Below are 57,671 nucleotides of genomic sequence, written 5' to 3' on the forward strand. Positions count from 1 at the left end.
AGTAAACCGGAGGCAGGAATAATAAATAATAAAGTAAACAGCTGCCAGGGTTAGTAATATTTCTAGTCAACACATAGCAGCTATTAGAGATAAACAAGTCAACCATTATTAGGGAAGTACATAGAGCTGGATAGTTTCTGGGGCTTGGAACCAGAGTTTCACCAGCTTGAAACTAAAGTTTCTTCAGTTTGAAACTAAAGTTTCCTCTGCTTGAAACTAGAGTTTCATCCGCTTGGAACCGTTGGTTCCGGCATATGGAAACGAATGGACCTACGCATGACCTGTCGGCAAAGTCCGGTAGATATAGCAGCACTGTGACAGCAAAAATTGCCATCACAGTGCTGTCACTAGTTGCTGTCACTGCTTTACTTCTTCATTATAAGCGAGTTATGCTCTGCTTTGTGACGGTGACAGCAAAACACATATTTATTTTTCTATAGAGGGTTATTGGAGTTTCTTCCCCCAATATGTCTTTTGATTACCCTGGCCCGCATACACAATCGTATGTGTCCGCGGACTGGCTTCCCAGTCGACTTCACGTTGCAGATAGAGTACTACTCCGGCGCTTGTCGTGATGGTTTGAGTCGCTGCATCAAATGTCCATGTAGCATTTTTCCAGCTGCCGGAAGTTATCTTATGCGTACCGAGATCATAAGTCATCGTTTCGGACGTTCGTTGGGTGCCCGTACTGGTGGTCAATGCCAGATGTTCCCAGTCTCCGGCTATTTCATTTTCCGTGATAGGCGCTTGCGGAACGGCTCCGTAACGTTCGGGCATAACGAGAGGCCAGCCGTTGGCATCCCAGCGGATGCTGCGTACATGTCCCATCATGATGGCGTTGGAGTATTCATTGCCGCCTACGTTCACAGGGAAACGTCCTTGTGAAGTATAGAACCAGTTGCCGGCTCCGTCATCGAAGATGCCGCAATGGGAAATTCCTACCCAGCCGTAGCTGTTGTCGAACCGGTAAGGAGCAGTCAGTATCGGATATAGTTGCGCGCTTCCCATAGCGGAATTTCCGTGTATGTCTACATAAGGGCCGTCGATGTTTTTAGAACGGCAGACACGTGTATTATATTCTACCGACAGTGAACCGTAAGCCAGGAACAGATAGTAATAACCGTCACGATAGATCACTTCGGGACCTTCGGATGCCTGCCAGCGGCTGGTGCCACGTGTGGCGATTATCTTTCCATAACCCGAATTGTCTTCCCCTGTGATGTCCCAGGGATTTCCCAAAGCATTCAGCGGTTTGCCGTCTTCCGGATTTACCTGTAGGGCAGCGATACCGCTGTGCCATGAACCATAGATCAGCCAGTGTTCGCCATTTTCCGTTATTATATAAGTAGGGTCGATCGCATTGATTTTAAAATACCCTTCCCAGTCATTGATGCTGCTGCGCCCATAATCCGTCTTTCCTTTATCGCTGGCAGAGCAGACAACGAATCCTTTGTCTTCCCATATATTACTTGCCGGATCGGAAGTTTCCATCAGTCCGATAAACGCGCGTTCGGTCCATGAACCGTCAAAGTTGCCGTTGTTCTCAATTTCCGGTTTTCCGGTTTGGATGTAGTTCGTGATTACGATGGAATAATACATACGGTATTTTCCGTTCGATACTTTTCGTGCAACAGGTGCCCAGTATCCGTAAGACGGATTGTCAATCGGTTCCAGTCCCATCTCCTGACGGTAGGCATTCAGCTTTTCTTTGATCCATGTCGGGGGCGTTTCACTCATAGTTGCTCCCAGGTACTCCCAGTTTACGAGGTCTTTGGAACGCCGTGCGTGGAAGTGTCCGTTTCCGCTGTGCGCGTTGCCGTAAGAAGCGTCTGTCTGATACATATAGTAATATCCGTCATCGGTTTTCATTACCGTAGGGTCGTGTACGTTGGCAAGGTTCCAGTCATAACGGTTGCTCCAGGCTGAGAAACTTGTGTAGTCGTCTACATACGTGGGTGCTTCGTACGCTGCCAGTTCATCGCTCAGTGTCTCGGCGGGAGTCGTGAAAGAAGTTTCCTCCGAGTATCTGGGCTCTTCGTTGTAAAGGGTGACAAAGGCTCTTACGTAATACGTCGTTTGTGGAGTCAGGCCGGTCAGGGTCGTACTGATTTCCGATCCTCTGACTTCGGAGGTCGTGTCATAAATGTCCGGATGGGATGCCGTGGCGTAGCAGAATCCCCGTTTGACGATATTCACTCCTTCCGTTCCGCTGATATTGGCGGATAAGGTTGCTTTGTTATACCCCACATTCGTATATGCCGGCGTTGTGATGCTTAAAGCTCCTGATGCGGAGTTTTCATCGTCGTCGCTGCACGCTGCCAGAGCGAGCGTGCAACAGAGTAGAAGATAGATGGTCTTTAAGTATTTCATATCTCAGTCTTTCTTTTTTAGATTGTTTTGATGTTTATTCGTTAGAAGCGCTTCCGGTGTCCCATCCCGGATTCTGTCCCAGATTGGGTGCTCGTTTCACTTCGTTGGCAGGTATCGGGAAGTAGTAACTCTTGGGATTGACAAACGTGCGTGAATTGACCGTTTCTGCCAGTCCGAAGGTATAGGAGGGAGTATCTGCGTTGCCGGTGACCTTCACTCCATAAAGATTCAGCAACTGGTTGTAACGGGGCTTTCCGGTTTCTCCCGTAGAGGTTACATTGTCATATAGTTTCCAGCGGCGTACATCGAAGAAACGATGATCTTCGAAAGCCAGTTCGATGCGTCTTTCGTTGCGGATACGTTCGCGGAGTTCACTTTGCGACATATCTGCGTAGGCCGGCATACCGGCACGGGCGCGTACCTCATTGATGTAACTGTATGCCTTGGCAGGACCTTCCGCTTCATTATAGGCTTCGGCGGCATTCAGCAGAATTTCGCCATAACGGAAAATCATCCATGCGTGAGGATAGGTGGCCGGTTCTTTGCAGGATATGTTATTCACGAACTTTTTCAGATAGTATCCGGTGTAGGTGCCTCCCATGGCTGAAGTGTAATCCACTCCTTTGTCCGCATCCGAGTTGTAGCGTACATCGATGGCGCGTCTTTCTTCTTTGTCGGCACGTCCCCACATCATTCCCTGATAGAAGATGGTTTGTGCCAGACGCGGGTCACGGTCTTTATACGGATTGGCGGCATCGTAGGTACTGCCGTTCTCATCGATCCGTTTGCCGTTGCTCATTTCGTAAGCGTCCACCAGATTCTGTGTCGGGTTGGTACGTCCGTTTCCGGAGAAGGAACCGGTAAAGCCTACCGGCAGGAATACTTTTTCTACCTGATTGGTATTCCATACGGAGCGTGCAAGGATAATTTCATTGTTGTATACCGGATTGGTCGTGAAACATTCGTAATAGTCATTCTCCGGATTTCCCGTATTGTACAGTCGGTAAGGGGAACTTTGCTTGTTATTCTGAGTGATGAAATCGGCTGCTGCCTGCGCTGCATTCGCCCAGTATGCGGTGTTGCCGTCCGGATTGTTCAGTTTGGAAGCACGGTAGAGCAGGGCTCTTGCCTTTAAAGCATAAGCGGCGGCTCCGTTGACACGTCCCCAGTTGGATGCTTCATCGCTGTAGCGGAAAGGGAGCTGGTTTTTGATCTGGTCGCATTGGTCGGCTACCCATTCAAGTGCTTCGGCAGCGGGAGTACGGAACATGTTCATTGCCGAAGGATCGGACAAGTCGAAGATGATCGGTTCGCCGGATTCATCTTCCGCAATGACAGGGGCAGCGCCGAACCAGCAGATTAAGTCGAAATGGAAGATAGCGCGAAGCAGTCTGGCTTCTGCGCAGTAACGGTCGTAAAGGCGGTTGTCGTCGCCGTCTTTCTCCGTATTTCCTACTACGGATGCCTTGGCGTTCTTCAGAAACATATTACATTTCCGAATCCCGTATAAGTCGGTGTTCCAGAAGCCCAGCAGGGGATGGTCGCCGGCGGTGTATCCGTCGCTGCCGATCTTTGTATAATAATGAAGTCCCCAGCAGGTCACTGCATTATCCGTCATACAGTCGCGTGAAGCACCTGTGAACTGGTCGTCCGACAGTGGCGCCAGCCCGTCCGGCAGATTCGTGTAGATGTTGGCGAGGAACTCGCGTGTCAGGTTCTGGTTATTGAACACTTTCTTTTCAGACAAGGAGGCGTCGTACTCTTTGTCGAGGTAGTCGCTGCACGAACTGCCTGCGAGTGCGAGGACCAGAGTAGCTATATAAGTTGATATTCTTTTCATAATTCTTTGCTGTTTTATTGAATGATTAGAATCCGATATTCACACCGAACGTAAATGAACGTGTCTTGGGATATGCCCAGATATAGTTGGTCGGGTTTTCCGGATCAAAGCCTTTAGGCAGATGGCTCCAGTTGCACAGGTTGTAGCCGCTGAAGTAAAGACGGCATTTTGTCATATTGACTTTAGAAATCAATCGTGCAGGAAGCGAGTAGCCGACTTCCACATTGCGCAATGAAAGGAAGTCTCCGTTGACTACCCAGATGGTAGACTCATTGTATGGATAGTTCCGGTCGAGGTCACTGAAGGAAGTAGACAAACGCGGATATTTGGCGTTGATATTGCGCGGGTCTGTCGGATCATCGGTATAATATCCCCATGTATTGGTGATTTCGTGAGTGGAAGTACCTCCCCAGCCGAAACCATAGTCCATATTCTCACGGCAGGGTACGGTACGGTTCAGATAGGCAGTCAGTACGGCACGTGCATCGAACCCTTTCCAGCTAAAACCTAAACGGATGGTCGGGATTAATTCCGGAATATTCGTGTATCCGGTCGGTACTTTGTCGTAGCTGTCTATTTTACGGTCGCCGTTCGTATCCTGGAATACGGCATTGCCGAGCTTGTATTTACCGGCAGCGTTCCACGGATATTTCTGAGGATTGGCAACGGCATCTTCATACGACTCCGGAATCAGGTCGGGATTACTGGCCCATTGTTTCCAGATCAGGAGCTGGCTCTGGTCGATCCGGTTGCCGGTTCTTGCCTGATAAGCGTAATCGGGAGTCAGTTCATCCATTTCGGTGATCTTGTTGGTGTTGAAGGTCAGCATACCGTCGATATAGTATTCAAAATCACCGATCCGGTTGCTATGTCCTAAAGTGACTTCAAAACCTTTCGTTTCGGCCTTGCCGTAAGAGTCTTGCGGGGCGTTTACACCGAATAAGCCGGGCACGGTGGAACGGGATACCAGAATATTGGAACGCCATTCCTTAAAGAAGTCTACGGAACCGTAGATTTTCTTGTTCCACAAGTCGAAGTCAACGCCGAAGTTTGCCATGTCCGAGATTTCCCATTTGATATTCTTGTTGCCGGCTGTCGATTCATATACACCCTCCGTGTAAGATTGGGAAGTACCGAAATTATAACCGTTTCCTTCGGTGAATGTACCTTGGTACGGGTAGCGGCTGACGCCTGTTACGGCTTGTCCCGCCCGTCCGTAAGAAGCACGGAGTTTCAGGAGATTCACGAACGAGTTCTTCAGCCATGATTCTTCAGAAAGTACCCATCCCACGGAACCGCCGGGGAATGTTCCGAAGCGTTCGCCGTCGGCATAATTATCACTGCCCATGCGGGAGATATTACCGGAAAGGATATACCGGTTGTTATATACATATGTAGCCTGTGCATTGTAAGAGAGGTAGCGGTTGGATGATTCCTGTCCGCGTACTACATTCTGATAAGTACGGATAAAAGCCTGAGCATTGACGGCATGTTTGCCGAATGTATGTTCGTATGCCAGTCCACCGTTCATATTGAGATTATAGTAATAGTCGCGTGGAGAAGTGGTGGCATTGGGCAATGCTTTGTACGTTCTCATGCGTTGGTATGTATATTCCGACGGGTCGTTGACATCAGCCATATAGTTATAGTAGTAGACATTGACATCGGCTTGCTGCACCTTCTGGAATGTTTCGTAAGAGTCGAAACTGAACGTCATCTTGGCTTTCAGTCCGGGAACGAGGGCATCCAGGTTTCCGGTAGCCGTTACGGTTGTATAGAGGTTACGGCGGCGGTTCTGTTCCACACCACGTCCGGCGATTTGTGCGGCACCGTTTTTACTGTCGCTGCTGGTCGGCATAAAGAATTCACCGTTTGGGCAGAATACGGGATACACCGGAAGATTTTCGCCGGCTCCCCAGGTAAAGAGGTTCCATACGTCAATGCCCGGTTGGGAGATATTGTCGATACGTCCGCCCAAGTCCATCGATACATTCAGAAACTTGTTTACATCGATGTCGATGTTCGAACGCAGGTTGTAACGGTTCAATACTTCCTGTGTGCTGTATCCTTCGTTCCATTCCGTCCATTTGGTGTCGAACAAACCTTCCTGGCGGAGATAAGAGAAGGAGACATAGTAGCGTGCACGTGCATTACCACCGCTGACAGACAGGTTGGTACGGTATTGCGGAGCTGCATCCCGCAGCATGGTGTCGTGCCAGTTCGTATTGAAGTATTTGTATTTGGCCATTCCTTCCAACTGCTCACCGTTGCAGACACGACGGTAGTATTCCAGGTCTTCATCGGAATATTCGGGACTTAATCCGTCCAGGTATCGTGCCTGATTACGGCTCAGCGCATAGTTATAAGAATTCTGGCTTTCGGGAATTCCGGCAATAGTCTGGAAGCCGACTTCTTGTGTGAAGTTGATTTTAGTCTTACCGGTTTCTCCGCGTTTGGTCGTTACGAGTACTGCACCGTTGGCTCCACGCATTCCATAGATAGCGGTAGCGGCGGCATCCTTCAATATCGTAATCGATTCAATAGGGTAGGCATCGAGGAATGAGAGGTCACGTTCCACATTGTCAACGATGATCAGCGGACTGCGTGCGCTGGCATTCATGGTACGGATGCCACGGATATACATAGCCGTTTCACTCCATCCCGGTTCGGATTGCGCCTCATACGTCTCTACACCGGTGACAGTGGAGGTAAACGCATTCTGCAAAACGGTTACCGGATGTTTTTCCAGTTCTTCTCCGGTGACGATGGAGGTGGACTCTGTCACAAACTTCTTGGGTTTGCGGTTGAAAGGAAGCGGAGTTGTATGAGCATATTCATCCAAGTCGGCATCCATGACAATCTTGAAATTCTCTTCGAAGTCGGCAATGGCCGTTGTCGGCAGATAACCTACGCTGCTTACATAAAGCTCGTCGGCAGGTTTTACATTCTTCAAAGTGAAGAAACCGTCCTTGTCCGAGAGTGCGATGCGGCTTGCTTCCGCTACGTTGACCACCGCACCTGCGATAGGTTCACCCTCTGCATTTACGATTCGTCCTTTCAGGACTTTAGCATCTTGCGCCCATCCGTTGCCCAGCATGAAAGCTGTGGCTACGGTGAGCAGGATTCTTTTGAATCCTGTCTGTATGTTATTTAATTTCATCGGTTGCATATTCATTCAGTTAATTGTTCCAACCCGGGTTGTTTTCGATATTCGTTTTCCATACTTCTCCTTCCGGTATCGGGTAGAGATACATTTTCTCCGTAAATACCCGGTTCTGGGCAACTTTACGTGTATAGACAAACTTTCCGTTTTCCTTGGTAACCTCCATTCCGTAGATAGGACGTGCCAATGCTTTTTCCGCTACATTCCAGCGACGTACGTCCCATGCGCGATGATCTTCAAAAGCGAGTTCGACGGTACGTTCCTTGCGGATGAAGTTACGGCGGTCGGCAATGGTCTGAAGATCGCTGCGGTCTGTGAGTTTGGCAGTCATCCCTACACGGTCGCGGAGAGGCTGGATGGCATTCAGTACGTCGGCACGTGACCCGCCGGCTTCATTCAAGGCTTCTGCATAGTTCAATAAGATTTCCGCATAGCGGATGATAATCCAGTTACGGTAGTTGCTGCCGGTATGGTTATTGTTCAGGATCACTTCCGGAATATACTTGCGGGTATAGTATCCGGTCGGCGTTGCATTTGCATTTCCTTGCGGGTTATCCCGTTGTCCTTTAAGTACATTAATTATGCCATTACCCCAGTTCACACCGTTGTAGAGCACGGTTGCCGCCAGACGCGGATCACGATTGCTGTAAGGATCATTGCTCTTGTATCCGCTGGCATTGTTGATGGTCGGAGTGGCTGTTCCATTATAAACAGGGGCGCCGGTTTCATCATAACTGCTGAAAGGAGACTGTCCGTTCGCCATATCGTACATATCCACTAAATTCTGTGACGGGCACAAACCTCCGTTGCCGCCTTCGCCTACCGGCGTATCGTTATAGATCGCTCCCCATCCTACAGCTACATCATTACGCCAGAAGATCGTTTCATTATTTTTCTCGTCATGTGCGTTCTTCAGGATGGCGTTGGTATAGCATGTCTTCGGATCGGTATCAGTCGTGTAGAGTCCGTAGAGTGTTCCGTAATCCGTCATGAAGCTTTGCGCTGCATCGGCGGCTTGCTGCCAGCTGATACCCGATTCACTTCTGAAACGGTCGCTTGCCATGTAGAGCATGACACGTGAATACAGTGCACGTGCCATTGGCTGGCTGATACGTCCGGGGTTGCCCGATTCGGCAGAAGTAGCTTTATCCATCAATCCTTCTTCGCAATCTTTCAGTTCTTTCAGAATGAAGTCAACTACATATTCTTTCAAGGAAGGGCGGGTGGTATAGTTGCTGAGCAAGTCTCCGTCCGGATCGAGTACATCTGTAACCAGAGGGACGGGACCGTAGCGGAGAAACATTTCCCAGTAGAAATAAGCACGGAGGAAATGAGCTTCCGCCTTGTATTGTTTCACATAGGTAGCGTGTGCTTCTTCCGAGTCATCCGTAGCTTTGGGCACGTCGTCGATGTTCTTTAATAGCATATTGCATTTGCGGATACCCCGGTAATAGTGTTCCCATGTGCCGGTGAGTTCAGTGGCGGCACCGCTGGCATAATAGTTGCCGATGTTGAAACTTGTACGCGTGCCGCCGCTGGCGTAGCTGGTTTCGGCTAAGTCGGTAGCTGCATCCATCCATGAGTTGTTGATGCGGCAGGCACCGTGGCGCAGGAAGTTGTAAGTATCGAAATGGAACTCGCGGGTGGTAGTCCATTGGCTGAATACTTCTTCCTCTGTTAGTTCGTTGCTGGGTTGTTTGTCCAGAAAACCACCGAATATATCTTCACAGGAAGTCAGGGCGATTCCGGCGGTTGCCAACCAAAAGGCGGTATATATGATTGTCTTTTTCATGTCTTATATCTGTTAGAATTTAATGTTTACACCAAAGTTCACAGTCTTCATAATCGGGTAACGGTTGGAACCTTCACTTTCCGGATCGCAAAGACCATCCAGCTTATCCCATGTGATGAGATTGTTTGCATTCACGTAGACGCGGCATTCGTTCATGGCTACTTTTCTGATCCATTTAGCCGGAAGCGAGTAGCTTAGTTCGATATTCTTCAGACGGAGGAAGTTACCGTTTTTCAGGAAGAACGAGTTCTTACGCTGATTATGGTCGCCGTAGCTGTCATAATGGAGCAGCGGATAGCTGGCATTGGCAAGGTTGTATGCTTCCGACTGGTTGGGATTCCAGCGATTCAGATGATGTTCTTTTACCTTACCGCCATTCACGAAAGCGTACATTGCTTCCGCATCATAATATCTGGAAACATGATCTACTCCCTGAAACATGATGCTGAATCCGATGCCTTTGTATTCGCATCCCAGAGACAAGGCGTAAGTGTTTTCGGGAACATCGCTATAGCCGATAAATGTTTCATCACGGCTATCGATAAATCCGTCTCCGTTCATATCACGGTATTTCAGGTCGCCTACCTGTACATTGCCGAAAGTAGAAACCGGAAAATCGGGATTGTTCAAGTCGGCTTGGGTTACAAAACCATCGCACACCAGACCGAAGTATTGGTTGATCGGATGACCTTCCTGTTTGCGATAAGCTGTCTTTGTGGCGGGTTCGTCCATGTTCCGGATTTCATTGCGGGCGTGTGAGAAAGTCAGACTTGCATTATAGGTAAAGTCCTTTCCGATATGGTTCGCATGTTTCAGTTCGATTTCGAAACCCTTGTTGTTGGTTTCTCCCAGATTGCCGGCAGCCATATTGACGCCAACCCATTGCGGACGGGTGAGATAAGGAGTCAGGATATCGTTTCTCTTTTCGTAGAATACGTCGATATTACCGTTCAGCAGTCCGTTCCATAAACCAAATTCCAGTCCCAGGTTGTATTTGTGAGCACGTTCCCAAGTCACTGCATAGTTAGGGTACTGGCTTTCATAGATACCGGTATATCCGGTTGTTCCGAAGTGATAGTCGTTGGCTATCTGTGTCCACACTGCCTGATACAGGAAACGTTGTTTTACGCCATTCACTTTGTATACATCGTTACCTACTTCACCATAGGATGCACGGATCTTCAGATTGTTCAGCCACTCCTCCGTTCCTTTCATGAAAGCTTCGTTGCTGATTCTCCATCCTACGGAGAAAGAAGGGAAGAAACCGAAGCGTCTGCCTCGCATGAAGTTTTCCGAACCGTTATAGCCGAAGTTGACTTCTGCCAGGTAACGGTCGTCGTAGCCGTATGTGGCACGCCCTACCAGTCCTTGGTAACGTTCGGCAAGGTCTGCCTGATAACGGTAGTCATTTTGGTTGTACAGTGCCATAGCGGTAATGTCATGTTTGCCGAATTTTCGTGCCCAGTTCAGCTGGAATTCCATGTAAAGTTTATAAGTGGTAGTCTGGTCATTGCCCAGATAAGCAAGTTCCGTGTCCGTATTGAACTGGGTATAGGCGTCTATTGAATTGTAATTAGTACGGTCATTCAGCTCATAAGTGGCAAAGTCGGCATTGAAAGCACGCCTATAGTAAGCGTCGTAGTCGAAAGATAACATTCCTTTTGCTGCCAGCCCTTTGGTGAGCCAGTTCATCTTATAATCCACAATGAAATTTGTTTCATTGATCGTATTGGTGGAGCGGTAGAAACCGGCTTTGGCAAAACGTGCCACGATATTATTCTGGTATTGTGAACTGCCACTGTACAATGTCTTCTGGTCTTCACCTTCACCTACGGTATAGGATACCGGAAACAACCATCCCGGTGTATGATTCATTTCATAAAATGCCTGACTGTAAGTTCCGTCTCTCGATTCATTCGAGTTCGGTCCTCTGCGTTCTTCGAAACGTGTCCCGAAGTTGACGGAAAGAGTCAGGTCTTTGGTCATCAGGAAGTCGAGATTGGCACGGAAAGCGAAACGCTTGAAGCTGGAGTTTGACTTGTTTCCGTATTCGTCCTGACTGAATTCCTTGAACAATCCCTGTTGGTTATAATATTCGGCAGAAGTAAAGTAACGCATACGTTTGGTACCGCCCTGTATATTGACATTGTAGCGTTGTGCCGGTGCACTGTTTCGCAAAACGGTGTCATACCAGTCTACATTCGGGTAGAGGAGGGCATCGATTCCGCTGAGTTGTCCTGCTGAGGCTCTTTTATACATTTCGATGTCGGATGCCGAATATTGAGAAGGCAGTCCGTCGTTAGCCAGCGCTTCTTCCAGCAATACAACCGAATTGTAAGAATCCAGATAAGTATCCTGGCGGGTAGGGGACTGTATTTGCCAGTTGGCGGTCAGGCTGACAGTCGGTTTCTGTTCCTTACCGCGTTTTGTTGTAATCAGCATCACACCGTTTGCACCACGCACACCATATACGGCAGTAGCGGAAGCATCTTTCAACGTAGAGATCGATTCGATATCATCCGGAGCAATCTGTGAGAACTCGCGTTCTACACCGTCTACTAAAATCAACGGCTGGTTGTCTCCTGCGAAAGAAGCACGGCCACGGATATAAATCTTCATATCGTCAGCCCCCGGCGCACCGGAAGTCTGAGAAGTGATTACACCCGAAATCTTACCGGCAATCGCTTGTGAAATATTGGCTGCCGGAGATTTCAACAGTTCTTTGGAAGAAACCTGCGAGATGGCACCTACCACACTTTCTTTCTTCTGCGCACCGTATCCGACCACTACGACTTCATCCAGCACTTCCGTGTCTTCCTCCATAGTGATATTCAGTTTCGTCTTGTTGGCTACTGGTATTTCCTGTGTCTTATAACCGATATAACTGATTTGTAACACGGCTTTCGGTCCGACCGTCAGTTTGAAATTACCGTCAAAGTCGGTAATGGTTCCGTTTGTAGTTCCTTTTTCAAGTATGCTTGCACCAATGGCGGCTTCGCCTTTGGTATCAACTACCCGTCCGGTGATCTGCTTGTTCTGCGCATACACCCATTGGCTGAATGTGGCGAGGCAGAGTATCAGTATAAAATTTTTCATGTATACTAAACTTTAAGGTTTAATTCTTTTTCTTTTTCATAATAGCCTGTATCTCATCGATTGTCAGTGCTTTGTTGTAGATAGCGATGTCGTCGAACATAAATCCGGGATCAGGGTCAGCCCATGTCCATGCCTGGTTTCCGCCCAATGAGATGTATTTCAAGTCTGCACCGTTGGTGAATATTCCGGAGATGGTATTGCCGTCACCGCTGCCCGATACTGTCCATGAGTTGGCGACTTCTCCGTCAATGTAGATTTTACAGGTGGTAGACGTGAGAACGGCTGTGTAAAGATGCCATTCATGATCCTTCAGCCAGTCTTCCTCACAAACGATTCCATCTGCTGCATATTCCGAGCAATAAACGGTGTTGACACCTTTCTCATTTTGTGCGGCGGTGAAGTCTGTCCATCCGTTACAGTTTATTTGGGCAAGTCCGCGGGATTGCAGGACAAACAATGGCCATATATTCTCTGATCCTGCCGACGGCTCGTTTCCGTATGCCGTGAATAGGGGAGAATAGCGATAATCGTCCGATGCTCCTGCATTCTTGGCATTCACCCATACACTAATACTCACTTCCTGAGATTCTACGGAGTGGGAAAGAGCATCCTGAGGCAACATCAGATAATTAGTGCCTTTAGAACCGGCTACATTCTGGAATATTTGTCCGAACCCTTTGTCTTCCACTGAAACTATTTTGCCCGAACCTACGATTTTTGCATCTCCGGTTCCTTCTTCAAAGGTATTGATGTAGACAGGAGTAGGCAGAGCCAAAGTCTTGTCTTCCATAATCTGTTTGATCTGTTCCGGAGACAATTCTTTGTTATAGACTGCGAAGTCGTCAAACATGAATCCCGGATCGGGATCGCCCCAGTCGAACGCCTGATTTCCGCCTAAAGTGATGTATTTGTAGTTGGCACCATAAATGAATGCACCTTCAATTGTATTATTATCTCCGGTACCTGCCACCTGCCATTCGTTCTTCAGTTCGCCATCCATATATACTTTGGCGGAAGTAGCGGTGAGAGTTACTGTATAGTAATGCCACCCGTGATCGGCTAACCAGTCAGTGGCGTCATGATATAGAGCATTGGTACCATTTACATTCTGTGCATCATCAAAGTTGCACCATCCGGCATTATTCAGTTGTAATGTTCCTCTTACATACAATGCAAACATAGGCCAGTTGTCTGTATTGGCAGTACCTGCTATGCCCGGTGCCTGCCCGTGAGCACTGAATAATGGTGACCACATATAAGTGGATGAGATTCCGGCATCCTTCGCATTCACCCACATACCGATAGACATCTCCTTCGTTTCGGCAGAATGTGACATTACATCTTCCGGAAGCAACAAGTAATTCTGACGCATTCCTCCGGGGATATTCTTGAATACGGTTCCGAAGGCGCTATTATCATCTGTAACAAAGCTGCCACCGCCAATGATCTGTAGTCCGGTAGTCGTTTCGAAAGTAGCTTTATAAACAGGATCGGGCACATGTATTCCGCTACCGATATTCGGTCCCTGAGCATCGCTGTCCGAGAAAGTATTTGTCCAGATCTTCAGATCATCATAATAGGCTTCGGCTGTTTCCGTATCCGAACCATAGCCTAAATATATATAGGTCGCAGATGACAATAAATCGATCATATTGGAATAATCGAAGTCACCTACGCTCACAGCCCTTGTCTTTCCGGAACTGATGCTGGCATGGTTGTTGGTATCGTATTTCTTGGTGCCATCGATATAAATGGCGTATCCTTTCTCTGTGAAAGTCAAGGCAACATAATGCCATGTCCCGTAAGGCATTGCGTTCGTTACACTGACTTCCGGATCATTTACGTCCAGATAGCCTCCTGTGCCGGTATAGCTCAAAAAAGCATTTGCAGTGAAATACAGTTTGTTTGTTCCGTCACTGAATGAGATCAGTGCGCCTGTATGGTCTGTTTTAGTAGATTTTACGAAGAAACTAAATGAGACTCCTGTCTGGATATCTGCACCGATAAGAGGGTTGGGAATGCGGAGGTATCCGCCGTTGGCGTGCATAACTCCACTTTCTCTTTCATCATCTTGTACGATTTCCGGAATCTCTTGATCTGCACTGTATGCAAAACCTTCCCCCGATATAGGTGTTTTGCCTTCGGTGGCAGTAGAGTTGAAATCTTCGTCAAATGTAAATTCAGCTATTAATTTAGCGGAGGTATCCGGCTTTGCTGGAAGTTTTTGATTTCCTGCCGGTGGATCGGCTTCTCCCCAATCCTGACAAGAACTCATGCTGAGAACGGTAAGAATTGCCATAAGTAGTAACGGCCATTTCCTTGTCTTCATAGATATTGATATTAATGGTTCAACAATAATTCTACTCGTTGTAGTGTCGCAAAAATACAACCGATGAGTATATTAAAGGTGGACAAATGAATTTTCGAGGTGGATAAACGGTTATATAAGTGTCTTTTTTACACTTTGAGTATAATCTTGGACGGATGTCTCTTAAAATGAGCTCATTTTAAGACGAAGGGCTGCTATCATTGTTTCATAATAGCAACCCTTATATCAGTTATTCTTCGTTATTCAGCAGTGCGCTTGGTGTCACATTGAAATGTTTCGTGAAGCATCTTGTAAAATATTTGGGATCATTGAATCCTACTTCGTAGGCAACTTCCGCTATATTCATATTCTTCGTTTCCCGATTCTTCAGAATCAATTCCCGTGCGATGTTCAGTCTGTAATTCCGGATGAACTGTCCGGCGGACTGACCGATTAAGTTTTGCAGTTTTTTGTTCAGCAGGCTTTTGCTTACTCCGACGGCTTCACAAAAATCGCTGACTTCAAAATAGGAGTTCTTGTAGTTCTCTTTGATAACTTCCATTACTTGATTGAGGAACTTCTTATCACCGGATTCTTCTTCCATATTAAGTACGTCCACGTCCATATCAAGCGTAAATTTACGTTGATATCGTTTCCGGTTCTCCAGAATATTCTGAATACGGGCCAATAATAATGTTTCATCAAAAGGTTTCAGCAGATATTCGTCCACTCCCATACGATAGCTTTCCAGTCGGGCTTCTTGTGAGGTTTTGGCGGTCAGCATCAGGAAAGGAATATGCGAAATGGCAAATGTCTCCTTTACCCTTCGGGACAGCTCGATTCCGTCCATGACGGGCATCATCAAATCACTGATAATAAAGTCTATTGGATTACTATTAAGTATATGTAATGCTTCTTCGCCATTGGCAGCTTCCAGTACATGATACTGTTCACGAAGAATAGACCGGATATATCCCCGCATATCAGCATTATCCTCCACAACCAGTATACTTAAAGCCTCTTTCTCTTTTGGAGAGCCGGAATCCTGAACAGGAGTTGCGGACGAATCGTTGTGATCAATAATGATTGTCTTTTCGTCTTTCCTTTCATTTCGTTGCAAGGGGAGGAGGATGCGGAAAGAGCATCCCGCATGACGGTTATTGAATGCTTTGATCTCTCCGCCGTGCATTTGAACAATCCGTTTGCAGAGGTATAAACCGATGCCTGTTCCTGCTTGTCCGTATACCGGATATTTCACTTGATTCTGCGACTGGTAGAAGCGGTTGAAAATCCGATTGAGGTCTTCCTCAGGGATGCCCGAACCACTGTCCTTGACGCAAATATACAGAGTCTCTTTTTCACTGTCTTTGGCGAAAAGAGCAGATAGGTAGAGAGACACAGTTCCCCCGTTAGGAGTAAACTTGATAGCGTTACTCAACAGATTGGTGACCACCTTACGCATTGCTTCCTCATCGTACAAGATCTCCGGCATTTCCATCCGGTAATAGCGTTTGAGCACAATGTTCCGCTCTTGGGCGAATACTTCAAACGGAGTGATCAGTGAATCGATAAATTTCAGAAAATTTCCCCGAGTCTTCACAATCTCCAGTTTGCCGGACTCTACCTTCCGGAAATCCATCAACTGATTGACGAGAGACAATAGATATTTGGAATTGCGTTCCACGAAGTTCAATTGCTCAATGACTTGCGGATTGTAGCTTAATTTCAACGCACGTTCGATAGGACCGATAATGAGAGTAATCGGAGTGCGGAATTCATGGGTAATATTCGTAAAGAATGAAATCTTGTCAAGCGTCAATTCCTGCACTTTACGGGACATACGAATCAGTTGTGCCTTCTGCCTCGTGATTTTCTCATTCTGCTGAATCAGCATCTGGTTTTGGCGTGACAGCTCATCCGTTTGATTTTCTAACAGATGCTTTTGCTGTTCCAGTTCATGAGTACGTTCTTCTACCGTGCGGTGCAGATATTCTTTCTGCCGTTTCAGATTACGGATGCGCCATTGATAGAATTGCCATACACTGACAGATAACAATACGATGATGAATAGAATAAACCATACAGTCTTATAGAAATAAGGTACAATCGTAATCTTCAGTTCCGTTATGTTTTCTCCCTCGTTCTCACCATCAGGAGTGTATCTGACCTGTAGAGTATATGAACCGGGAGGTAAATTCGTATAACTGGCGAAACGACGGTTGCCCGGAACCTGTACCCATTTATCGTCAAAACCGACCAGACGATAACTGTATATGGCTGTATTGTTTGATTCAAAGTTGAGCGCTGCAAATTCGAGTGAGAAAGATTTCTCTTTTTCATGCAGTTTCAGTTCCGTCGTTATGGCAATATCTTCCGACAAGTATTCGCTGCCCGGCAATATTTCTTCATTACCTATCCGCAGGCGGGTGAAACGTACTTTGGCAGCTGGAAGAGACATCGCCGGACGATTACTTTCGATTGCAACCAATCCGCCTACACTGCCGAAATAGAGTAAGTCATGAGAAGAACCACATGAGGCGTTCCAATAAAACTGTGTGTCAATCAGACCATCCTGTATGGTATAGTTAATGAAACGATTCTCTGCCTGGTGATAACAGGAGAGTCCATTATTGGTACTGATCCATAAGTTACCGTTGTTATCTTCCAGTATTCCCCGAACACTATTGTTCGGTAGTCCTTGCGCTGTGCTATAAGAGATAAACTGTTCTTTTCCTTGAGCATCGATTTTTCGTTGATAAATGCCATATCCGTTACTGCCCAGCCATAAAGTACCGTCCTTACCTTGATAAAAGCAGGTTATTTTCTCAATCAGGCGGGAGGACGGATCGTCCAGTTTGTAGTTCAGGTGCCTGTACTGGAATTCTCCTTTAGAGGAACGGGAATGCAGATCGATGATATAAACCCCTTCCAGACAACCGACCCAAAGTTTACCCTCCTTATCAATAATGGAACCGATACAGCCATGAATATTTTCAGCAGCCTTATCCGGTAACGGAGCAGTTATTTCCTTTTTTACCGGATCATAAAAATAGAGTCCTTGATTGGCGCCTATCCATATACCTTCATTAATAGGGTCATAATTCAATACTCCGATAAAGTTAATCGGAAAGCCTCCGCCGGTCTGTGAGGAAATTACCTCCAGTATCTGTCGGGGAGCTTTCAGATCAAGCAGATTGAGACCTCCTCCCCATGTACCTATCCATAAGTGATTGTCGGTATCGGCAGTCAGGGCACTGACGGAGTTGTGACTCAGCCCTCCGTGTTCACGTGTATAATGGGTGAAATCTTCGCTGTTCCGTTCTTTTCTGTTCAGTCCGCCTTCTACTGTCCCTACCCATAAGGTTCCGTATACATCTTCATAAATTGCATTGACAGGATTATAGGATAAACTTGACGGATTTTCCTTGTCATGCCGGTAGCTCCGTATCGATAGTTGCCGTGGATTCAACAGATTGATACCTCCGGTTTCCGTACCGAACCAGATATGTTCTCCATCAGTCAATATGCAATTAATAAAGTTACTGTTCAGCAGATTGGTGCCGCCATTTGGAAGGTCACAGGCTATACGTTCAAAATTATCCGTCATCGGGTTATAGATATTAATACCACGTAGTGTCGCGACGATTAATTGTTTGTCATCGGTGATAGCTAAATTTGTCAGATAATTTTGCGACAGGGAATAGGGATTGCCGGAATCATGCTCATATCGTTTTATCACATTTCCAGTTTTATTATAGCGGAATAGTCCGCGGTCACTGGAGATCCAGACTTCATTCTCTTTGCTGAGGAAATCCGAAATATAAGTTCCCGCTTCGAACTTCAGGCAGTCGGCTATGGGAGTGGTTACCAGTCTCTTTTGCGGACTTAATGCCACTTTTCGTATTTCTCCATTGTTTCCCATCCATATTTTCCCATCCTCGTCAATGTCTTTCAGAGCAATGTCCGGACCATTCAGATAGACAGGGCTGAGTGTAGACAGGATTTGCACTTCCCCTTTGTCATTGAATTCGATACGGTGAAGGGCGTTGTCGCAATGAAGCCAGATACAGCCTTGCGTATCTTTCATGATACGGGTAGCCGGTAGTTCCAGTATCTTTGGAAGTATCCCTTTCGGGTCATGGGGGATAATCGGTTTTAAAGTAGATAAGTCAATAATATCCGTTCCCCCTTCGGAGACGATCCAAAGGCGTTGGAAGGCGTCTTCACAGACATTGCGTATAAAGTTGCTTTTTAGTTTGCATTGGTGATTATTGGGAGTGTAGTTTACAAACTCATAGCCATCATAACGGGAAAGCCCGCCTCCGGCAGTCGAAATCCACATAAACCCCCGGCTGTCTTTGTACAAATCGTCGATAAAATTATGTGGAAGCCCCTCGTTCATGGTCACATACGTAATATTATAGCGGTCGGCAAACCGTTCCTGTGCCCGAACCTGTCCGGCCAGTGAACAGATACTATATATTATAAGGTATATAAGTAGGTGTTTTTTCATATATGTACGTATTAATAAGGGCAAAGTTAGAAGAATCTCTTCAATCACAAAAATGGGAAGAGCTTCTTTTCAGCAGATTATCGGATTGTCCACCAATCGTGTTCGTATGTCCACCTTTCATAGGGGAAACGGGGCGTATTTTTGTAGCATAATTGATGAACGAATACACAGATATTATGAAAAACTTGTTTTTGCCAGTTCTTTTAATAGCAGGCAGCTTCTTTGTAAGTTGCACTTCTTCCGTGTTTACTCCGACTCCTTCTGCTAATCCTTGGGATGATAATTATTTATCAGTAGCCAAAATGGAAGATTACCGTCAATGGGGAACATACAATGTACACGATCCGTCCTGCCGGAAGCTGGGCGACTATTATTATATGTATTCTACAGATGCGATTTTCGGTGAGAACCGGAAAGAAGCGAGAGAGAAAGGCGTGCCGTTGGGATTTATCCAGATGCGCCGTTCTAAGGATTTGGTACATTGGGAATTTCTGGGATGGGCATTTCCTGAAATACCGGAAGAAGCGGTTCAATGGGTACAGTCTCATGCAGGAGGGCAGGGGGCGACCAATATCTGGGCACCGTATATCATCCCTTATAAAGATAAATACCGCCTCTACTATTGCGTATCCGCATTCGGACGTAAAACATCCTATATAGGACTTGCCGAATCAACTTCTCCCGAAGGGCCATGGACGCAGAAAGGCTGTATCGTTAAAACAGATGATTCTACCGCGATGAATGCTATCGATCCGAGCGTCATAGCAGATGAAAATACTGGTAAATGGTGGATGCATTACGGCTCCTTCTTCGGTGGTCTGTATTGCGTCGAACTGAATCCTGAAACCGGATTAGCCTTAAACGAAGGCGATTTGGGGCACCTTGTAGCACGGCGTGCCAACTATCGGAAGGACAATCTCGAAGCACCGGAAATAATCTATCATCCGGAGCTGAAACAATATTATCTTTTCACTTCCTATGATCCGTTGATGACGACTTATAATGTACGTGTCAGCCGTTCGGATGCTGCCGAAGGTCCGTTTACGGACTACTTTGGCAAGGCTGTGAAAGATACGACCAACAACTTCCCGATACTGACTGCACCATATCGTTTTGAGAACCATACCGGATGGGCGGGTACAGCGCATTGTGCCGTCTTTTCTGACGGTGAAGGAAACTATTTTATGGCACATCAGGGACGTCTGTCACCGCAAAATCAGTTAATGGTGTTACATATACGGCAGTTGTTCTTCACTCCCGAAGGCTGGCCGGTCGCTTCTCCCGAGAGATATGCAGGGACTGCTTCGCGTCAATTCAGCAAAGAAGATCTGGTCGGTGAATGGGAAATCATACGAGTGCAGGAACCGGCATACGAACGTCAGCTGGAAGCCGGACAGATCTTATGGGGAGAGGGAGAACTGAAAGAGAAGGAATGGAACTTGTCCACCCGAGTGACTTTGGTAAAAGACGGCACGTGCAAAGGGCAGATGACCGATAACGAATGGAATATAGTTCAAATGAATGGAAAATGGTCCTTTTTGACCGAAAAACATCTATTAATGGTAGATTTGAACTCGGAGAAGATTGAGAATCTGGTTATCTTTGCAGGACACGATTGGGAGAACGAAACCGAAACAATTCTCTTTACCGGACTCGATAGCCGGGGACGTTCTGTCTGGGGAAAAAGAATCAAATAACTATATATAATTTTTATTGAAAACCATGAGAAGATACACAGAATTACTGGCTGCATTAGCCTTATCTACCGGCATGGCGCTTCATGCGCAAACCAATGAAATGGTGATCCAGACTAAGAAGTTGGGTGCTGAAATCCAGCCGACAATGTACGGACTCTTTTTTGAAGACATCAATTATGCTGCCGATGGCGGACTTTATGCCGAACTGGTAAAGAACCGTTCATTCGAATTCCCTCAGCGTCTGATGGGATGGAAGACTTATGGAAAGGTGACTTTGCAGGATGACGGTCCTTTTGAACGCAATCCGCATTATGTGCGTCTTGATAATCCGGGACATGCCCACAAGCATACCGGACTGGATAATGAAGGTTTCTTCGGCATCGGGGTTAAGCAAGGTGAAGAATACCGCTTTTCCGTATGGGCACGTCTGCCGCACGGAGGTACAGGTGAAAAGATACGTGTGGAACTTGTAGATACCAAATCTATGGGCGAACATCAAGCTTTTGCCTCTCAGACACTGACCATTGATTCCAAAGACTGGAAGAAGTATCAGGTAATCTTAAAAGCGGGTGTTACCAATCCCAAAGCAACGCTTCGTATTTTCCTTGCTTCCCAGGGTACGGTAGACTTGGAGCATATTTCCCTTTTCCCTGTCGATACTTGGAAGGGACATGAGAACGGTCTTCGCAAAGACCTTGCGCAGGCTTTGGCGGATATTCATCCGGGAGTCTTCCGTTTCCCCGGTGGTTGCATCGTTGAAGGTACGGATCTCGAAACCCGTTATGACTGGAAGAAATCCGTGGGGCCGGTAGAAAACCGTCCATTGAACGAAAATCGCTGGCAATATACCTTTACCCATCGTTTCTATCCGGATTATTATCAAAGCTACGGACTGGGATTCTATGAATATTTCCTTCTTTCTGAAGAAATGGGAGCGGCACCGCTTCCGATCCTGAACTGCGGACTTGCCTGTCAGTATCAGAACAATGAAGAAAAAGCTCACGTAGCAGTTTGCGACCTGGACAGCTATATTCAGGATGCACTCGATCTGATCGAATTTGCCAATGGAGATGTGAACACGACTTGGGGGAAAGTACGTGCCGATATGGGACATCCGGCACCTTTCAATTTGAAATATCTAGGCATCGGTAATGAACAGTGGGGAAAAGAGTATCCCGAACGTCTCGAACCGTTTATCAAGGCTCTTCGCAAGGCGTATCCGGAAATCATGATTGTAGGCAGTTCCGGCCCGAACTCCGAAGGAAAAGAATTCGATTACCTGTGGCCTGAGATGAAACGTCTGAAAGCTGATCTGGTAGACGAACACTTCTACCGTCCCGAAAGCTGGTTCCTTAGTCAGGGAGCACGCTATGATAACTATGACCGCAAAGGACCGAAAGTATTTGCCGGCGAATATGCTTGTCACGGAAAAGGAAAGAAATGGAACCACTTCCATGCTGCCTTGCTCGAAGCAGCCTTCATGACCGGATTGGAACGCAATGCCGATATCGTACATATGGCTACTTATGCGCCGCTTTTCGCTCATGTGGAGGGATGGCAATGGCGTCCGGACATGATTTGGTTTGATAATCTTAACTCGGTGCGTACCGTAAGTTATTATGTGCAGCAGCTGTACGCACAGAACAAAGGAACGAATGTACTTCCTCTCACTATGAACAAGAAACCGGTAACAGGGGCGGAAGGACAAAATGGACTTTTTGCCAGTGCAGTCTATGATAAGGATAAGAACGAACTGATTGTCAAAGTAGCTAATACTTCCGATAAGACACAGCCTGTATCCTTGACTTTCGAAGGTCTGAAAAAGCAGGATGTATTGTCCGAAGGACGTTGCATCACTCTTAGCTCACTCGATCAGGACAAAGATAATACGCTTGAACAACCGTTTGCCATCACTCCGCAGGAGACACCGGTAACGATCAATGGTCATGCGTTAACCACCGAACTCGGACCGAACACGTTTGCAGTTTATAAATTCACGAAGAAATAAAATGAATAGCGTTAAACTAGTTATGATTTCATGCGTATTGGCAGCCTTTTCCGGGCTGTCTGCGCAGAATGACACTACTTTTGTAGCCAATGGCAATCCCATCATAAAATATAAATATACAGCCGATCCGGGTGCTATGGTGCATGACGGTAAGGTGTACATTTATGCCGGACATGATGAATGTCCTCCTCCCAGAGAACATTACCAGTTGAATGAATGGTGTGTATTCTCGTCTCCCGATATGAAGACATGGACGGAGCATCCTGTACCTTTGAAAGCCAAAGATTTTAGTTGGGCAAAAGGGGAAGCATGGGCTAGTCAGGTGATAGAACGTGACGGAAAGTTCTATTGGTATGTGACAGTAGAACACGGCACTATTCACGGAAAATCCATCGGCGTAGCCGTATCTGATTCGCCTGTCGGTCCTTTTGTGGATGCCCGTGGTTCCGCACTGATCACCAATGATATGACGACCGAATTTACCAAGATCTCTTGGGAAGATATCGATCCGACTGTTTTTATTGACGACGACGGACAGGCATATCTTTATTGGGGGAATACTCAATGCTACTATGTCAAACTGAAAAAGAATATGATCGAGCTGGATGGTCCTATCGTACCGGTTCATCTGCCCCGATATACGGAAGCTCCGTGGATACATAAGCGTGGAGACTGGTATTACCTTTCATATGCTTCTGAATTTCCGGAAAAGATATGCTACGCCATGAGCCGTAGCATTACCGGACCTTGGGAATACAAAGGCATCCTTAATGAGATAGCCGGCAATTCCAATACCAATCATCAGGCTATTATCGAGTTCAAGGGCGACTGGTATTTCATTTATCATAATGGAAGCATCAATACAGCCGGAGGCAGTTTCCGCCGTTCCGTCTGCATCGACCGTTTGTATTATAACGAAGACGGTACCATGAAACGCATTCAGATGACAACGGAAGGCGTACAATAAACAGATAATTATAGGGTTAGGTTAGATAATAGGTTTTTAGATTTTTGTTAATTGAAAAGTAAGGGCGTCCTTCCATTCCGGAAAGACGCCCTGCTTATTTAATTCTGATGAATAATAACTTATTCTACTCTGCGTGAACCGTCACCGATTACTACATCATATACTTTCGGGCTTCTGCCGAATTTAGCTTTGAAAGCTTCTTTTGTCTTTTCAACGAAGTTGTCATACAGTTCGTTCTTGACAAGGTTGATAGTACAACCACCGAAGCCGCCACCCATTACGCGTGAACCGGTTACACCATATTCTTTAGCGCAATCGTTCAGGAAGTCAAGTTCTTCGCAGCTCACTTCGTACAATTTGCTCATACCGTGGTGAGTTTCGTACATCTTCTGACCTACTGTTTCGTAATCGTCTTTTTCCAGCGCATCGCAAACATCAAGTACGCGTTGGATTTCTTCGATTACATATTCGGCACGCATATAATCTTCAGCGCTGATATCAGCTTTCGCTTCTTCAAGCATATCCATTGTACAGTCACGCAGGAATTCTACATGCGGATGTTTTTTCTGGATAGCAGCAACAGCAGCCTCACAGCTCTGACGACGCTTGTTGTAAGCAGAAGAAGCCAGTTCGTGTTTCACTACTGAATCCATCAATACCAGACGATAACCTTCCGGATGGAATGGGAAATATTGATATTCCAGTGAACGGCAGTCCAGACGGATCAAGCTGCCAGCTTTACCGAATACAGAAGCGAACTGGTCCATGATACCGCAGTTTACACCGCAGTAGTTGTGTTCAGTAGCCTGACCTACTTTAGCCAATTCAAATTTGTCGATTTTACCTTCACCGAACAGTTCATTCAATGCGAAAGCATATGTACTTTCCAGAGCAGCAGAAGAAGACATACCTGCACCCAGAGGCACATCGCCGGAGAAAGCGGTATTGAATCCTTTCACGTCTACGCCACGTTTGATCATTTCACGGCATACACCGAAAATGTATCTTGCCCAGCTTGTACGGGGAGCATCCTCTTCGTTCAGACCAAATTCTACATAATCTTTCAGGTCGATAGAATAAGCTCTTACTTTGTCAGTGCCGTTCGGTTTGATTTCAGCAAGCATACCTTTGTCTACAGCTCCGGGGAATACGAATCCACCGTTGTAGTCAGTATGTTCGCCAATCAGGTTGATACGACCCGGAGAGGCATATATAAATCCTGTAGTTCCATCAAAATGCTTAATGAAGCGACTTCTTACGTGTTCTATATCCATGATAAATCAATTTTATAAGGTGAATAAATTAAATTCAGATTTTTTATTCTACTGGAATGTCTTTATTTACGTTCTTGCAACCTACCAGACCGTAGTACAGCAAGTAAGCCAGAGCAGCGATAATTACCCAATAGCTAGCCATGAAACCGGCTACGTCAGCTACCCATCCTTGAATTACAGGCAGGATACCTCCACCGCATACCAGTACCATAAACAGACCGGAAGCAGCAGCCAGATATTTACCCAGTCCTTCTACAGCAAGGTTGAAGATACCACCCCACATGATAGAAGTACAGAGACCAACTAATACCAAATACATAGCGTTAATGGGCACTTCTGCAAAACCGAATGACAAACCGCCAGTTGCGCTTTGTTGTAGTACAGGCAGATTCACCAATGTTCCTGTAGAAGAGAAGATAGCAAGGAATACTAAAATCAATCCCAAAGCGGATGTAAATGTAAGCATCGCTTTACTGGAAACTTTTGCACCGAGTGAAGCACCGGCCAGACGACCGATCAACATCAGGAACCAGTAAGTTCCTACTACGAAACCGGAGATTGTAGAAGCGATACCGGCACCGCCTTTTTCTACAGGGTCAGTAAGGAACAGGTTCAGAGTACCCGGTACACCTACTTCAATACCTACATATACAAAGATAGCGATAGCGCCCAATACAAAGTGACGGAACTTCAAAGCACCTTTCATCAGTGTGCTGATTGGTTCAGTTGTAGCAGCAGCGTTCGGTTCCGGAATGCGTACAAACAGGAGTACGAAGAATGCGAAAGCGAATACAGCCATTGCGGTGTACATTACAGGGAAAATCTGAGAGATAGTAGCTTTTTCGATAGATCCGGCGATCAGGATACCAACGAACATCGGAGTGATGGTAGCCATTACAGAGTTGAAAGAGCCGCCCACCTGGATAAGCTGGTTACCTTTGTTACCTTCACCACCCAGTTTGTTCAACATCGGGTTTACTACAGTGTTAAGCAAACACATAGAGAAACCTGCTACGAATGCACCAATCAAATAAACGGCAAAAGCCATCTCAGGGCTTGAATGACCGGACAGGAACTGGATACCTACGCCGATAAAACCGATAGCTACTGCGATAAGTGCTGTTTTCTTATATCCCACACGTTGCAACAAGATACCGCTGGGGATACCCATTACTGCATAAGCTATAAAGTTACCGAAGTTTCCCAGCATACCCAAAGCATTGGATACGTCGAATTGGTTCTTCAGCACAATACCCATAGGAGCTGCGAGGTTAGTAACGAATGAAATCATACCGAAAAGGAAAATCATCGTGATAATGGCAATGATTTTTCCATTCTTTTTTTCTTGTGTCATGGTTCTATTAAAAATGTTAGTTTATAAAATTAGGTTAGTTATTTTTTTATCTTTTATTTTTCCACACCGAATTTGTAGATAGTCACCTGCTGGTATTCATCGCCCGGCAATAAAGTAGCCGAGGGGAAATGAGGTTTGTTCGGAGTGTCGGGGAAACATTGTGCCTCGAAGCAGATAGCGCTTCTTGCAGGGAATGTAGCACCGTGAGCACCTTCGAAACCATTCAGCCAGTTACCGGTGTAAAGTTGTACACCTGCTTCAGTTGTGTATACTTCCATGGTACGACCGCTATTCGGTTCGAAACAAGTAGCTGCCAAATCCAGTGAACCTGTTTCAATCTTGTTCAGTACGTAGCAGTGGTCGTATCCGGCACCGTTAATCAGTTGTTGGAATTTATCGTTGATACGTTCGCCTACGGTATGCGGAGTGGTGAAGTCCATTGGAGTACCTTCTACTTTGGCAACTTCTCCGGTTGGGATAGAAACTTCATCGATAGGCGTGTAGAAATTAGCGTTGATAGTAACAATATTGTTTTCGATAGTAGGAGTAGGATTGCTGATACCAGCCAGATTGAAGAAACCGTGATTGGTCAGGTTGACTACAGTAGCTTTGTCAGTTGTGGCACGATATTCGATTACCAGTGCATTTTCTTCTTCTTCCAGGCGATAAACCATTTCAACCTCCAGATTGCCGGGGAAACCTTCTTCGCCGTCGGCTGAAACATAATTGAACTGGATTATATTTTCAGCCAGTTGGTCGGCATCCCAAACGCGGGCGTGAAAACCGGTAGGTCCTCCGTGCAGGGAGTTGGGTCCGTTGTTGATGGTGAGCTCGTGCTCTTCTCCGTACAATGTGAATTTTCCTTTGGCGATGCGGTTGCCATAGCGTCCGATAGTAGTGCTGAGGAAGGGTTCCGGGCTGTTGACAACGTGGTCTATGCTGTCGTGTCCGAGGACAACGTTTGCATATTTTCCATCTTTATCCGGTACCATGATAGCGAGAATGGCGCATCCGTAATTAGTTACGGCGACTTCCATTCCCTTTTTATTTTTGAGGATAAATAAATCAGTTTCTTTATTATTTATCTCCTTTTGGAAATCTTTCCGGCTGAGCCCTGATAGATTCCCTTCCGTTGGGAATGTGTTATTCATGTCTGGTATTCTTAAAATTTTCTTGCAAATAAAGGTAAATTCTTTGTTACTCACAAATTATTCCGGCTAAATATGGTGGGTAGTTTAGGAAAGTTTAGCGTTCTCACTTAGGTTTCTGTATTTTTCATCCTTCTTTTCTTTTAAAGTGAACAATTTTTCGTATGTTTGTTCCCGGATTATTATAATCCGGGAGAATTTAATCTAAGTTTATTAACAAGAAAAACAAAAATGTATCCATTAAAATTCGAACCTATTCTGAAGCAGACGCTTTGGGGGGGCGACAAAATTATTCCGTTCAAGCATTTGAATTCAGACTTGAAAGGAGTAGGAGAAAGCTGGGAGATTTCCGGCGTAGAGGACAATGAATCTGTTGTGGCTAATGGCCCGGACAAAGGTTTAACTCTGGCTGATATGGTGAGAAAGTATCGCGAGGAACTGGTTGGCGAAGCGAATTATGCTCGTTTTGGCAATAAATTCCCACTGCTTATCAAATTCATCGATGCAAAGCAGGATTTATCCATTCAGGTGCATCCGGCAGATGATTTGGCAAAGAAAAGGCACAACTCAATGGGTAAAACCGAAATGTGGTATGTAGTGGATGCTGATAAAGGAGCGAAACTGCGTTCTGGATTTTCCGAGCAAATCACCCCGAAAGAATATAAAGAGCGCGTGCTGAACAATACGATCACTGACGTATTGCAGGAGTATGAGATCAAGCCGGGAGATGTATTCTTCCTTCCTGCCGGACGTGTGCACAGTATTGGCGCCGGTGCGTTTATTGCCGAAATCCAGCAGACTTCGGATATTACTTATCGTATCTATGACTTCAACCGTAAGGATGCAAACGGAAAGACTCGTGAATTGCATACTGACCTGGCGCGTGAAGCCATCAATTACGAAGTGTTGGATGATTATCGTACCAAATACGAAGCGGTGAAAGATGAGCCGGTAGAACTTGTAGCTTGTCCGTACTTCACTACTTCCGTGTATGATATGACCGAAGAAATCAGCTGTGATTATTCAGAACTCGATTCATTCGTGATCTTCATTTGTATGGAAGGTGCATGCAAGATAAAAGACAATGAAGGTAATGAACTGAAAGTAGGTGCCGGAGAATCTATTCTGCTTCCTGCTACAACACAGGATGTAACAATTACTCCGGAAGCTGGAAACGTAAAATTGCTGGAAACATACGTGTAAATAATAGACAATATTATTGATAAAAGTATAGACCGGGCAGGCGAGAAAAACTTTCTCGCCTGCTTTGCGTTGTAGAAAGAAAGGCGTATCGATTTTGTCTTACAGACTGACAAATTCATATATGTGATGGAATTTAAGTTGGATGGTACTGCTGAAGAAGCTATCAAACAGATTAATGAAAAGCATTATGCACTTCCTTTTGAGGCAGACGGACGCCGACTTTTCAAGATAGGTGTCAATTTTAGCTCAGAAACACGCAATATTGAGAAGTGGATAGTGGAGTAGCATCAATTCTATCCCCATTCAGTTTTATATAATTTTTTTGGAAAGGTTTTAAACTTCTGTTGCTAAATCATTTTTTTCGTCTTATCATTGTATAAATTTACTAGTGATATATATGAATAAAAATGGATTTAGCCGTTGTGCGGAGTCGTACATCGGTCGTTTACGAAAAGAGGGGCGTCATTCTACGGCCCATGTTTATACGAATGCTCTTTTTTCTTTTACCAAGTTTTGTGGCACTACCCATGTTGCTTTCCGGCAAGTCACCCGTGAACGCTTGCGCTGTTACGGGCAGTATCTTTATAGTTCCGGTCTGAAGCCGAATACGGTATCAACGTATATGCGTATGCTTCGTAGCATCTATAATAGAGGAGTGGAGTCGGGCAGAGCTCCGTATGTGCATCGTCTGTTTCATGATGTTTATACGGGAGTGGATATTTGCCAGAAGAAAGCGTTGCCTGTCGGAGAACTTAATCGCCTCCTCTATGAAGATCCCAAATCGGAACGTTTGCGTCGTACACAGGCTATCGCTGCCCTGATGTTTCAATTCTGCGGAATGTCTTTCGCTGACCTTGCTCATCTGGAGAAATCTTCGCTGGAACGGAATATCATCCGGTATAATCGTATCAAGACGAAAACTCCGATGAGTGTGGAAGTACTGGATACTGCACAGGATATAATCAGTCGGCTTCGCAACTGTCAGCCTTCTCATCCGGATTGTCCCGACTATCTGTTCAGTATCCTTCTTGGCGACAAGAAGAGAGAAGATGAAAGTGCATACCGGGAATATCAGTCCGCTCTCCGCAGGTTCAATAATCGTCTGAAGAGACTTGCAAAGGCTCTTCGGCTGACTTCTCCCGTCACTTCCTATACTATCCGTCATTCCTGGGCTACTACCGCTAAGTATCGTGGTGTTCCTATTGAGATGATCAGTGAGTCGCTGGGGCATAAGTCTATTAAGACTACTCAGATTTATCTGAAAGGTTTTGGTCTGCAGGAACGTACAGAAGTGAATCGAATGAATTTATCTTACGTGAAGAACTGTCGGATAGGACGGGTGTAAAATATTTAATAAGTTGATAGTCAGCATGGATCTGTTTCTGTTACTTCTTAGGTAACGGAAGTAAATTTGATGCAAAGATAGACAAAAACACAAATAAGAAACAAATTAAAGCTCACTTTTTTTAGTTTTATCTAAAATATAGGGTAAAAACATCTTTAGACATGAAAAATACTTATTTTCATGCCCCACTCCTTATATACCTAATTTCCATTGGTATATACCCTTCTACTTAGGATGTAACTCTCTTGACAACATATTTGCTGCTGCTTTTCAACCTTTTTTCATTGTTCGTTTATGCTGTATACACTTCCGTTACCTAAGAAGTAACGGAAACATATGGGGTAAAAAAACATGATTCTAACAAAAGAGAAATCAGCCATCCTCGGGACCAAAAATGGGACAGGGGAGGGCGTAGCGTGCTTAAAACGCTGGTATGTGGCACATGTTCGCATACATCACGAAAAAAAAGTAGCCGAATATTTGGGGAAAATGGGAATTGAGACTTTTGTTCCTGTCCAGCAAGAAATCCATCAATGGAGTGATCGCCGTAAATTAGTTGAAACAGTTCTTCTTCCGATGATGGTGTTTGTTCATGCCGATCCGAAGGAACGGATGGCTGCTTTAACTCTTGCCACGGTAAGCCGTTACATGGTGTTGCGTGGTGAGGGAAAGCCTGCTGTGATTCCTGATGATCAGATGGCGCGTTTCCGTTTTATGCTCGATTATTCGGAAGAGGCAATCTGTATGAATTATTCTCCATTAGCTCGTGGAAAGAAAGTTCGTGTTATCAAAGGTCCTTTGACGGGACTGGTTGGAGAACTAGTTGCGTTAGATGGCAAAAGTAAGATTGCTGTCCGGCTGGATATGTTGGGCTGCGCTTGTGTCGATATGCCTATCGGATATGTAGAGCAAATTGGCGAAAGAAACTAAGTAGGTGATGGGGACCTTCAATAATAGCATACAGGAGAAAATAGAAAAACTACAAAAGACAGTTGATACATTGCTTCATATGGGTGAGAATATGGACTGTATATGTATTGACGATCTTTCACTACTTAATAAAGAGATCCATGAACAGATCAATGATCTGTATCCTTGTCACGGTAAGACAGCCGAACAGGAAGCTGCTTTGTGCTTGTCTCTTCTGATGGGATATAGTGTGTCTATGTATGCCAATTCGGAGGATGAGGCAAAGAAAGAAACTGTTCTGAGGCGTTCGCAAATGATTCTGAAAAACCAATTGCCTTCACCATTGAAAATTCAGTTACACACAATCTACGATAAACTATTGTCATAGTAAATCTACTTTTTTGGAAAAAGACTTTATAATTTATTGGGGTATTTAAATTATGAAACACGCATTTGACCGTTTTGTTCAATATTTGCAGAAAAACTACTTTAGCTATTGGATTGTGTTGGGTATCGATACATTCATTGCTTTACTGTGTACCTGGGTGTCATTTATCGGCATTCATTATATAACGGAGACTTCTAAAGAAATCACTTCGCTCTTCCATATTTTAGCGATTTCGGTGATCTCCAGTGTCTTAGGTTCCTTTTTATTCCATACCTACCGTAATACGATCCGTTTTTCCCAGTTGAAGGAATTATGGAGACTTGCCGGAAGTGCGCTGATAAAGGCTGTCTGTATCGCAATGGCTATCTGGCTTTTCCTGCCTCAGACGGGACTGCATAATAGTCAGAAAATAGTCTTTGTACTGTTTGATGGTATGCTGACTTTTATTGTCATGGTAGGCTTTCGTATTCAGCTGATTTTGGTTTATGAACTCCTGCTGAATATGCTGAATAAGAAGAATATGCATATTCTGATCTATGGCATTGATGATAAGAGTGTGGCATTGAAAGTCCGGTTAATGAACAGCTCCCACTTTAAAGTCGTTGGCTTCTGCATCTACGGAACGGGCGACTCCATCCGACGCGTGGCTGATCTTCCCGTTTATTCATTTAAGGATGAAGATTGCTTCAACAAGCTTATTCATAAGAAATGTATCGGCGGCATCCTGTTTGCCCGTTACGAGAATACCCGTGAAGAGGAAGACCGCCTGCTTCAGTATTGTAAAAGGAGTGGATTGAAAACGTTGATTGCTCCGAGTATCAGTGAGGCTGACGAAAACGGAAGTTTCCATCAATGGGTACGCCCTATTAAGATTGAAGATTTGCTGGGTCGCTCAGAAATTCATATCAATATGGAGGAGGTGATGACTGAGTTTTGTGGCAAGGTTGTGCTGGTGACCGGAGCTGCTGGTAGTATTGGCAGCGAGCTTTGCCGGCAACTGGCTCAGATGAACATCAAGAAACTGGTCATGTTTGACTCTGCTGAGTCACCTTTGCATAATGTCCGCTTAGAATTTGAGAAGAATTATCCCGGTCTTGATTTTGTTCCTGTCATTGGAGATGTCCGCGTGAACGAACGTCTCCGTATGGTCTTCGAAACTTATCAGCCTCAGATAATCTTTCATGCTGCTGCTTATAAGCATGTTCCATTGATGGAGGAAAATCCCTGTGAAGCAGTTTTGGCCAACGTTATCGGTTCTCGTCAGGTTGCCGATATGGCTGTGGAATACGGAGCGGAGAAGATGATCATGATTTCTACGGATAAGGCTGTAAATCCTACCAATGTAATGGGATGCTCGAAACGATTAGCTGAAATCTATGTACAGAGTCTAGGCTGTGCCATCCGTGAGGGTAAAGTGAAAGGTCATACCAAATTTATCACTACCCGCTTTGGTAATGTATTGGGTAGTAACGGTTCTGTAATTCCCCGTTTTAAAGAACAGATTGAGAATGGCGGTCCTGTCACAGTGACTCACCCTGATATCATTCGTTTCTTTATGACTATCCCCGAAGCTTGTCGTCTGGTAATGGAGGCAGCCACTATGGGTGAAGGCAATGAGATATTTGTCTTTGAGATGGGAAAGGCCGTGAAGATTGTTGACTTGGCTACCCGTATGATCGAACTTGCCGGTTATCGTCCGGGTGAAGATATTGAGATAGAGTTTACGGGACTTCGTCCCGGTGAGAAGCTTTATGAAGAAGTCTTGAGTGATAAGGAGAATACAATCCCTACCGAGAATAAGAAGATAATGATAGCTAAGGTACGTCATTATGAATATACTGATATCCTCGAAACTTATGGAGAGTTCGAGAAGTTATCCCGTACAGTAAATATCATGGATACAGTCAAGCTAATGAAGAGAGTAGTACCTGAATTTAAATCCAAGAACTCACCGAGATTTGAGGTCTTGGATAGATAACTAGAATAATTCTGAACACTAACATAAATCAACAATGGATACAAAAGAATTGAAGATTGCTGTTGCAGGTACCGGCTATGTTGGTCTTAGCATAGCAACGCTTTTGTCGCAACATCATCAGGTAATGGTAGCTGGTGTGCCCGGTTTCACACGTATGAACAAAAATAGAAGGTGAACACTCATCAGATCATCCTGAATTCCATATTTTTCTCAATACGACTATGACAATAACAGCATTGGATTTGCGCAAGGAACATCCACAGTTTGTAGTATCATTGACCAATCGTGACTACGCCGGGATTGCCAACAGGATATTGTACTTACTCCACACCTCAGACTTTGGATTTGAACGTATTCTGGAAGAGTTGAAAGCTATGGCGGTCAACTTCACCTTGTATTTCGAAGACATCGTTTCAAAAGTAGGTCTTTGGCACAGTTTTGTTGCAGGGCACAGCAACCTTTATCGCAAGCCCCTGTCGTTTTACCGTGTTGGTGAAGACTACACCACCGATGAGATCCACTCGAGGATATACAGTTTCTCCTATGGGATGCCACACTTGCAGGCGAGGACTTTGAGACATTGGTCAATCTGGAGAACGAATCCCTTGCCAAGGTAGTCTCACAGATATATGACTACCTTGCAGAGCTCTTCGAAGATCCTCTGATCAATAATGATTTATCCGGCTTCTTTCACGAAGCGCGTTTCACAGACAACTTTTATGAAGTGCGTCAAGTGTTGAAGTGGTGTTTTTTCGATTGCTACCTCACCTCCGGCAGATTTATGATTCTACCTTCAAAGAAGTCTGTGATCACCAACTGGAGTTGTGCCAAGGCAACCGGCAGGTAGCACATCGGTAGCAGAAGTTGACCTGGCATTCCGTTACCATATCGGACCTCTGGCAATGAAATCGCAGGAATGGCTGTCTGCCTGCTCACTGTCAACGGTCAGGAGTCAAAGGCGAAAGACATTATAGACATCCAAGCCAGAGACATAGAACCATACCTGTTGGAAGAATTTAACAAAGAGTCAATCACCTTGTGAGACATCGAAGACAACATCATCAGTGTATAACGCACCAGATATTTCATGGTACAGAACCACATCCTGCAGGATAGCAACGGTTGCGTGGGTTCGTATGCTTGCTATAGGGAGAGTGTTTTCTGAACGGTATGAATTCATGGGGTGACATACTCAGCCTTATACCAAAGTACAGGGAAGAGCGGGAACTTATGAAGCAAGTAGGCGTTGAAGGAACTGACAACGATGCAATGTCTTCAAAGAAAAATTCACAATACGGCATTCACTTCTTCCGGACCAATGCGGACTATATGCGTTACCTTGCCGAAGAGCTCAACACTCCTGTTGGAAGCAAAGCAGTATTGCCAAAGAATGTGAGGAGCATAATCCTCTACATTCCGAAGGATAATCCATGTAAACTATGCACCATTATGGACTGTGCAGAATATATCAAACACCCAGGTAATCCCATGTACGACCAGGAGAAGTCGAAGACATATTTTCTAGTCGTCGACCTTGACCGGATACCAGGAGAGTTCATCCGCTATGCAATAGCCCATAAACTACTCATGCCGGATTTCGCTCTCAACTCCAACCGGGTTATCGTCATGGCAGGAAGTTAGCGCAGGATAATCTGGACTTCCTTACAAGGACGTTGAGGGGACAGGAATACTGATCAATGGAGATATGACAACTATACCAAGCGAAAAAATAAGATATATGCTGCAACGCATGGAAACTGACCGGTAGGTGCGCACGGATGTGGAGATGACTCCATTGAAGGAGGAGATTGAAGCAATCTTCAATCCAGGCAACATTGACGATGATTGTGACAGGATTGCGGACTTACTCTACCTGTTTAAGGTTCAAATCGGGGAATTGTTGGATAAAGGGGAGTATCATGAGGCTTTCACTCTGTTCTATGAAATCCTTAAAAGCCTGTCATGCCATTTTGTTAAGGATGAGCATTATTGTCATTTTGATGATATACACAGTCCTGACTACACTTGTGGGGACATGCTTGATACTATCGTCAGAAGAGTAAAGGAGGGAGTTGTGACGGAATCAGATCTAAAATATCTGTCGGAGGCGATGGGAGAGGTCGAACGAATGGATGCGTACGAAGACTACGGTTGTCCTTTCGTCATCTCGGACTGGAACCGTTTTTACGGGAATCTTCCGCTGGTAATTTGTATAACAAAAAGTAAAAAGAAAGATAAGATATGAGAAACTTTGAAGATTTACAGATAACTGTAGCAGATACAGGATACGTTGGTTTGAGTATCGCTACCTTGTTGTCATAATGGTATGCAAAATACTATGGTATTAATGATTAAGAATGAAATACAGGCAACTGGACCGATACAAATCATCGAATCGGTTGCCCGCTTGAAATAATGAAATAGAATATATTATATACATTTATGGAACTCAAAACAGACTACACAAACGTCAGTTTCCAGAATAATGGCAAACTAAAACTGTTGATAATTGTAGGTACACGCCCAGAGATTATCCGTCTCGCAGCCGTCATCAACAAGACACGTCGATATTTTGATGTTATTTTGGCTCACACCGGCCAGAATTATGACTATAACCTTAATGGTGTTTTTTTTAAGGATCTCAATTTGAAGGATCCTGAGGTTTATATGGATGCTGTAGGTGATGACCTTGGTGCTACTTGCGGTAACATTATAAATGCATCATATAAGCTTATGGTAGCTACTAGGCCTGATGCAGTTCTCGTTTTGGGTGATACAAACAGTTGTTTGAGTGTTATTGGTGCTAAGCGTCTTCACATCCCTATCTTCCACATGGAGGCAGGTAATCGTTGTAAGGACGAATGCCTCCCAGAAGAGACCAACCGTCGCATCGTAGATATTATCTCAGATGTGAACCTTGCATATTCAGAGCATGCACGTCGCTATCTTGCAGAGTGTGGTCTTCCACGTGAAAGAACTTATGTTACAGGTTCTCCTATGGCAGAGGTGCTCCACCAAAATCTTGCTGAGATTGAGGCTAGTGATGTTCATCAGCGTCTTGGTTTGGAGAAGGGTAAGTATATTCTTCTTTCTGCGCATCGTGAAGAGAACATTGACACAGAGAAGAACTTCTTGAGTCTCTTCAACGCTATCAATGCTATGGCTGAGAAGTACAATATGCCAATCCTTTATAGCTGCCACCCACGTTCACGCAATCGCCTTCTAGTCTCTGGCTTCCAACTCGATCCTCGAGTACAGGTTCAGCAGCCTCTCGGCTTCCATGATTACAACTGCCTTCAGATGAATGCCTTTGCTGTGGTATCAGACTCTGGTACACTTCCTGAGGAGAGCAGCTTCTTTACAAGCGTAGGTCATCCGTTCCCAGCTATCTGCATCCGTACCTCTACAGAACGTCCAGAATCTCTCGATAAGGCTGGTTTCATTCTTTCTGGTATTGATACTAATGGTCTTCTCCAGTCTGTTGATACAGCAGTAGAACTTGTAAAGAATGGTGACTATGGTATACCTGTGCCAAACTATTCCGATGAGAATGTCTCAACTAAGGTGGTTAAGATTATTCAGTCATACGTTGGCGTAGTCAACAAGATGGTTTGGCGTAAATTTTAAAACAAATAGGATAATGAAAGTATTAGTAACTGGCGCAAAAGGATTTGTTGGTAAGAACCTCTGTGCCCAACTCAATAATATCAAGACTGGTAAGGTAAAGTGTTATGGGAACTTGGTAATCGAAGAAGTCTTTGAGTATGATCTTGATTCTACACCAGAGCAGCTTGACGCATGGTGTAAGGATTGCGACTTCGTCTTCAACCTTGCAGGCGTTAACCGCCCTCAGGATCCGAAGGAGTTTATGGAGGGAAACTTCGGTTTCGCCACCGTCCTTCTCAACACTCTCAAGAAGTACAAAAACAACTGCCCTGTGATGATCAGTAGCTCTATTCAGGCTACTCTCGCAGGTCGCTTTGGTACGAGTGAATACGGAAAGAGCAAGAAGGTAGGTGAGGAACTCATGTTCCAATATGGTGAAGAGACAGGTGCCAAAGTCCTTGTTTATCGTTTCCCTAACCTCTATGGTAAATGGTGCCGTCCAAACTACAACTCAGTTGTCGCTACTTTTTGTAACAACATCGCCAACGATCTTCCAATTACAGTAAATGACCCATCAGTCGATATGGAGTTTCTCTATATTGACGATTTGGTAGAGGAAATGATCTGCGCATTGAATGGCGAGGAACATCATTGCGAGTTTGAGGGAGTAGAAACGGTACTTTCTCCAAACGGTCGCTATTGTACAGCCCCAATCACTCATCACGTGAAACTTGGTGAGATTGTGGATCTGCTTTACAAATTTGCTGAGATGCCAAAGACTTTGATGATCCCTGAGATTCCTGCCGGTTCGTTTGCAAAGCGACTCTATAGTACATTCCTCAGTTATCTTCCAAAGGAAAAGGTAATCTTCGACCTCAAGATGAATGTCGATAATCGTGGCTCTTTCACCGAGCTCGTCCACACTATCAACTGTGGACAGGTCAGCATCAACATCTCTAAACCTGGAATAACAAAGGGAGAACACTGGCATCATACTAAGTGGGAGCTGTTCATCGTAGTCAGTGGGTATGGACTTATTCAGCTTCGCAACGAGAATGATCCCAATGCAGAAATCCTTGAATACGAAGTCTCAGGTGACAAGATTCAGAGTGTCATCATGCTCCCTGGCTATACCCACAACATCATCAACCTTTCTGACACGCAAGATCTTGTTACAGTTATGTACTGCAATGAGATCTTTAATTCTGAGAGACCAGACACTTTCTTTGATAAGGTTGTGATTGAGCGAGAGCAGTGATAAAATAATTTTTTCATTGCCGAGTGTGAGCAAGCTCGACAATGTCAAGGTAGTTAAAGAATAATAAATAAAATCATCATACAATTATGTCCATTTTTGCAGGTAAAACCCTTATGATTACCGGTGGCACAGGTTCTTTCGGTAATGCAGTATTAAATCGTTTCCTTCATACAGACATCGCAGAGATCCGCATTTTCTCTCGTGACGAGAAGAAACAGGACGATATGCGCCACGAATATCAGGTAAAATATCCTGAATATGCAAGCAAAATCAAGTTTTTCATCGGTGATGTTCGTAATCTCCAGTCATGTAAGAACGCTATGCCCGGTGTGGACTACGTTTTTCATGCAGCTGCCCTTAAACAGGTGCCCTCTTGCGAGTTCTTCCCAATGGAAGCCGTAAAGACTAATGTCATCGGTACTGACAATGTGCTAACTGCAGCTATCGAAGTTGGTGTGAAGGCTGTCATCTGCCTCTCAACCGACAAGGCTGCTTATCCTATCAACGCTATGGGTATTACCAAGGCCATCGAGGAGAAGATTGCTGTAGCTAAGTCACGCTACTCAGGCAACACCAAGATCTGTTGTACCCGTTATGGTAATGTAATGTGTTCACGTGGTTCTGTTATTCCTCTCTGGATTGACCAGATTCGCAATGGCAATCCTATTACCCTCACCGAACCTTCAATGACTCGCTTCATCATGAGCCTCGAAGAAGCCGTAGCTCTCGTTCTCTTCGCCTTTGAGTATGGTCAGAACGGTGATATCCTCGTTCAGAAGGCTCCTGCTTGCACCATCCAGACTCAGGCAGAGGCCGTATGTGAGCTCTTTGGTGGCAAGAAGGAGGATATCAAGGTAATCGGCATCCGCCACGGCGAGAAGATGTATGAAACTCTCCTCACTAACGAAGAGTGCGCCAAGGCCGAGGATATGGGCGATTTCTATCGCGTACCTGCTGATAACCGTGGCTTGAACTATGATAAGTTCTTCAAAGAAGGAGAGGCAGAACGCAATCTTCTGATAGAGTTCAACTCTAATAATACTCGACTCTTGAATGTAGAAGAGACCAAAGCAAAAATTGCAGTTCTTGAGTATATACAGAAAGAACTATCAGGCGAAGGCAACTTTGTTCAGTAAAAATAGTAGAGATGCTCGCTCTTTGCTTTAATCAAGCTCAATGTATCTAAGGAGAATATCTGTACTAGTGTGCTCACAGGTGGAGTTTATGATGTACATCATTAAATACCCTCGCACACTCAAACTGACAAGTTGACAAAGAGAAACAAATATTAACTATTTATATTTATTACAGTAATGATCAATGTTGGAATTATTGGATGTGGCTTCGTAGGCGGAGCCCTTAAGGATTGGTTGGAGCACAACAATCCCGATTGCAAACTTTTCATTAGCGACCCAGCTAAGGGCTACAATGACTCAATGAAAGAGATCGACATCGTTTTCCTCCAGATTCACGTACGCACCGAAAACGATGGTACACAGGACCTTGCCCTTATGAAACAGCTCATCTCAGCACTTCCTGACGTACCTGTCTTCGTTCGCACCACCATCCTCCCTGGCACTAGCGAGCTTCTCTCTAAAGAGACGGGTCATAGTGTACACTATATGCCAGAGTTCCTTACCGAACGTACTCATATCGAAGACTTCAAGAAACAGACCATGGTTTTCACGGGAGCCGTAGAACTCCTCACCAAGATCTTCGTTGGCAAGAAATTCACAGTTATGACCCCTCTTGAGGCAGAGCTCACTAAGTATATGCATAATGTCTTTGGCGCTTACAAGGTAACCTACTTCAATGCATGCCGTGAATACTGCGAGAAGATGGGGGCTGACTGGCGCACCGTTCACACCGGTTGCCTTCTCTCTGGCTATATTAACGACACCCATACATACGTTCCTGGTCCTGATGGCAAGTTTGGTTATGGAGGCAAGTGTTTCCCTAAGGATGTAAATGCTTTTACTAAGATGACACAGGGTACTTCACTCGGATCCCTCCTTGCTCCACTCCACGATTTAAACGTACATTTCCGTGGTGAGGAAGAGATTATCTGAATCCTATAGTTAATGGATATCTGGCTGCACAGGTGGAGCCGAAAGGTTTATGGTTTGATACCATCAGTCAGAACTAATAAGCTGCTACAACAACGTAGAGCAAATAGCATACAAATACACATAATGCCAATTAAATAATTAGCGTAACATATGAAAGCAAGTTTTTATTCAATAATGGCAAAGAGAGTGAAGAATATTCTTGGGATAAAAGATTTTTCATTGTTTCGTAAAGAAATGCATAAGAAAATAGGCAAGATAATCTACCATCAAAAGTATAATGCAGATGATTTAATCAAAGTTATGTGTTCAATGGGAATGAAAGAAGGAAGTATTATATGTATTCATTCCTCAATGAAGGAGTTTTATAATTTTCAAGGTACAGCAGTAGAAATTATTGATAAAGTTCTTCAAGTCATAGGGCCTGATGGAACACTCGTTATGCCTGCATTTCCGAAGAAAGAACAATCAGAACAGGATAACTATATTTTTAACCTTGCAGCAGATCCAACTGGAGCAGGTTATTTGGCAGAAGTTTTCCGAAAATATTCAGGAGTATTAAGAAGTGCCAATGTTCAACATTCGGTATGTGCAATCGGAAAACATGCCGAATACCTTATAAAGGATCATACTAAAGATCACGATTGTTGGGGGAAAAAGTCCCCCTGGTATAGGATGTGTGAATTAAATGCCATTGTTTTTAACCTTGGTATGCCTCGGAATTATATAGGAACAATTCATCATTGTGTGGAGAGTTCTCTGTATACAGAACATCCATATTGGGCTCAGTTCTTTACTATCTCTAAAACTTTTCGTTATTACAACTCAGACGGATCTATTTCTGAGTATAGTGAATATATGGGTAATTTAGATAGGAGAACAAGAGAAAGCAATCTATTTAAGAAATTTGCAAAAGAAGATTGGCAAATAAAGAAAATAAGTAATTTAGAGATTAAAGCCTTTTATACGCGCAGTTGCATGAGAAAAATGATTGAACTTGGTAGAAAAGGCATTTCTGTATATTATGTTCCTTCAGCCAAGAAATATAGCTTTTGATATGAAAAGTATTCTTTTTAACATACGTGAGAATGCATTAATAAAAAACACATTAAAGCTTTCAGCTAGCAATGTGGCATTAATGTTTCTCCCTTTGTTGGTTACTCCTATTTTGTCAAGACTATACACTCCAGAAGAGTATGGGGTATGGGGTGTCTTTTCTGGGGTGTTGTTTATATTAAATTCATTCATCTTTTTATCTTATGAAAATACAATTGTCAAGTCTAATAATGACAGGGAGATTCCCAATCTTTTATTCCTGTGTATAGTTATATCTTTGATTATTAGTTTACTATCATCTATTACATTTTCTGTAGGTAAACTATTGGAGATATCCTTTTTCTTAAACTATCCAAATGTTTTGTATTTATTTTTTGCGTTAATATCATCAGCTTGTTTTACATTAACAATATGCCTTTCAAATAGATATAAGAATTATGGTGCGATGTCGATAGCAAATACAACTAATGGTCTTTCTCAAGCAATTATTCGCATTTTATGGGGCGTGTATCCATTAGTTGGATTGGGACTGATAATTGGAAATATTTTAGCGCATGTGATTGCTTGTGTATTGCTAATATTTCTGATTAGGCCTATTATTAGAGAGATTAGTTGGAGTTCGCTATCTTATGTCAATATAAAAAAAACTGCACTCTTATATAAAAAATTCCCCTTATATGATGCTCCTGCAAGATTCCTTGAATTTACAGTGGGTAACATAGTAATTATCATTTTGTCTTTTTTTTATGGGGATAACGAATTAGGATGCTTCTCTATGGTAATGCAATTTATTTTGCTGCCAATAGCAATTATCGGTTCTGCAATGGGTAACGTTTATTATAGAGAATTGTCAGAGAATTCAGATGTCCCGGATATTATCAAAGAATCAACAAGGAAAGCGAATAGAATGTCATTATATCTATCTATACTACCCATCATGTTCTTGGCGTTAGGAGGCGATAAATTGCTTGTTCTATTCTTAGGAGCAAAATGGATGGCAGCAGGGAGAATGGCACTCTGTTTGGCTATATATTCTGTACCTGTAATTATTAGCGAACCACTGCTCCCAATATTTAGGGTTTTGGATAAACAAGAAGTTCGGTTTCAGTTTAATATTTTAAATTTGGTAGTTTCAGTAGGAGCACTTGTTGTATCTTCAGTATTATTTGATAACATCTATATTTCTTTGTTTTTCTATTCGTTATTTTACGCAATCATAAGATTTTCCATATATCGAAAGATATTAAACATAGCTAGGCTGTCATTTGTAGAGATTGACAAAAAAACAGTTGTGTTGATTTTGCTCTGTTATCTTACATTATTATGTCGTTTTCTTATAGAAATTGTCTAAATATGAGCTTATCGAATAGTAAATTGTTATCAAACAATATCTTCTCAAACTTGTTGTTTGCATCACTCTATATTGCAACATTTGCCTACGTATGGAAGACATATTGTGTTCCTGTATGGCATGCTTATTTTTACTATGATGTACCACACTCTGAGTTTTATGAAGCGATTGGTTATTTGGTTGCATTGGTTCCTGTGCTTTTTTACAGAGGAATTAAAAATGTATCATCTTGGATATGCCTTTTCCTTTATTATTTTGGATATGTACCAATTGTGCTAGGTTTGTTGTTTAATTTTCCAGAAGATAATGAAGTTAATGTAGTTGGATATTGGATCGTGTTGTTAATTGCAATGAGTTCTTATTTTTTGATAGATAGAATTCATTATAATGTAGGAACTACTAGTGGTAAAGTCCCGATAACGGTTATTTGGGTATTTGCAGCGATTACATTTTTCTCATTATTGCTGGTGTATCATAGTAATATTAGGTTAGTAGACTTTACTCGAGTATATGATTTAAGAGAGCAAAATGCAGGTAAAGGTGGTGTTTTAATGAACTATATAATTGCATGGGCAGGAACCTTTACATTTCCATTTATAATATGTTATGGATTGCTTGTTAAAAAAAAGGTATACTATATCATGGGATCTATGATGTTTCTTTTCCTATATATGATTTTCGGTTTAAAGACTTATTTTTTGGCACCATTAATCTTGTATGCAATGTATAGATTTTTTTTGTGGCAGGAAATGAAGGATGTCAATCTAATACCGATATTTACCATTGGCATTTTAATTCTGTCATGGTTTTTCTTGGCAAATCTCGATAATCCTACATTATATGTACTTGCGGCAGTTTTTTTAATGAGAACATTAACAATCTCGGGCTGCTTATTTGCTGGATACTATGTGCCATTTTTTAGTAGTCATCCGAATACATATTTTAATCATGTTAGTTTTATTAACAAGCTGACGGATGCAGATCCTTACCATGGTGAGGCTATTGGAAAGGTGGTTTCTGAAGGTGGCATGAACGCAAATGCTATTTTTTGGGCAATGGACGGCGTAACTGCTATGGGTGTTACTGGTGTAGCAATCGTAAGTATCCTATTTGCGATATTTCTCATCTTCATAAATAGGTTAGTTAATGATGAGAATAAAGCTTTTGTATGTACATTATTGATTATGCCAACTATGATGCTTTTGAATGTGTCTTTCTTTACATTTTTACTATCCGAAGGTATAATTCTTATTGTTCTTGCATTACGTTATGTCGACATTCCATATGGGCATATGAAATTAGATTAATAATTAAATAATATGAAAATTGCAATTATAGGTGCCAATGGCTACATTGGAAAGCATCTTGCTTTCTATCTACAGAAGAAGGGGTATGAATCTATGTGTTATGATATACAAAATGAAAAGCATGATAATTACAAGCAAGTAGATTTGACAGACAAGCAATCTGTTGTAAATATAGACCTGAACGTAGATTACATCTATATGTTTGCTGGTCTTACAGGAACCTATGCAGGCTTTGATAACTATGAGACTTATGTTAAGATTAATGAGATAGGACTCCTAAACCTGCTTGATGCTATCCGTCATTCAGTGTATCGCCCAAAGGTTGTGTTTCCTTCTACACGATTGGTTTATAGAGGTATAGATAAATCACTAGCTGAGGATGATGAGAAAGAGACAAAGACACTGTATGCTATCAATAAGCTTGCATGTGAAGGGATACTCTATGCATACAAGCAGAGTTTTGATATCCCATATACAATTTTCCGTATATGCATCCCTTACGGCAATTTGCTGTCTACAGACTACAGTTTTGGTACAGTAGGATTCTTTATAAAACAGGCAAAGGCCGGAAAAGATATAACACTGTATGGTGGAGGTAATATCAAACGAACATTTACGCATATAGAAGACCTCTGCTATCAGATAGTATTGGCATCTATGAAGGATGAAAGCAATGGAGAAATCTACAATGTTGGAGGCCAAACGCTATCTCTACGTGAAGCAGCTGAGATCATAGCAAGGAAATACGGAACGAATGTAATGGCTGTAGAATGGTCGGAACGCGATCTTCGTATAGAGAGCGAACATACGTATTTTGATGATACAAAGATTCGTACCTTACTGAATTGTAAAGATTTTAAACAATTAGAAGATTTTTCAAGAGATATTTAATATGAGAACAAGAAATGTAGAAGACGCACAGCTTGATTTTTTAGTATCAGCTATGCACCATGGCTCGTTTATGTCAACTCGGGACATCCTTACATGGATGAAACAGCAGAACGATGAGGTAGTATCTAATATCAGACAGATTCCGCTGACAGAGTTGAAAGGCTGGAACTACCGTGATGATCGTATTCGTCATGAAAGTGGTAAATTTTTCAGCATTGACGGTATCCGTATTAATACCAACTATCGTGATGTTGCAGAGTGGGATCAGCCGATTATCAATCAGCCCGAGATGGGCTTTCTTGGCTTCATTGTAAAGAAGTTCGATGGAGTGATACATTTCCTCATGCAGGCGAAGATTGAGCCAGGTAATCTCAATGTGGTTCAGCTATCTCCTACACTACAGGCAACGAGAAGTAACTACACTCGAGTTCATGGAGGGAAATCACCTTATTATTTAGAATATTTCAATGGAGAAAGGGATGTAACTGTATTAGTTGACCAATTGCAATCAGAACAGGGAGCACGCTTTCTACATAAGCGAAACCGCAATATTATAGTAGAGGTTGATGAGAATGAAGAACTTGAGGTCAAGACCGGGTTCATTTGGGCATCGCTTGGCCAGATGAAAGAATTGCTAAGGTACCCAAATGTTGTCAACATGGATAGCCGTACAGTTATTTCATGTATCAAATTTGGTAGCTATTCTGAGCACTCTCTCAAACTGCTCGATACAGTAAAACAGCTGAGTGGGATTCAGTCCGATAGGCCAGACTCCTTCCTTTATTCGATGCTGAGCTCGGACAATCACCTGCATGACATTCAAGACATTATCCAATGGATAACATCACTGAAATTCAAATATGAACTGGATGTAAAGCCTATAGGCATCTCTGAGATGAACCATTGGGTATATGATGGAAACACAATACATCACGAAGACGGCAAGTACTTTGATGTGATGGGGTGTAAAGTAGAGATTGGCAATCGTGAGGTTGTCTCTTGGGATCAGCCGATGGTACGATCTGCTCAAGAAGGCCTGATGGGCTTCATCGTAAAGAAGATAAACGGAATATATCACTTCCTGGTACAGGCTAAGCTTGAGTCTGGCAACTTTGATGTGGTTGAGATGGCTCCTACCGTACAATGCCTTACTGGCAACTATCGTAAAGGACAGAATGAATATACCATTCCTTACTTGGAGCAAGTTTTGAATGCGCCAAAGGATAAGGTTTGGTATGCAAGCTATCAGAGCGAAGAGGGAGGAAGATTCTTCCAGGAGCAAAACCTTAATACTATTGTAGAGGTTGGAGATGAATTCCCCGTAGAGGTTGAAGAGAATTACTGTTGGATGACCCTCAACCAGATGCTCTCTTTCGTTATATACAACAACTATCTCAACATTGCTGCACGCTCGTTGCTGTCAGCTATTAGTTTATATTAATCGAGGTATGACTAATACAAAGGAAAGACTATCCTACATATCTGTATTGCGTTGTATAGTGGTGATTGTTGTTGTCTTCGGATATGCTATATGTATACAAGCAAATGGCATGTTCTCGGAACGGAGTGTGTAACACCCTTTTGGCAGAAAACAATTAATATTATATATGCAATACACATGTACTTATTTACAATAGTTTTCAACTATTTGTATGAATATTAACGTCTTATGGGTATGGCGCGAATTTAGAGTTTATGAAAAAATGTTAATGGAGTTTGTCCCATTCCTAATATGGGGCATAATTGAGTGTACCATAGATATGGGCATGACCTATAAGTATATTCTTGTAGGTCCACTTCATATATGGTATTTACGTTTTCTGATGGAAGTCTTTCTGATAAGAAGACTGTTAGATAAATGGATAGTCAATAATCCAATACTACCAATTTTGTTGATAGTAATTCAATATGTAATAGTTGATATCGTGGGAATGCATAGCATAGATGTCCCCATTTGATAATTATTATAGATATTTTTTGTTGGGTATAATTATATGTCAATTGTTAAACAGGAGAACAATTAATAGAAACGCAAACTATATAATGCTGACAGCGACTATAGTAGCATTCTTACTCAGTGGTGCCCTCTTGCCTCTTGGGTATTTGTATCTATTGTACTATTGACCAATGGATTGATTTACATTGCGTTTACAACAATAAATGTTAATCGATTGTCAAAATGGATTATCTCGCTAGATAAAGCAAGTATGGGTATATACCTAATACACCATCCTATCATTTGGAATCTTGTAAAGTATTCACAGACCCAATCAATACTGGCAGAGCATTACATCCTTGCTCCTATAATAGTTACTGCGGTTGTATTGGTTGTATCATAGTGACTTATAACGGTTATTCAGAAAACAAAATTTAGATTTATATTAGGTTAAAGACATGATTAGAATTGGTATTATATGTCCTTCGGAAATTGCACTTCGAAGATTTATACCTGCACTCCAGCAGGCTGGGGACTGTATCAAATTTGCAGCCATTGGTATTGCATCTTCTGAAGAATGGTTTGGTAATATTGAAAGCATTTCTCAAGAGCAAATAGATGAACAGCAATCTCGCGAGCGTGCGAAGGCTCAAGTATTTGTTGATCAATATGGGGGAGAGATCGTAGTTGGTTACGAAAACTTGGTATCAGCAGATGCAATAGATGCTGTGTATATTCCGCTCCCACCAGCTCTCCACCATAAGTGGGCTAAAAAGGCTATAGAAGTAGGCAAACATGTATTTGTAGAAAAGCCTTCAACCACCTCTTTGGCAGACACAGAAGACTTGATTGAAATGGCTTCTCAGAAAGGACTTGCACTTCACGAGAACTACATGTTTATCTATCACTCACAGTTGGAGGAAATCAACAATATTGTGAATAGTGGAGAGATTGGAGATGTTCGTTTGTATCGCATCTCTTTTGGTTTCCCTCGTCGAGCAGCTAATGACTTCCGCTACAACAAGAATCTTGGCGGTGGAGCCTTGCTTGATGCTGGTGGATATTGCATGAAATATGCGAACTACCTCTTAGGAGGTGATGCGCATGTAACAACTGCACAAGCAAATTATATAGACGAGTTTGAGGTGGACATGTACGGATCTGCATCTATGTGCAATAACAAAGGACAAGTCGCTCAGATTGCCTTTGGTATGGACAATGATTATCGTTGTGATATCGAAATCTGGGGTAGCATAGGCACCATTACCAGCGGGCGTATATTGACAGCTCCTGCGGGTTTTGTTTCATCATATACAGTCAAAAAGAATCAAGATATAGAAACGCGCTCACTTACTGCAGACGATGCTTTCTTGAAATCAATACAACGCTTTGTTGATTGTGTAAATGACAATGTAGTACGTATTGATGAATATGAGTTATTAAAAAAGCAAGAGCAACTTCTAGAGGAATTTAAGAAATATGCTTCTAACAAGTAAAATTCTTGATGAGACTACAACTAAGGCAAAGTTGAGTCCTCGTCTTCGGATGAACTGGAATTTACACGAGTCCTTCGAGGGCTCTGTACAAAGGATGTTCAATGCAATAGAATCAGGTTCAAAGATTCCCATTGCACGACATCCTAATTTATCAGAAACACTTATTATCTTAAGAGGAAGACTCAGAGTGTTGATAAACGAACGTTATTGATAATGTTGTTCTGAATCCTCGAACAGAGAATATTGGGTATCATATTCCAAAAGGGGGTGTGGCATCAGGTAGAGTCTTTGGAAGAAGGAACGATTCTTTTTGAAACGCGCGAAGGACCTTATGCTCCAGTAGCAGAACATGATATAATGAAATAAATAGAACGACTTATGAAGAAGATTTGCATATTTGGTGGCGGATCACTATATCGACTCTCGATATATAATCAAATGGCCAAAGAGATTGATTGTGATTTTTATATTGTTGAGGATGATCCTTCTGTAGGTATCAAATACTACAATAAAGAAGAACTACTCAACTATAGAGGCTCATTTGAACAAACAAAGGTGGTAGGTAACTTTTTTGTACTAAAGGGCGCTTTGTCACTTTTGAAGAAAGACTATGATATATATGTATTAGGAGGGCCTTTCTGTCTAACATATTGGCTTATGGTCATATATTGTCTTTTCTCAAAAAAGAAAGCAGCATCTTGGTCCCATGGAATGTATGGTAGAGAAACCGGAATTCGGAAGCTTATCAAAATCATGTATTACAAGTTATGTGCAATGAATTTTGTATATAACAACCGTGCTAAAAAAATAATGATTGAGAATGGAATCCGCCAAGATAGTATTTGTACGGTATATAATTCAATGGACTCCGTTCATGACCTTTCATTAAGAAAAAATCTGGTTAAAAGCAACGTGTATTCAAAATTCTTCTCAAATAGATATCCGGTGATTATCTTTGTTGGAAGAGTAATTAAAGATAAGCAATTGGACCAGATGATTGAGGCAATGCTAATTCTGCACGAGAAGGGATGTGATGTGAACTTCTTTGTTGTTGGAAAAGATGTAGATGGTGTAAATCTTAAAGATGTTGCAAGTAAATTTGGCGTGTCGGAACAAGTGTATCTATACGGTCCATGTTATGAAGAAGAGATTCTTTGCAATTTCTATTATAATGCAAGTCTTTGTGTATCACCAGGGCCTGTAGGTCTCACGGCTATTAGTTCGATGTCCTTTGGCTGTCCTGTCATCTCTCATAACGACTTCTCTCATCAGGGACCTGAGTTTGAGAGTATAGATCCCGGAAAGACTGGAGATTTTTTCGAATATAACAATGTAGAAGATTTGGCCAATGTTATAAAAAAATGGTTGGATGCTCACGCTAATGTCAGCAGTGATGAAGTATCAAGATGCGCTTTTGCAGAAGTGGACGGCAAATGGAATATATTTAGCGAAACGGACCGATTTAAGCAAACATTCGAAAATATGTAATAATTATGTTAGTACTTGTAAATTTCAATTCGTACCTTGGAGGTGGTGAAACACTCATGGTGCGTATGGCATCATACGTAAAGAATAGCAACAGGTCGTATTGTATGCTATGTACAGAACAGAGTTACATCTATGACGACTTGCGTAAAAACAATGTTGGCAACATCATTACTGTTCAAAATGACAAAGCGGATTTCTACTATAAGAATGCAGAGGAGCGTAAAGTTATTCTGTCGGAAATAAAAGATAAACTGCCTCAATCTAGCGAGTATTCTTTTGTAACCTTTTGTATGCGTGATCTTTATATGATAATACAGCTTACAAAGATTGTAACTAATGCAAAGGTTTGCCATTTAGTATTACACTATCAAGACAATCTTTATGTTTGTCAGAGTCTGTTTGATAAGGCATACAAAAAAATCTTTCACAAGGAGAGATATTCACGAACCGATCAAATTGAGTTTAATAAATCATTATTTAACCGCCTTTGTGAATCGGGAGCTATCATCCCTATGAGTGACCTGATGGTGAACTTTTGGAATAAGCAGTTCGGAATTAACCTTACTGCAGAAAATGTAGTAGCTTTACCGACCTACGATTTTCCTGAAGAGAAGCCTTCAATATTAGCAAACAATCATAAAATACTCTTCATTGGCAGAATCGTTGACTTTAAGATTCCTGGCCTTTGTGTTATGCTTAACTATATAAACAGACACAAAGAATATTCTTTGACTATTGTTGGAAATGGCGATAAACATTTGATTGACGAGTATATTGCCAAGAATAATATTGATACATCAAGGATAGAATTTGTAGGACAGGTCGATTATTCTAAGTTAGGCGATATCATCAAGCAGCATTCGATAGGTTATGCTATGGGAACCTCAGTTATTGAGATATGTAGATATGGACTTCCTGCAGTGATGGCTCTTAGTAATCCTGACCATCAACTTTTCAATCGTGATATTTGTGGAGGTCTCTATGCTAATTGTGTAAAAGGTAATGTAGGCGACAATTTGTTTGCTGGTGAAAGCCAAGATGATCAGCCTCTGTTGGAAGACGTGATGAAAGAGCTCGAGGCAAACTATGAAGCCTCGGCAGCAGCATGTTATGAATATATAAAGCGAGATTACGACTTTACAACAAATATTGAGAAATACCTCAATATTATTGATAAGGCAAAGATTGCCAACTTTTCGGATTTGGAGATTCCTCAATCTGGAAAAGTAAGAGCTTATTTACAAAATAAATTTAAGTAATATGATTTATCATATATACTGGGGTACCAGTGGTAACTCTGGCCTTTATCTAGATGAGATTTATCAAATCTTGAAAAAGGGTGGCTATAATCAGAAAATATATGTTAATTATTATTATCCTTTTGGCTATGGAGAGAAAATCTTCTTTAAAAGAGGAGATGTTGCAATGAGCAGGTACAAGGGCATAACTAGAAAATTATTCCAGTTACAGGAAATTCTTTGCGGTTATGTGAGGATTTTGTTTGCGTCCATGAAGGATAAACCTACTGTCATAAACTATTCACATGTTGGGCAGAGTTACTTCTTTATTGTGTGTTTTTTGCGCCTCCTGAAGAAAGTGTCTGGTGCCAAATTGATGATTACTTGTCACGATGTGAATCCGCACTCGGAAGGAAAAGGTGAAATGACTAATCGTTACAAGATTTTCCACTTAGCGGATTACCTGCTTGTTCATACAGAGAAATCTATTTTTGAATTGAATGAAAATTTTGGAATTAATAAGTCGGTAGTAGTGAAGCACCCTTTCCCCATAATGGATCTTTCAAAGCTTACGAAGGATGGTCCTAACCCATATTGCGATGTTGATTTTTTATTTATAGGACACCTTCGCAAAGACAAGGGTATTGAATTTCTGTTAGATAGCTGGCCTGAGTTTCACAAACTACACCCGAATGCGAAGTTGAGAGTATGCGGACGCAAGTTGCATGATGTATATTTCAATCAAGAACTACTTGAAAAATGTAATGTGGAATTCAATCTCCGTTATATATCAGACGATGATTATTATCACTATGTAAAAGCTGCTAGGTATGTTATTTTGCCATACTTGCAAGGAACAAATAGTGGTATTATTTCTACTGTCTTATCTTTAGGAACTGATGTAATTACATCAGATTTACCAATGTTTTTACAGAATCCACTTGTTCCTAAAGAAAATACCTTTCATACAGCTAATGCAGAATCTTTGGTTAATGTACTGCAGTTAAAATATAACACCTTAACAAATTTTGCATCTGGAAGGTTAGATGATTATAAGATTCGTTTTGAAGAATCGGTACTTTGCGTGTACAAAAGGATATATGCAACAGATGATTAGTTTAGCCATACCTTGGGTTTTGCTTTGTTGTTCCATTTTTATAATGGTGGAGTGCGTAAAACTGGATGTGGCAGAATTGGTTTTGATGGGTATACAACCTATCCCTCTGAGAAATACGGCTATGTAGTGCCGGAGAAAGATAAAGATTCGTGTAATTAACCTGCCCTTAGTTTAGTTGAAGGGTTTTCAGAACATAAGCGTGTAACATGTTTCACCGAGAAGCCAACCGTTGACCGTGCCAAGGAATTCCTTGCAGAGGGAGCTTATTGGAATGGTGGTATTTTTTCCTTCCGCTTAGGCTACATGATGGATATCGTGCACAAGTATGTACCCGCAGAAATCTCCGATTTAGAAACCGTAAGGTCGTGCTACTTCGAGTTCCCAAAGATCAGTTTCGACTATGAGGTGGCAGAGAAGAGGGTGGATACGAGAAGGTGATGAAGTATGTAAACAAGACGTTCCCAACGGATGAGGTGAATGAATTGGAGATTTATTATCATTGCTTTCCAGACGTGGAGATTCATTACCGTCCGTTCATTATGCATAACCCCATCAAGAACCAGAAACTGTATAAGTTCTTTAAAGAGGAAGGTGAGAGGTGTTTTGAGAATCGGATAGAATTGCCAAATGGTATAGGTTCCATATCTGTTCTTACTCTCTCGGTTAATTTAGTGCATCAGATGGTACATATCTCTCACCATTGGTATATGGAGGGGATTGGTCTTCGTCTTCGTCAACTCATGGACTACTATTTTCTTTTGTTAAACACAAATGATTGCAAAATTATATTCATGGCTTAGGATTGGATAGGTTTGCGTCTGCTTTGATGTGGGCTCTGGGAGAGGTGTTGGAATTTGAAAGGGGGCAAATGCTTTGGGCTCCAAATGAGGAGGATGAGTGATTAGTACTAGATGAGATTAACCGTACTGGCAACTTCGGACACATGGATGAGAACCGAAAGGACTTGAGTAAGCGATGGACGAGTTTTTGGTATGTGAACAGTAAGACGTTCCGATTCTGGAGGTTTGATCATTGGGCTTGGTTCTGGAGTCCTATGTGGAGGGTGTATCGATTTGGGTGTAGAAAACTCCATGAATATATAAATTATAAAAAAATCAAGGTTAAAATCATTATTGAATTATATGGCTACTGATAATCAGAAGAAGAGAATTTTGTTTGTTTGCCAGTACTTTTATCCGGAGGTGTTTCGTGGCAATGATATCGCATTTCATTGGGCGGAAGAGGGGCATGAGGTGCATGTGGTGACAGGTGTTCCTAACTATCCGGATGGGGTGTTCCATAAAGGATATGGGGTATTTAAGAAGAGGCAAGAAACCATAAAAGGTGTTCATGTGACACATCTGCCGATTGTGCCTCGTGGTAATGATAGTAAGATCATGTTGATGCTGAATTATTTCAGCTATTTCATAGTGGCATGCATGTATGTACTCTGGAAGGTGTTCGCAGATAGTTTCAAAGGTTTTTTGGGTTTCAAGAAATCGTTCGAATTTGACTTTGTATTTTGCCAGCAGTTGTCACCTGTGATGATGTCGTTGCCTGCTGTACTATATAAGAAACTGAAGAAAGTGCTGCTGTACACTTGGGTGCTGGACCTTTGGCCGGAGAGTTTGTCAGCTGCAGGTGGCATCAGCAACAAGCATATTCTCGGATTCTTCGACTGGTTTGTGAAGAAGGAGTATAAGTGGAGCGACAAGATACTGACGAGTTCTAAGAGCTTTGATCAGAGTATTCGTACCTACGGAGATTATAAGGGTAAGATTGTATATTATCCTCAGTGGTCGGATGGTTCCCCTTCAACCCCTTTTTTACCTCCAAACTATTCTTTGCCCGAAATCCTTTCAGGTTTCAAGGTGATGTTTGCAGGTGCTGTGGGTGAGGCTCAAGGTATGGAGTGTAACATGCAGGCGACTTTACTGACTAAGGAACGTAAGGATATCAAGTGGGTGATAGTGGGCGATGGTCGCAGGTTACCTTGGGTGCAGCAGTTTGTGAAAGAACATGGGCTGGAGGAGACGGTACTGACTTTGGGCCGCTATCCTTCGGAAACGATGCCATTGTTCTTTGAGAAGGCAGATGTGATGCTGGTGTCGCTTACTGACTCGCCTCTGTTTAACTTGTATGCGCCTGCTAAGATAAGTAGTTATATGGCGAGTGGCCGTCCGATCATTGCGTGCCTGAATGGTGAGGGGGCTGAGGTGGTGAAGGCTGCAGAGTGTGGCTGGTTGGTGGCGGCTGGTGATGCTGAGGGGCTGGCAAAGTTGGTTATACGTCTGGCGGATGAGAACAAGGAGACTTTGAATGCGAAGGGTGCTTGCGGATTGAAGTTCTACAAGGAGAACTTTGATAAAGAGAAGTGCTTGAGTAATCTTGATGATATTGTGTTTAGTAAATAATTATACTTATTATGAACTCATATTTGATTTTAGCATTCATATTCGTAATTCTCTTAGTCTTGGAGTTGGCATATTTCAAGATTGCCGACAAGTTCAATATCATTGATAAGCCGAATGAGCGCTCATCGCATTCTATGATTGTGCTTCGTGGTGGCGGTATTATTTTCTTGTTGTCGCTATGGATATGGAGCATGTTTGCTTCGACTGGTATAGTTGGTGCTTCGGTTTTGTATCCTTGGTTTCTTGGAGCAGTTTCATTGATTGCTGGAATCAGCTTCATTGATGATATCCGCTCGCTGCCTGACTGTGTGCGACTGGTTGTGCAGTTCGTGGCAATGACAATGATGTTCTACCAGTTGGATATTCTTCACTTGGATATGTGGTGGGTTGTAATCCTGGCATTGATCGTGTGCGTGGGAGCATCGAATGTCATCAACTTTATGGATGGGGTAAATGGCATTACTGGAGCATATACGATGGCTTCATTGCTGCCACTTGCTATCTTGAACAGTTCCATGGGCTTTGTCGATCAGAGTCTCATTTATGTGGTAATTATTGCGGACATAGTATTCTGTCTGTTTAACTTCCGACCAAAGAGAAAAGTAAAATGCTTTGCTGGAGATGTGGGCTCTATCGGAGTGGCTTATATTCTTTTGTTTATGATTGGATCTCTTATCCTAATGACTAGAGATGTGACATATTTGATATTCTTGCTTGTCTATGGTGTGGATGGTTGCTTGACAATCTGCCACCGCATTATGCTTCATGAGAACTTGGGAGAGGCACATCGCAAACATGCATATCAGCTGATGGCGAATGAATTGAAAATTGGTCATGTAAAGGTTTCTAGCCTCTATGCCGTAATGCAGTTCGCAATTTCTTTGGGATTCATTTATCTTTGTCCTAGTACAACAGTTGCACATTGGATTTATTTGGTATCAACTATCATTATACTTGCTGTAGTTTATATTCTTTTCAAGAAAAAATACTATCACCTTCATGAGGAGTACCTTGCTTCTCTTTCAAAATAATCTCTATGATTCAAATTGATCATAAACTTATATCAGAACTTTTTGACCAAGCACAGGTGAATCCACGCTTACGTCAAAACTATGATTTACGTACAAGTTCCGATGATGGTAGTCAACGCATGCTTAATGTGTTGATGCCAGGAACTGTTGTGCCCATTCATCGTCATCCGAATAGTAATGAAAATGTAATTCTTCTTTGTGGCAAACTCATCGAAGTTCTTTACGATGAACATGGAAATGAAACTGAACGTGTTCACCTTGATCCAACAATAGGTAATTTCGGTTGTGTTGTACCAGCAGGTGCTTGGCACACAGTAGAAGTTCTTGAACCATCTGCTATCTATGAGGCAAAAGATGGTAAGTACGGAGAGGATGGAAGCGAAATATTTGAGGAATTCCAGTCAAAGAATATTCAAGATTCTTGTCCAACACCCTTCTCTAACTCTCTCGGTGGTTTAAAAAAGAATATCGAGTATCTCATTGGTATGGAACGTCAGACCGGTTCCATTGATCCTATTTCACCCCAATACATATCGCAAACCCTTAATGTCTCTTTAGAAGATGTAGAGAGGTTTTTGCAAGACCTAAATACTTGACGAATTAACAATATTTATTCACAAACTAAACCATAATGACTATGATCACAGAAGAATTAAAAAAACGTGTTACTGATTTTGTTGGAATGGAACAGCGCAATGGTGAGTCTCTGTGTATGTTGACAGCTGAGTATGTGGCTCGATGTATGCAGATTAGCCTTGAAGACGTCATTGAAGCACTCGAAGCTCTCAAAAAGTAATAATGGTTATCTGTCAACACAAGTAGGGCTAATGTCTGCGGTTTGACAGAAGTCTACTAATATCAACCATAATGAATTTATCTTACATTTTTCATAAAAAGACGATGAGCATAACATCGTTTATATACCGTAGCAATTTGGGGCTTGTCTATAAGGAGTCACTTTCCCGAATTGTCGCCTTCCTTGGTGTGCCCATCAGTGAATCAGCGGGTAAGCCTACCATGATTGAGAAGATCGACTCTTACGTCAAGTCAAATCCGATAGAGGTATTGGAAAAGCTTTGCGTGAAGGAACTGGAACTGGTCCGGGAGTTTGTCAAGGCGAGTCCCGATATCCCTGTGGTAAAAGCTTCCCGTCGGACCTATGATACCCTGAAGATGCTTCTCTTGGTCTCTGTGTGTTATGACAAGAAGACGCGGAAGGGGAATCTGTTGATGGTCGATGAACTGCGGGAATTGTTTGCCCCACCTTGATTCCGTCCTGAAAAAAGCCTGAAAGAAGGCGAAGAAATTGGCGGCAGAACCGGATATGCCGGTCATCCCCTCCCCTTCCAAAACTGAGATCGATGACTTTGATAATGCCCTCTCTGAGCTGGACTATAACGATCCCATGTCTTTCTTTGATGTCGCACGAAGGCTGGAGGCAGTCATAGTCCGTGAGGAGGGAGTGGAAACAAAACGTGCGGCAATCGGATATCAGAATATGAACGCCATTAACAGCGAATGAATGTCAGGAAAGAACGATCAGAACTTTATCGCCTTCTGTGACGAGTTAAGGGCGTATGTTCTGGAAAACCGTCACTTCCCGAATAAACATACCCGGCTCTTGAATAAGATAAAATTTGTCCGTCGAAAGATCAATTAAGGCACGCTGGAGGAGTGGAAACTGAAAATGTTCCTCGACATAGCGGGGATGAGGGATATGGACGGGTATACCGGAGGGCGAAAGAAGAAGCAGGAGGAACAATAAAGGTATCCTACGTCTGTTTATTTCGACATAAAAGAAAATATGAAAATACTTTACCCGAGAATTCCAATCATATACCGTAGTGACCGTGCTAAATGGGGTATCCGGTCTTGCGAAGAATTGTATAACCCCAGCAAAAAGAAATATATGAAACGATTGAAACAATTATTCTATTGCGTATTGGCGGCATTAATGTTTACCGGCTGCCAGTCCTACAAAAAAGTACCTTACCTGCAGGATGCTGAAGTTGTATTGTACAATACCCAGGATGCAGAACTTTATGATGCTAAGATTATGCCCA

At 43.0% G+C, this 57,671-nt stretch carries 45 protein-coding genes and 2 pseudogenes (1 of these 47 running past the window's edge); 37 read left to right on the forward strand and 10 right to left on the reverse strand.

From position 1 onward, the window contains the following. Positions 1-444: 444 nt before the first annotated feature. The 7 genes from NBH01_RS21420 to NBH01_RS21450 form a co-directional block, all read right to left on the reverse strand. On the reverse strand, positions 445-2,370 hold the full coding sequence (locus NBH01_RS21420) for an arabinan endo-1,5-alpha-L-arabinosidase (RefSeq protein ID WP_250700290.1): 1,926 nt from the start codon (positions 2,368-2,370) through the stop codon (positions 445-447). Between the two features lie 34 nt (positions 2,371-2,404). After that, positions 2,405-4,210 carry a RagB/SusD family nutrient uptake outer membrane protein gene (locus NBH01_RS21425; RefSeq protein WP_117577293.1) on the reverse strand — a complete coding sequence of 602 codons (1,806 nt, stop codon included), beginning with the start codon at positions 4,208-4,210 and terminating at the stop codon, positions 2,405-2,407. A gap of 25 nt (positions 4,211-4,235) precedes the next feature. After that, positions 4,236-7,385 carry a SusC/RagA family TonB-linked outer membrane protein gene (locus tag NBH01_RS21430; RefSeq protein ID WP_048696519.1) on the reverse strand — a complete coding sequence of 1,050 codons (3,150 nt, stop codon included), beginning with the start codon at positions 7,383-7,385 and terminating at the stop codon, positions 4,236-4,238. A gap of 4 nt (positions 7,386-7,389) precedes the next feature. Further along, positions 7,390-9,165, reverse strand: coding sequence for a RagB/SusD family nutrient uptake outer membrane protein (locus NBH01_RS21435; RefSeq protein WP_250700291.1), 1,776 nt, complete (start codon positions 9,163-9,165; stop codon positions 7,390-7,392). Positions 9,166-9,177: 12 nt separating this feature from the next. Further along, entirely contained in the window at positions 9,178-12,261 is a 3,084-nt protein-coding gene (locus tag NBH01_RS21440) for a SusC/RagA family TonB-linked outer membrane protein (protein WP_117980125.1), read from the reverse strand. 19 nt (positions 12,262-12,280) lie between these two features. Continuing rightward, positions 12,281-14,590: a LamG-like jellyroll fold domain-containing protein gene (locus NBH01_RS21445; RefSeq protein WP_225011977.1), complete on the reverse strand. Its 2,310-nt coding sequence runs from the start codon at positions 14,588-14,590 to the stop codon at positions 12,281-12,283. Between the two features lie 229 nt (positions 14,591-14,819). Next, positions 14,820-19,082 (reverse strand): hybrid sensor histidine kinase/response regulator transcription factor, encoded by a 4,263-nt coding sequence (locus NBH01_RS21450; protein ID WP_011107220.1) that lies wholly within the window; start codon positions 19,080-19,082, stop codon positions 14,820-14,822. A gap of 155 nt (positions 19,083-19,237) precedes the next feature. Here NBH01_RS21450 and NBH01_RS21455 point away from each other — a divergent pair, with 155 nt between their 5' ends. Genes NBH01_RS21455 through NBH01_RS21465 form a run of 3 tightly spaced genes read left to right on the forward strand, consistent with a single transcriptional unit; the run spans position 19,238 to position 23,754 of the window. Next, positions 19,238-20,779 (forward strand): arabinan endo-1,5-alpha-L-arabinosidase, encoded by a 1,542-nt coding sequence (locus NBH01_RS21455; protein WP_195385380.1) that lies wholly within the window; start codon positions 19,238-19,240, stop codon positions 20,777-20,779. A gap of 25 nt (positions 20,780-20,804) precedes the next feature. Next, positions 20,805-22,787: an alpha-L-arabinofuranosidase family protein gene (locus NBH01_RS21460; protein WP_074858536.1), complete on the forward strand. Its 1,983-nt coding sequence runs from the start codon at positions 20,805-20,807 to the stop codon at positions 22,785-22,787. Position 22,788: 1 nt separating this feature from the next. Continuing rightward, complete coding sequence (locus NBH01_RS21465; RefSeq protein ID WP_225720804.1) at positions 22,789-23,754, forward strand: glycoside hydrolase family 43 protein; 966 nt, start codon at positions 22,789-22,791, stop codon at positions 23,752-23,754. A 119-nt stretch (positions 23,755-23,873) separates the two neighbouring features. On the opposite strand, the gene galK is transcribed toward NBH01_RS21465, so the two are convergent. The 3 genes from galK to NBH01_RS21480 are packed head-to-tail and all read right to left on the reverse strand — an operon-like array spanning position 23,874 to position 27,533. Beyond that, the gene (gene galK, locus NBH01_RS21470; RefSeq protein WP_250700292.1) at positions 23,874-25,028 is read right to left on the reverse strand and encodes a galactokinase; all 1,155 of its coding nucleotides are present in this window, start codon (positions 25,026-25,028) and stop codon (positions 23,874-23,876) included. 43 nt (positions 25,029-25,071) lie between these two features. Further along, positions 25,072-26,382, reverse strand: coding sequence for a sugar MFS transporter (locus NBH01_RS21475; RefSeq protein ID WP_008760657.1), 1,311 nt, complete (start codon positions 26,380-26,382; stop codon positions 25,072-25,074). A 53-nt stretch (positions 26,383-26,435) separates the two neighbouring features. Then, on the reverse strand, positions 26,436-27,533 hold the full coding sequence (locus tag NBH01_RS21480) for an aldose epimerase family protein (protein ID WP_008766110.1): 1,098 nt from the start codon (positions 27,531-27,533) through the stop codon (positions 26,436-26,438). Positions 27,534-27,761: 228 nt separating this feature from the next. Here NBH01_RS21480 and NBH01_RS21485 point away from each other — a divergent pair, with 228 nt between their 5' ends. The 34 genes and pseudogenes from NBH01_RS21485 to NBH01_RS21645 all read left to right on the forward strand — a co-directional run. Further along, positions 27,762-28,733: a type I phosphomannose isomerase catalytic subunit gene (locus tag NBH01_RS21485; RefSeq protein ID WP_008760658.1), complete on the forward strand. Its 972-nt coding sequence runs from the start codon at positions 27,762-27,764 to the stop codon at positions 28,731-28,733. A gap of 78 nt (positions 28,734-28,811) precedes the next feature. Further along, positions 28,812-29,018 (forward strand): annotated as a pseudogene (locus NBH01_RS21490) (PD-(D/E)XK nuclease domain-containing protein); the annotation flags it as partial. 112 nt (positions 29,019-29,130) lie between these two features. Further along, complete coding sequence (locus NBH01_RS21495; RefSeq protein ID WP_008766108.1) at positions 29,131-30,078, forward strand: tyrosine-type DNA invertase cluster 3b; 948 nt, start codon at positions 29,131-29,133, stop codon at positions 30,076-30,078. 351 nt (positions 30,079-30,429) lie between these two features. After that, the gene (locus tag NBH01_RS21500; protein WP_008763896.1) at positions 30,430-31,008 is read left to right on the forward strand and encodes a UpxY family transcription antiterminator; all 579 of its coding nucleotides are present in this window, start codon (positions 30,430-30,432) and stop codon (positions 31,006-31,008) included. A gap of 7 nt (positions 31,009-31,015) precedes the next feature. Further along, positions 31,016-31,375: a UpxZ family transcription anti-terminator antagonist gene (locus NBH01_RS21505; RefSeq protein ID WP_113748566.1), complete on the forward strand. Its 360-nt coding sequence runs from the start codon at positions 31,016-31,018 to the stop codon at positions 31,373-31,375. Positions 31,376-31,427: 52 nt separating this feature from the next. After that, positions 31,428-33,353 (forward strand): polysaccharide biosynthesis protein, encoded by a 1,926-nt coding sequence (locus NBH01_RS21510; protein WP_070750258.1) that lies wholly within the window; start codon positions 31,428-31,430, stop codon positions 33,351-33,353. Between the two features lie 34 nt (positions 33,354-33,387). Continuing rightward, positions 33,388-33,528 (forward strand): hypothetical protein, encoded by a 141-nt coding sequence (locus NBH01_RS21515; protein WP_165938115.1) that lies wholly within the window; start codon positions 33,388-33,390, stop codon positions 33,526-33,528. Between the two features lie 46 nt (positions 33,529-33,574). Continuing rightward, complete coding sequence (locus NBH01_RS21520) at positions 33,575-33,970, forward strand: DUF3843 family protein (protein WP_081342071.1); 396 nt, start codon at positions 33,575-33,577, stop codon at positions 33,968-33,970. Between the two features lie 299 nt (positions 33,971-34,269). Next, positions 34,270-34,395 carry a hypothetical protein gene (locus tag NBH01_RS26615; RefSeq protein ID WP_256171469.1) on the forward strand — a complete coding sequence of 42 codons (126 nt, stop codon included), beginning with the start codon at positions 34,270-34,272 and terminating at the stop codon, positions 34,393-34,395. A 128-nt stretch (positions 34,396-34,523) separates the two neighbouring features. Then, the gene (locus NBH01_RS21525; RefSeq protein ID WP_113748563.1) at positions 34,524-34,994 is read left to right on the forward strand and encodes a DUF3843 family protein; all 471 of its coding nucleotides are present in this window, start codon (positions 34,524-34,526) and stop codon (positions 34,992-34,994) included. Between the two features lie 127 nt (positions 34,995-35,121). Then, positions 35,122-35,598 carry a hypothetical protein gene (locus NBH01_RS21530; protein WP_131912086.1) on the forward strand — a complete coding sequence of 159 codons (477 nt, stop codon included), beginning with the start codon at positions 35,122-35,124 and terminating at the stop codon, positions 35,596-35,598. Positions 35,599-35,795: 197 nt separating this feature from the next. Continuing rightward, positions 35,796-36,980: a UDP-N-acetyl glucosamine 2-epimerase gene (locus NBH01_RS21535; RefSeq protein WP_070750262.1), complete on the forward strand. Its 1,185-nt coding sequence runs from the start codon at positions 35,796-35,798 to the stop codon at positions 36,978-36,980. A 13-nt stretch (positions 36,981-36,993) separates the two neighbouring features. After that, positions 36,994-38,217: a polysaccharide biosynthesis C-terminal domain-containing protein gene (locus NBH01_RS21540; protein ID WP_070750263.1), complete on the forward strand. Its 1,224-nt coding sequence runs from the start codon at positions 36,994-36,996 to the stop codon at positions 38,215-38,217. Positions 38,218-38,303: 86 nt separating this feature from the next. Further along, positions 38,304-39,353: a polysaccharide biosynthesis protein gene (locus tag NBH01_RS21545; RefSeq protein WP_070750264.1), complete on the forward strand. Its 1,050-nt coding sequence runs from the start codon at positions 38,304-38,306 to the stop codon at positions 39,351-39,353. 177 nt (positions 39,354-39,530) lie between these two features. Further along, positions 39,531-40,286, forward strand: coding sequence for a Rossmann-fold NAD(P)-binding domain-containing protein (locus NBH01_RS21550; protein WP_070750265.1), 756 nt, complete (start codon positions 39,531-39,533; stop codon positions 40,284-40,286). A gap of 150 nt (positions 40,287-40,436) precedes the next feature. Further along, positions 40,437-41,339 carry an AAC(3) family N-acetyltransferase gene (locus NBH01_RS21555; protein ID WP_070750266.1) on the forward strand — a complete coding sequence of 301 codons (903 nt, stop codon included), beginning with the start codon at positions 40,437-40,439 and terminating at the stop codon, positions 41,337-41,339. Between the two features lies 1 nt (position 41,340). Further along, complete coding sequence (locus NBH01_RS21560; protein WP_165938117.1) at positions 41,341-42,690, forward strand: oligosaccharide flippase family protein; 1,350 nt, start codon at positions 41,341-41,343, stop codon at positions 42,688-42,690. Between the two features lie 2 nt (positions 42,691-42,692). After that, positions 42,693-43,997, forward strand: coding sequence for a hypothetical protein (locus NBH01_RS21565; protein ID WP_113748562.1), 1,305 nt, complete (start codon positions 42,693-42,695; stop codon positions 43,995-43,997). Between the two features lie 12 nt (positions 43,998-44,009). After that, positions 44,010-44,888, forward strand: a complete 879-nt coding sequence (locus tag NBH01_RS21570; RefSeq protein WP_070750269.1) for an NAD-dependent epimerase/dehydratase family protein — start codon at positions 44,010-44,012, stop codon at positions 44,886-44,888. A gap of 1 nt (position 44,889) precedes the next feature. Then, entirely contained in the window at positions 44,890-46,329 is a 1,440-nt protein-coding gene (locus NBH01_RS21575; RefSeq protein WP_070750270.1) for an NDP-hexose 2,3-dehydratase family protein, read from the forward strand. A gap of 953 nt (positions 46,330-47,282) precedes the next feature. After that, positions 47,283-48,320 (forward strand): Gfo/Idh/MocA family protein, encoded by a 1,038-nt coding sequence (locus NBH01_RS21580; protein WP_070750272.1) that lies wholly within the window; start codon positions 47,283-47,285, stop codon positions 48,318-48,320. A gap of 49 nt (positions 48,321-48,369) precedes the next feature. Then, positions 48,370-48,531 (forward strand): WbuC family cupin fold metalloprotein, encoded by a 162-nt coding sequence (locus NBH01_RS26730; RefSeq protein ID WP_352230658.1) that lies wholly within the window; start codon positions 48,370-48,372, stop codon positions 48,529-48,531. Between the two features lie 167 nt (positions 48,532-48,698). After that, a complete protein-coding gene (locus NBH01_RS21585; protein ID WP_070750273.1) occupies positions 48,699-49,808 on the forward strand; it encodes a glycosyltransferase in 1,110 nt (369 codons plus the stop codon). Between the two features lie 5 nt (positions 49,809-49,813). Further along, on the forward strand, positions 49,814-51,067 hold the full coding sequence (locus tag NBH01_RS21590) for a glycosyltransferase family protein (RefSeq protein WP_070750274.1): 1,254 nt from the start codon (positions 49,814-49,816) through the stop codon (positions 51,065-51,067). A 1-nt stretch (position 51,068) separates the two neighbouring features. Beyond that, a complete protein-coding gene (locus NBH01_RS21595; protein ID WP_113748561.1) occupies positions 51,069-52,163 on the forward strand; it encodes a glycosyltransferase in 1,095 nt (364 codons plus the stop codon). 437 nt (positions 52,164-52,600) lie between these two features. Further along, on the forward strand, positions 52,601-52,963 hold the full coding sequence (locus NBH01_RS21605) for a nucleotidyltransferase family protein (protein ID WP_070750276.1): 363 nt from the start codon (positions 52,601-52,603) through the stop codon (positions 52,961-52,963). 342 nt (positions 52,964-53,305) lie between these two features. Next, positions 53,306-54,577: a glycosyltransferase family 4 protein gene (locus NBH01_RS21610; RefSeq protein WP_070750277.1), complete on the forward strand. Its 1,272-nt coding sequence runs from the start codon at positions 53,306-53,308 to the stop codon at positions 54,575-54,577. Positions 54,578-54,588: 11 nt separating this feature from the next. Next, on the forward strand, positions 54,589-55,608 hold the full coding sequence (locus tag NBH01_RS21615; RefSeq protein ID WP_070750278.1) for an MraY family glycosyltransferase: 1,020 nt from the start codon (positions 54,589-54,591) through the stop codon (positions 55,606-55,608). A 5-nt stretch (positions 55,609-55,613) separates the two neighbouring features. Next, positions 55,614-55,973 (forward strand): annotated as a pseudogene (locus NBH01_RS26835) (WbuC family cupin fold metalloprotein); the annotation flags it as partial. 272 nt (positions 55,974-56,245) lie between these two features. Then, positions 56,246-56,404 carry a hypothetical protein gene (locus tag NBH01_RS21625; RefSeq protein WP_165938116.1) on the forward strand — a complete coding sequence of 53 codons (159 nt, stop codon included), beginning with the start codon at positions 56,246-56,248 and terminating at the stop codon, positions 56,402-56,404. 104 nt (positions 56,405-56,508) lie between these two features. Continuing rightward, positions 56,509-56,877, forward strand: a complete 369-nt coding sequence (locus tag NBH01_RS21630; protein ID WP_070750280.1) for a hypothetical protein — start codon at positions 56,509-56,511, stop codon at positions 56,875-56,877. Between the two features lie 37 nt (positions 56,878-56,914). Further along, entirely contained in the window at positions 56,915-57,130 is a 216-nt protein-coding gene (locus tag NBH01_RS21635) for a hypothetical protein (RefSeq protein ID WP_070750281.1), read from the forward strand. Continuing rightward, a complete protein-coding gene (locus NBH01_RS21640; protein WP_181590418.1) occupies positions 57,131-57,268 on the forward strand; it encodes a hypothetical protein in 138 nt (45 codons plus the stop codon). A gap of 249 nt (positions 57,269-57,517) precedes the next feature. Then, positions 57,518-57,671, forward strand: the 5' end (the start) of a protein-coding gene (locus tag NBH01_RS21645) for a polysaccharide biosynthesis/export family protein (RefSeq protein WP_070750297.1). Its footprint extends 641 nt past the window's final position; 154 of the gene's 795 nt are visible here — the first part of the coding sequence; it begins with the start codon at positions 57,518-57,520; its stop codon lies beyond the right edge, outside the window.

This window comes from Bacteroides sp. B1-V-101, from assembly GCF_023656585.1.
Lineage (GTDB): Bacteria > Bacteroidota > Bacteroidia > Bacteroidales > Bacteroidaceae > Bacteroides > Bacteroides thetaiotaomicron.

Coding starts and splice junctions, on each gene's coding strand:
- NBH01_RS21420 (WP_250700290.1), bottom strand. CDS start 2,370: ATGAAATACTTAAAGACCATCTATCTTCTACTCTGTTGCACGCTCGCT.
- NBH01_RS21425 (WP_117577293.1), bottom strand. CDS start 4,210: ATGAAAAGAATATCAACTTATATAGCTACTCTGGTCCTCGCACTCGCA.
- NBH01_RS21430 (WP_048696519.1), bottom strand. CDS start 7,385: ATGAATATGCAACCGATGAAATTAAATAACATACAGACAGGATTCAAA.
- NBH01_RS21435 (WP_250700291.1), bottom strand. CDS start 9,165: ATGAAAAAGACAATCATATATACCGCCTTTTGGTTGGCAACCGCCGGA.
- NBH01_RS21440 (WP_117980125.1), bottom strand. CDS start 12,261: ATGAAAAATTTTATACTGATACTCTGCCTCGCCACATTCAGCCAATGG.
- NBH01_RS21445 (WP_225011977.1), bottom strand. CDS start 14,590: ATGAAGACAAGGAAATGGCCGTTACTACTTATGGCAATTCTTACCGTT.
- NBH01_RS21450 (WP_011107220.1), bottom strand. CDS start 19,082: ATGAAAAAACACCTACTTATATACCTTATAATATATAGTATCTGTTCA.
- NBH01_RS21455 (WP_195385380.1), top strand. CDS start 19,238: ATGAACGAATACACAGATATTATGAAAAACTTGTTTTTGCCAGTTCTT.
- NBH01_RS21460 (WP_074858536.1), top strand. CDS start 20,805: ATGAGAAGATACACAGAATTACTGGCTGCATTAGCCTTATCTACCGGC.
- NBH01_RS21465 (WP_225720804.1), top strand. CDS start 22,789: ATGAATAGCGTTAAACTAGTTATGATTTCATGCGTATTGGCAGCCTTT.
- galK (WP_250700292.1), bottom strand. CDS start 25,028: ATGGATATAGAACACGTAAGAAGTCGCTTCATTAAGCATTTTGATGGA.
- NBH01_RS21475 (WP_008760657.1), bottom strand. CDS start 26,382: ATGACACAAGAAAAAAAGAATGGAAAAATCATTGCCATTATCACGATG.
- NBH01_RS21480 (WP_008766110.1), bottom strand. CDS start 27,533: ATGAATAACACATTCCCAACGGAAGGGAATCTATCAGGGCTCAGCCGG.
- NBH01_RS21485 (WP_008760658.1), top strand. CDS start 27,762: ATGTATCCATTAAAATTCGAACCTATTCTGAAGCAGACGCTTTGGGGG.
- NBH01_RS21495 (WP_008766108.1), top strand. CDS start 29,131: ATGAATAAAAATGGATTTAGCCGTTGTGCGGAGTCGTACATCGGTCGT.
- NBH01_RS21500 (WP_008763896.1), top strand. CDS start 30,430: ATGATTCTAACAAAAGAGAAATCAGCCATCCTCGGGACCAAAAATGGG.
- NBH01_RS21505 (WP_113748566.1), top strand. CDS start 31,016: ATGGGGACCTTCAATAATAGCATACAGGAGAAAATAGAAAAACTACAA.
- NBH01_RS21510 (WP_070750258.1), top strand. CDS start 31,428: ATGAAACACGCATTTGACCGTTTTGTTCAATATTTGCAGAAAAACTAC.
- NBH01_RS21515 (WP_165938115.1), top strand. CDS start 33,388: ATGGATACAAAAGAATTGAAGATTGCTGTTGCAGGTACCGGCTATGTT.
- NBH01_RS21520 (WP_081342071.1), top strand. CDS start 33,575: ATGACAATAACAGCATTGGATTTGCGCAAGGAACATCCACAGTTTGTA.
- NBH01_RS26615 (WP_256171469.1), top strand. CDS start 34,270: ATGGCTGTCTGCCTGCTCACTGTCAACGGTCAGGAGTCAAAGGCGAAA.
- NBH01_RS21525 (WP_113748563.1), top strand. CDS start 34,524: ATGAATTCATGGGGTGACATACTCAGCCTTATACCAAAGTACAGGGAA.
- NBH01_RS21535 (WP_070750262.1), top strand. CDS start 35,796: ATGGAACTCAAAACAGACTACACAAACGTCAGTTTCCAGAATAATGGC.
- NBH01_RS21540 (WP_070750263.1), top strand. CDS start 36,994: ATGAAAGTATTAGTAACTGGCGCAAAAGGATTTGTTGGTAAGAACCTC.
- NBH01_RS21545 (WP_070750264.1), top strand. CDS start 38,304: ATGTCCATTTTTGCAGGTAAAACCCTTATGATTACCGGTGGCACAGGT.
- NBH01_RS21550 (WP_070750265.1), top strand. CDS start 39,531: ATGATCAATGTTGGAATTATTGGATGTGGCTTCGTAGGCGGAGCCCTT.
- NBH01_RS21555 (WP_070750266.1), top strand. CDS start 40,437: ATGAAAGCAAGTTTTTATTCAATAATGGCAAAGAGAGTGAAGAATATT.
- NBH01_RS21560 (WP_165938117.1), top strand. CDS start 41,341: ATGAAAAGTATTCTTTTTAACATACGTGAGAATGCATTAATAAAAAAC.
- NBH01_RS21565 (WP_113748562.1), top strand. CDS start 42,693: ATGAGCTTATCGAATAGTAAATTGTTATCAAACAATATCTTCTCAAAC.
- NBH01_RS21570 (WP_070750269.1), top strand. CDS start 44,010: ATGAAAATTGCAATTATAGGTGCCAATGGCTACATTGGAAAGCATCTT.
- NBH01_RS21575 (WP_070750270.1), top strand. CDS start 44,890: ATGAGAACAAGAAATGTAGAAGACGCACAGCTTGATTTTTTAGTATCA.
- NBH01_RS21580 (WP_070750272.1), top strand. CDS start 47,283: ATGATTAGAATTGGTATTATATGTCCTTCGGAAATTGCACTTCGAAGA.
- NBH01_RS26730 (WP_352230658.1), top strand. CDS start 48,370: ATGAACTGGAATTTACACGAGTCCTTCGAGGGCTCTGTACAAAGGATG.
- NBH01_RS21585 (WP_070750273.1), top strand. CDS start 48,699: ATGAAGAAGATTTGCATATTTGGTGGCGGATCACTATATCGACTCTCG.
- NBH01_RS21590 (WP_070750274.1), top strand. CDS start 49,814: ATGTTAGTACTTGTAAATTTCAATTCGTACCTTGGAGGTGGTGAAACA.
- NBH01_RS21595 (WP_113748561.1), top strand. CDS start 51,069: ATGATTTATCATATATACTGGGGTACCAGTGGTAACTCTGGCCTTTAT.
- NBH01_RS21605 (WP_070750276.1), top strand. CDS start 52,601: ATGAAGTATGTAAACAAGACGTTCCCAACGGATGAGGTGAATGAATTG.
- NBH01_RS21610 (WP_070750277.1), top strand. CDS start 53,306: ATGGCTACTGATAATCAGAAGAAGAGAATTTTGTTTGTTTGCCAGTAC.
- NBH01_RS21615 (WP_070750278.1), top strand. CDS start 54,589: ATGAACTCATATTTGATTTTAGCATTCATATTCGTAATTCTCTTAGTC.
- NBH01_RS21625 (WP_165938116.1), top strand. CDS start 56,246: ATGATCACAGAAGAATTAAAAAAACGTGTTACTGATTTTGTTGGAATG.
- NBH01_RS21630 (WP_070750280.1), top strand. CDS start 56,509: ATGAGCATAACATCGTTTATATACCGTAGCAATTTGGGGCTTGTCTAT.
- NBH01_RS21640 (WP_181590418.1), top strand. CDS start 57,131: ATGTCAGGAAAGAACGATCAGAACTTTATCGCCTTCTGTGACGAGTTA.